The organism is Burkholderia sp. HAN2018 (assembly GCF_024704855.1).
In the GTDB taxonomy this organism is placed as follows: Bacteria; Pseudomonadota; Gammaproteobacteria; order Burkholderiales; family Burkholderiaceae; genus Burkholderia; species Burkholderia cepacia.
Window position 1 is genome coordinate 1 of the sequence record NZ_QOBB01000043.1, and the last position, 42100, is coordinate 42100.

Consider the following 42100-nt stretch of genomic DNA (forward strand, 5'->3'; position numbering starts at 1 on the left):
TGCCGGTCGCCGCGCGCTTCGCGGGCGGCACGCTGGACGTGCCGGCCGGCGCGACGCTCGTGCTCGCGCGCGACGACGCGCAGTTCACGCTGCGCGTCGAGGCGCACGGCGCCTGAGCGGCACGCGAACCGTATCCCGGGCCGCTGGTTTGCACCGCGGCCCGTTTGCATAGTTGGAATCACGCACACCATGACCACCGACACCACTGGCCGCACCGGCAATCCCGCTGCGGCCGCGAGCCCCGACCGGTTCCGCTACGGCTTCCTGAAGGGCAATCCGCAGCTCACGAAAAACGGCGAGCTGAAGCACCTGCTGTCGATCGAGGGCCTGCCGCGCTCGATCGTCAATCACATCCTCGATACGGCCGAGCAGTTCGTCAGCGTGACGGACCGAGAAGTGAAGAAGGTGCCGCTGCTGCGCGGCAAGTCCGTGTTCAACCTGTTCTTCGAGAACTCGACGCGTACCCGCACGACCTTCGAGATCGCCGCGACGCGCCTGTCGGCCGACGTGCTGAACCTGAACATCAATGCGTCGTCGACGAGCAAGGGCGAATCGCTGCTCGACACGATCAACAACCTGTCGGCGATGCATGCCGACCTGTTCGTCGTGCGCCACGCGTCGAGCGGCGCGCCTTACCTGATCGCCGAGCACTGCGCACCGCACGTGCACGTGATCAACGCAGGCGACGGCCGTCATGCGCACCCGACGCAGGGCCTGCTCGACATGTACACGATCCGTCACTACAAGCGCGACTTCACGAAGCTGCGCGTGGCGATCGTCGGCGACATCCTGCATTCGCGCGTCGCGCGCTCCGACATCCACGCGCTCACCACACTCGGCGTGCCGGAAGTGCGCGCGATCGGCCCGCGCACGCTGCTGCCGGGCGGCCTCGAGCAGATGGGCGTGAAGGTGTTCCACAACCTCGACGAAGGGCTGAAGGGCGTCGACGTGATCATCATGCTGCGCCTGCAGAACGAGCGGATGAGCGGCGCGCTGCTGCCGTCGGCGCAGGAGTACTTCAAGACCTGGGGCCTGACACCCGAGCGCCTCGCGCTCGCCGCGCCCGACGCGATCGTGATGCACCCCGGCCCGATGAACCGCGGCGTCGAGATCGACTCGCAGGTCGCCGACGGCCCGCAGTCGGTGATCCTCAACCAGGTCACGTTCGGCATCGCCGTGCGGATGGCGGTGATGGGCATCGTCGCCGGCAACAGCGACTGAGCCCGCTTTCGCGCATCCTGATCCAGGCACTCAACGCATTCAACGCATTCACAGACAGCGCATGAAGATTCATATCAAAGGCGGCACGCTGATCGACCCGGTCGCCGGCACCGAACGGCAGGCCGACGTTTTCGTCGCGGACGGCAAGGTCGCCGCGATTGCCGACGCTGGCACCGCCGCGCCGGCCGGTTTCAACGCCGGGAAGACCATCGACGCATCGGGCCTGATCGTCGCGCCCGGCCTCGTCGACCTGTGCGCGCGGCTGCGCGAGCCGGGCTACGAGCACAAGGCGACGCTCGCGTCCGAAATGGCCGCAGCCGTCGCGGGCGGCGTCACGACCCTCGTCTGCCCGCCGGATACCGACCCCGTGCTCGACGAGCCGGGCCTCGTCGAGATGCTCAAGTTCCGCGCACGCAACCTCCACCAGGCGAACGTGCATCCGCTCGGCGCGCTGACGGTCGGCCTCAAGGGTGAAGTGATCACCGAGATGGTCGCGCTGACCGAGTCCGGCTGCGTCGGCTTCACGCATGCCAACGTGCCGGTGCGCGACACGCAGGTGCTGCTGCGTGCGCTGCAGTACGCGAGCACCTACGGCTACACGACGTGGCTGCGCCCGCAGGACGCATTCATCGGCCGTGGCGGCGTTGCCGCGAGCGGCGCGCTTGCGTCGCGGCTCGGGCTGTCCGGCGTGCCGGTCGCGGCCGAGACGATCGCGCTGCACACGATCTTCGAACTGATGCGCGTGACGGGCGCACGCGTGCACCTCGCGCGGCTGTCGTCGGCGGCCGGCCTCGCACTCGTGCGTGCGGCGAAGGCCGAGGGGCTGCCCGTGACGTGCGACGTCGGCGTGAATCACGTGCACCTGATCGATGTCGACATCGGCTACTTCGATTCGCAGTTCCGGCTTGACCCGCCGCTGCGCAGCGAGCGCGATCGCGAAGCGATTCGCGTGGCGCTCGCCGACGGGACGATCGACGCGATCTGCTCCGACCACACGCCGGTCGACGACGACGAGAAGCTGCTGCCGTTCGGCGAAGCGACGCCGGGCGCGACGGGGCTCGAACTGCTGCTGTCGCTGACGCTGAAGTGGGCGGACGAAACGCGTACGCCGCTCGCGCAGGCGCTGCGCCGCATCACGTCCGCGCCGGCCGACGTGCTGCAGCTGCCGGCCGGCCGCCTCGCCGAAGGCGGCGCGGCCGACCTGTGCGTGTTCGACCCGCGCGCACACTGGCGCGTCGAGCCGCGTGCGCTGAAGAGCCAGGGCCACAACTCGCCGTTCCTCGGCTACGAACTGCCCGCCTGCGTGCGCACGACGCTCGTCGCCGGACAGATCGCGTTCGAGCGCCCCTGAACCACGCCGGACCTTCGCCATGATTGCCCTTCGCAAGCTGCGTCTCGTCTTTCACCTGTTGCGCGGCATGGCGATCGTCGCGCTGCGTTTTTCGCACGTCACGCCCGCGCGGCGTGCCGAGATGACGCGCCGCTGGTCGCTCAAGCTGCTGCGGATCTGCGGGATGCGCCTCGTCGTCCACAACGACGGCGCGCGGCTCGACGCGAGCGCGCTCGTGGTCGGCAATCACGTGTCCTGGCTCGACATCTACACGATCAACGCGTGGCGGCCGACGCCGTTCGTGTCGAAGGCCGAGGTGCGGCAATGGCCGGTCGTCGGCTGGCTCGCCGAGAAGCTCGACACCGTGTTCCTGCAGCGCGAGAAGCGCACCGAGGCGATGCGGGTCATGCACGAAATGGCCGAGCGCCTGCGCAACGGCGGGCTGATGTGCGTGTTTCCGGAAGGCACGACGACCGACGGGCAGGAGCTGCTGCCGTTCCATGCGAACCTGTTCCAGGCCGCGGTATCGGCGGGCTGCGCGGTGCAGCCGATCTGCCTGATGTACGAGGACGCGCAGCGGCGGCAGTCGGTCGCGCCGGCCTACACGGGCGAGCTGGCGCTCGGCAAGTCGCTCGACATGGTGTTGCGCGGCGGCCCGATCGTCGCGCATCTATACGTGTGCGAGCCGATCGCGCCGGGCGGCGACCGGCGGGCGACGTCCGCCGCGGCGCGCGATGCGATCGCGGCCGCGCTCGCGACGCTGCAGGAGAAGGTCGGCAAGCCGTCGGCCGAGTCGCTTGCGGAACTGGCGAAGCATGCGTATCCGGCGACCGAGGTCGGCACCGGTGCGGCGCGCAACGAGGCGGCCGACGCGCCCGTGCCGGGGCGAGAGGGCTGACGTGTTGGGGCCGACCACCTCCGGCCCCGCGAATCAGTCTCTCGTCACTCTCCGCCCGGTGAGCGGCACGCTTCGCACTGCACCTGCGTGACTGTGCGCTGCGCCGGATCGGCCGTTAGCCGCACGGCCGACAGCTGGTTACCCCACACACATCCCGAATCGAGCGCGACGAGTTTCTCGCGCAGCATCAGGCCGAGCGCGGCCCAGTGCCCGAACACGACCGTCACGTCCTCCGTGCGGCGCCCCGGTACGTCGAACCACGGCAGGTAGCCGGGCGGCGCGCTGTCGGGGCCGCCGTTTGCCTTGAATTCCATCGCGCCGTCGGGCGTGCAGAAGCGCACGCGCGTGAATGCGTTGAACGCGACGCGCATCCGGTCGCGTTTCTTCAGGTTGGGACTCCATTGATTCGGCTCGTTGCCGTACAGCTGCTGCAGCGTATCGCGCCAGTCGGGCGCGCGCAGCGCGCGCTGGAGTTCGTCGGCAAGTTCGAGCACCAGCGTGGTGTCCCACTGCGGCAGCACGCCCGCGTGCACGAGCAGCATTCCGTTTTCCGCATGCACGAACGGGCGATGGCGGACCCAGTCGAGCAGCGCGTCGGCGTCGGGGGCGTCGAGGATTTCGCCAATCGTGTCGCCCGGGCGCTCGGTGCGCAGGCCGGCGGAGACCGCAAGCAGGTGGAGGTCGTGATTGCCGAGCACGACGGTCGCGCGCGGGCCGAGGTCGACGAGCGCACGCAGCGCGGCGAGGGAGCCGGGGCCGCGGTTGACGACGTCGCCGGCGATCCATAGCGGGGTGTCGGCGGGCGGGGACAGCTTGTCGAGCAGCGACTGGAGAGCGGAATGACAGCCCTGGATGTCGCCGATTGCGATGGGGGTGCGGGTCATGAGAGGTAGGTTGTTACAAATCCTGACGCGGGTCGAAAAAGGATGCGATCGCTGCAACTCAACTGCGAGCGTATTCGGGGAATTTTAACGTATTGATTTGAATGAATATTTTTTCGGGGGAGGGTCCGGGGCGCTGTTTCAAGTTGTTAGCGACGTGGATTTTGACCCAACCCGCTTCTTATAATTGGTGGCCCTTCAACAAAATTAGCATTTCATGGTTTTGAGGGTTACGGTCAGCAGTTAGAATGCCCGCCTTGGGGGGACGTGCACGTCATCGTCGCGTCCGGAGTTCGTGGCGGCTCGCGCTTGAGGCACGCCATGCATGACTAGAGGGAGCCTCATGATTCTGGTGACGGGCGGCGCGGGTTTTATCGGCGCCAATTTCGTAATCGACTGGCTTAGTCAATCCGACGAGGCCGTGCTCAATGTCGATAAATTGACCTATGCAGGCAACCTTCGCACGCTGCAATCGCTGAACGGAAGCCCGAAGCACGTATTCGCCCGCGTGGACATCTGCGACCGCGCGGCACTCGACGCGCTGTTGGCCGAGCACCAGCCGCGCGCGATCCTGCATTTCGCGGCGGAAAGTCACGTCGATCGCTCGATTCACGGTCCGGCCGAGTTCGTTCAGACCAACGTCGTCGGCACCTTCACGCTGCTCGAGGCCGCGCGCCAGTACTGGAGCGCGTTACCCGACGCGGAGCAGGCCGGCTTCCGGTTCCTGCACGTGTCGACCGACGAAGTGTTCGGTTCGCTGTCCGCGACGGATCCGCAGTTCTCTGAAACGACACCGTACGCGCCCAACAGCCCGTACTCGGCGACGAAGGCGGGCTCCGATCACCTGGTGCGTGCGTATCACCATACGTATGGCCTGCCGACGCTCACGACCAACTGCTCGAACAACTACGGCCCGTACCAGTTCCCCGAAAAGCTGATTCCGCTGATGATTGCGAATGCACTCGCGGGCAAGCCGTTGCCGGTCTACGGCGATGGCCAGAACGTGCGCGACTGGCTGTATGTCGGCGATCACTGCAGCGCGATTCGCGAAGTGCTCGCACGCGGCACGCCGGGCGAGACCTACAACGTCGGCGGCTGGAACGAAATGACGAACCTCGACGTCGTGCATACGCTGTGCGATCTGCTCGACGATGCCCGACCCAAGGCACAAGGCACGTATCGCGACCAGATTACGTACGTGAAGGATCGTCCGGGGCACGATCGCCGTTACGCGATCGATGCGCGCAAGCTCGAGCGCGAACTCGGCTGGAAGCCGGCCGAGACGTTCGCAACCGGCCTCACGAAGACGGTCTCCTGGTATCTCGACAACCAGGCGTGGTCGGACGAGGTGGCTTCGGGCGAATACCGCAAGTGGGTCGAGACCAATTACGCAGCACGCGTTTGACAGGAGAGACGATGACACGCAAGGGCATCATTCTCGCCGGCGGTTCAGGCACACGGCTCTATCCGATCACGCATGCAGTATCGAAGCAGCTGCTGCCGGTGTACGACAAGCCGATGATCTACTATCCGCTGTCGACGCTGATGATTGCAGGCATCCGGGACGTGCTGATCATCTCGACGCCGCAGGACACTCCGCGCTTCGAGTCGATGCTCGGCGACGGCAGCCAGTGGGGGATGAATATCCGGTATGCGACGCAGCCGTCGCCGGACGGGCTCGCGCAAGCGTTCGTCATCGGCCGGGACTTCGTTGGCAACGAGCCGTCGGCGCTCATCCTCGGCGACAACATTTTCTACGGGCACGATCTCGCGAAGCAGCTCGAGCGGGCCAGCGCGAAGGATACGGGCGCGACCGTATTTGCGTATCACGTTCAGGACCCCGAGCGGTATGGCGTGGTCGAGTTCGACCGCGAATTCCGCGCGATATCGATTGAAGAGAAGCCGGCAAAGCCGCGTTCGAGCTATGCGGTCACGGGGCTGTATTTCTACGACAGGCAGGTTTGCGACATCGCAGCCGACATCAAGCCGTCGGCGCGCGGCGAGCTCGAGATCACCGATGTCAATTCGCGCTACCTGGCGGCGGGCCAGCTCGACGTCGAGCTCATGGGGCGCGGTTATGCGTGGCTCGATACGGGTACGCACGATTCCTTGATCGAGGCGGCGACGTTCATCGCGACGCTGCAGAAGCGTCAGGGGCTCATGGTTGCGTGCCCCGAAGAGATCGCGTACCGCCGCAACTGGATCGACGCGGAGCAGGTGCTGAAACTGGCACAGCCGCTCGCGAAGAACGCCTACGGGCTGTATCTCCGGAACCTACTCACCCATCAGGTCGCATGGCAATCCACGTAACGTCAACGGCACTGCCCGAAGTCAAGCTTATCGAGCCGAAGGTATTCGGAGACGCGCGCGGGTATTTCTACGAGAGCTTCAACGCGCGCGAGTTTGCGGAGCACGTCGCTCCGGGTATCGAGTTCGTGCAGGACAATCACTCGCGATCCGCAAAAGGCGTGCTGCGCGGGCTGCACTACCAGATCGAACACACGCAGGGCAAGCTGGTGCGCGTGGTTGAGGGCGAGGTGTTCGACGTCGCAGTCGATGTGCGCCGCAGTTCGCCCAATTTCGGCAAGTGGGTCGGCGTGACGCTGTCCGCCGACAACCATCGGCAGCTTTGGGTTCCGCCGGGGTTCGCGCATGGCTTCCTTGTGGTGTCCGAGTCTGCTCAGTTTCTCTACAAGACGACCGATTATTGGTTTCCCGAGCACGAGCGCAGCATTGTCTGGAACGATCCGGACATCGGGATCGCGTGGCCGCTGGATGGCGAGCCGCTGCTGGCCGTCAAGGATGCCGCGGGCATGCGGTTGATGGACGCAGATCTTTTTGAGTGAGGTCGTGATGAATTCCGAGTCGACGATCCTCGTAACCGGTGTCACGGGTCAGGTAGGCTTTGAACTGCTGCGCTCGCTGCAGGGGCTCGGCCGCGTGGTGGAGTGCGACCGCTCGATGCTCGATCTGTCTGATCTCGACCGGATCCGTGCTGTCGTGCGGGCGTTGCAGCCGGCCTTCATCGTGAATCCGGCTGCCTATACGGCCGTCGACAATGCCGAGGACGACGTCGATGCGGCAAGACGCATAAATGCCGATGTGCCGCGGGTCCTGGCGGAAGAGGCTGCGCGCAGCGGTGCGGTGCTGATTCACTACTCGACCGATTACGTGTTCGACGGAGCCAAGGCGGGCGCGTATACCGAGACCGATGCAGTGAATCCGCTGAACGTGTATGGGATGACCAAGCTTGAGGGCGAGCGTGCGATCGAGAGCGCAGGGTGCGCGTACCTGACCTTGCGAACCAGCTGGGTATACGGGCGACGTGGCAGGAATTTCTTGCGCACGATGCTCAAGCTGGGCGCGGAGCGACCCGAATTGCGTGTGGTTGCCGACCAGGTCGGCGCGCCGACCTGGTCGAAAACAATTGCAGCCGCGACTGCGCACATCCTCTCCAAAGGGCTGGCGGCCCATGATGAGGCCTGGTGGCAGGCGCGCTCCGGAACCTATCATCTGAGTGCAGCCGGCGAGACGTCCTGGCACGGTTTCGCCAAGGCGATTCTCGGCATCGCGATGGGGGATGACGCACCCGCTGTGGTGCCGATTTCCGCGAGCGAGTTTCCGGTGCGCGCACGTCGCCCGGCGAATTCGCGCTTGTCCCACGGCAAACTCGCCGAGACGTTCGGCTTGCACCTGCCCGATTGGGAATACGCGCTGGGCCTCTGCATGGCCGACTGAAAGGGATCGCCGGTGCATCGCTCGGTATTGACCGGGCGCGTCAGGGTAACGGGCAGTCGAGCAAGCGGCGGATCCCGTCACCGGGTTTTACCGTCTTGTCAGCCTTGCATGCCGAAGCGAACCGCGATCGAGCGGGGATAGAACGATAGAACACTAGCCGAGAATGCCTGTTGCCGCGAAACGGGCGGCCCAGCTGTTTGCGCTCCGGATCCGCGATACCTCGTCGTGTGTCGTCCGGTATTCGAGTGCCTCGACAACGATTGAAGACAGGTTCTCGGATCCGCTCGAGAGGAATGTACCGGGTTCGTCGCACCGTGTTGCCATTTCTCCGAAGGGGGTCGAGATGACCGGTAATCCGAGCGCTCTGTACTCGTAATACTTGATCGGATCGACACCGTCCGTGAGCGAGTTGCGCAGGAACGGAATCAGGCCGACGTCGAAGTCCGACATCGCGGCGAGAGCGGCGGCGTGTTTCAGCGGCGGAAGAATCTGCACGTTCTCGGGCAGCGCGATTTGCGGGGGATGGAATAACGGCCCGATCAATCGAATCGTGTCCGCGGGGCGGCATTGCGCAAGCGCAGCGAGCCATTGCCAGTCGAACCAAGGCCCCATGGTGCCCAAGTAACCCAGTACATGCGGCCCGGCATGATCCGACGTCTTTTCGCGGAACGCCGGAAGGACGGCTGGATCGAGCCCGTTGTGGACCAGCCTGGCGTCAGGCCGAATACTGCTCCAGCTCGAGCGCAAGCCCGAAGACGATACGAAAACCGTGTCGACCTCGCGCGCGACAGCGAGTTCGGTGCGTTTCATCGCCGAGCGCGAAACGCCTCGATAGAACGACGGGAAGTCGTCCATCCTGTCGTAGAGCGACCGGGCGGGACGAGCCGCTCGTAACAAGTCGAGCGCGAGCCCGGACGGCTTCCCGACCGCGAGAAGCGTGTTGCGCTCGGCGCAGAATTGCACGACGCGACGCGTGATGTCACGCCATCCGAATCGATTGATTGCGGTGCCGAGGGGCAGTGGCTCAAGCGGAAGGCTGCGGATGCGGACGACGTCGAGCCAAGGCGGCGCGGCCGTATGCGCGTCGGACTTGCCTTCGCCGGATGGGCGGCGCAAGTCTTGAAGCATGGGCAGGCGGGTTGGATACGGATCGATCCAGAGCACACGGCCATGGGTTTCTTGATGAAACCACTCGACGAACTTGTGAGGTCGCTGTGCAAAGCTGCTCCATGGCACCGGCGACAGATAGACGAGTTGTTCGATCACACGCATTGTTCCCGGATGACGTCGAAAATCCGCTGGGCTGCCTTTCCGTCACCGTAGGGCGAGACGCCGCGTGCAACCTTGCCGTATTCCTCGGCGTTGTCGAGCATCAGTTGGACCGCATTGACGATCGTATCGGTTTGAGTGCCGACGAGCCTGACGACACCGGCTTCGACAGCTTCCGGGCGCTCGGTCTCGTCGCGCAACACCAGGACCGGTTTGCCCAGAGCTGGCGCTTCTTCCTGCACGCCGCCCGAGTCGCTGAGGATGAGGTACGAGCGCTGCATGGCGGCGACGAACGGCACATAGTCGAGCGGCGGGCAGAGTCGGATCCGGGCGTGGTGCGACAGCAGTTCGCGCGTCGTACGCTGGACGTGCGGATTGGGATGTACGGGAAACAGCACCTCGATGTCGTCGTTGGCGTCGACAATCTGGCGAATGGCATGGCAGATCCGTTCGAGCGGGGCGCCGAAATTCTCCCGGCGATGCGCGGTGACCAGGATCAGCCGTTTCGTGTCGTCGATATCGACGCCGCAGGACGGATGTGTCCGCAAGACAGTGTGAAGCGCGTCGATGACGGTGTTTCCGGTCACCCAGATCTGGTCGCTGGGGATGTTTTCATGCAAGAGGTTGTCGCGCGAACTCGCTGTCGGCGCGAAATGCAGCCTTGCGAGGCGCCCCGCGAAAACGCGGTTCATCTCTTCAGGAAACGGATTGCCGAGATCGCGGGTACGCAGGCCTGCTTCAATATGACCGAACGGTATATGCCGATAGAAGCATGCAAGCGCCGTGGCCATGACCGTCGTGGTGTCGCCTTGTCCCAGTACGAGATCGGGACGCTTGTCCACGAGCACGGCATCGATACCGTCAAGCAGACGCGACGTCAGGCTGGCAAGCCCCTGATTCGGACGCATGATGTCGAGATCGACATCCGGTTTGATATCGAAACAGGTCAGGATCTGGTCGAGCAGATCGCGGTGTTGCGCGGTCGCGAGCACGTGCACCTTGAATCCCGGATCCGCTCGCAAACGCAGGATGACCGGCGCCATCTTGATGGCCTCCGGTCGCGTACCTACGACGCACAGTATGGTTCTAGACATGCTGTCGTTACGAATCAATCGATGTAGTCCAGATAGAAATGCGAGTAATCGCGCCACTTCTCCTTGAAGTAGTTCGCGTTGCGAAGGAATAGCTTGCGATAGGCCTCGCTGCCGCTGTCGGCGCCGGTCGTTTGATGGGGCTGATGGCGGATTCCGGACAAATCCCGGTAAGTGACCTTCATTCCGAGTGCCTTGACCTGGAAGCACAGGTCCGTATCTTCAAAGCAGGTCGGGTCATAGAAGGTATCGAATCCTTGCGTCGCATCGAACGTGCGCCGACGCATGAAGAAGCCGCTGGTGCCGAGGAAGCCGATGTCGGCACGATAGCCGTCGCGGATTGCCGCCGCGTTCATCGCCCGATTCGGACAATAGTCGGCGATCATGCCGCCGAGATCGGTGCGCGTGGCGTCGAACCAGCCTGCATTCCATCCGATGACGCCGACGCTCGCGTCGTTTTCCAGGACGTGCAGCGCTTCCTCGAAACCCGACGCGCCCACAAACCACTGATCGCTGTCGAAGAAGACGATGTACTTGCCCGTGCTGTGCTGAACGCCGAGATTACGTCCCGACGAGCAGCCATTCTCCGGGTTGCGGACCAGCCTGACGTTGGGAAATTCGCGCTCGACGAGCTCTGCACCACCATCGGAACTTGCGTTGTCGACGACAATCACTTCCGCTATGTACGGCGCAGCATGCTGGAGCAGGGTCTGCAGGCAGCGTGCGATGATGCCCGCGTTGTTGTGAATCAGGATAACGACGCTGACGTCGTGCCGGGGCTGCGGCGGGCACAGCTGCTCGACGCGGCCGAGCCAACTGTTGCCCGCAACGAAGATGTCGTCGTTTTGTATGACGGGTTCTGCCGCAGCGAGTGCGCCGCATTGCGCCGCGAACGACGCAAGGTCCGTGCGAACGTGTAACAGCGGGGTGGCTGTCACGCCAAGTTCCATCGAACACACGACCGGCTTGCGCTGAAGCAGCGCTGCATAAATACCTGCGGTGGAGTCGGCGCTGCGCAGGCTCCGCGCGCCAAGCGGGAAGAACATGAAATCCGCATGGGCGATGTAGGCCGGCACTTCGCTCGTGTGCCGCATGCCAAGCATGACGACGTTATCCGGCAGGCCCGGCGTCAGTTGCCCGTCGGCGATCACGCAGAACGTGACGTTGACGTTGCGCTCCGCGGTTTCCTTGAGCCACTGGTAATCCACCGAGTCGAGTCCGTCGACCGAGTAGAACAGTGCGACGCTGCGGCGCTTGGACGGCATGTCGCCCGGACGGTTGTACTGCTTGTAGACGTCGAAGACCGTATGAACCGCGGCACCGGGCAGCAGCTCGATTTTTTCCCGGGCACGCTGCGGGATGGTGTCTGCAAGTGCCGGCATGCCGACGGTGCATCGATCGGCATCGACGGCGATCGACTCGAGGATGCGCATGGCCTGGCCATCGTGGCTCCAGTCCTGTGCGACGTCGAGGATTGTTTCGAGCCCGCGATTGCGCGCGAACTCGAAAAAGGGTGTGACCCGGGAGTCGGGCACGCCGATGATCAATTTCGCGCTTTCCGATACCTGACCGAAAATGTCCTCGATCTTCGTCGGATCGATATATTCGTGAATCAATCCGGGAATGCGGGGCGTGAGCGGCGCGGGTGTCGATCCCGTATCCGGAGGCGCGACCAGATAGACAACGCGATGGCCCGCGGCGAGCGCCGTCGTGGTCAGTTGTGCGTAGCGATGCCCGGAACCAGCCCAGTCGTACGCGTGAGCGGCGATGACGATGATTTCTTCGCGTTGCAGCTTGGCTGCTGCGCGGAACGAGAGGCGTTGATCTTCCGCAGTCGGACTGCCGCTTGCCACTTCGATGGCGGCCTGCTGGATCTGCTGCTGTGCTTGCTGATACCGGTAATGGCGTCGTGCAGCAGACACGAGCGCGCGTACGCCGCCATTGCGCAGAATATAGGCGGCACGGCTCATGTAGGTGAGAGGGGCGGACATGTACCGGCGAAAAAGCATAGAGGATCCCGAAGTGGAGTGAATTGCGGCTGCGGCCACATTGGGTTGCGGGGGTGCTTCGGACTCGGCGTGACCCTGCTCGAATTGCCGGATCGTTGCCTTGAGGCTTGAAATTTTATCAGCTTGTTCCTCCGCCGCTTTTCGAGCGGAGTCCTTGAGCGTCGTCGTTTGCGCGGCATGCACTTGTGACGCGTGCTTGACGAACGCTTCCGCCGCGAGCAGTTTATGGTTCGCCAGTTCCAATCGGTTCTGAAGCTCGGCGACCTGTTCTTCCTGTTGCGCAAGCTGTGCGTCGCGGAAATGCAGCAAATCCACTGTTTTCCCGAGTTCCGTCTCAAGCTGGCCGACCCGTGCGTCTTTCTCGGCGAGTTGTGAATCGCGGTAGCGCAGCAGGTCGAGCGCCTTCTCGCTCATGCGAGCGGCGCCATTCTTTTGCCAGACGAGCTGCTCGAGCCATGTGCTCATCCAATCCAGCTGCTGGCTGCTCCAGCGGCGCGGGGTTCCGCCCGACGCGGAGCGAACGGCCGCAAAAGCGTGGTCCAGGACGGTTGAATGTACGCACGCCGAAGCGTTTAGCGCATCGAGCTTTTCCTGCGCGATGATCCAGGGTGCGCCATCCGGGTGTGTCAGCCTGCGCACCGCGGCAGTGAAGTCTGCTGCGTCGTCGTTCAGTTGAAGGCGCAGCGACGCCGGAAGGCCCGCCATATCGTGCGCACGCGCCATCTTGACGTCATATTCCAGTGCCGCGACCGGGATCGATTTTCCGAGTGCGAGGATGCTTCCGTGCAGGCGCATCGAGAACGCGGCGTCGCACTCGCCGATAACCGCGAATGCCTCGTCGGGCGTGATCCCGTCAATGATGACGCTTTCGATATGGGGCGACACCGCGAGCTTGAGGTGCTCGAGAAAGGATCGATCGGTGAGACGCTCGTGGTCGCCGACGCTCCATTGAAAGCCGAGCCACACGATCGACCAGCTGTCGTCCAGCGCTTCATTCAACGCGGAGACGAGTTTTTCTTCCCAGTTCCGGTTGAACTCCCACGATCGGGCAATGACCGCCAGCTTCTTCTTTGTCCCCAACGGGGCGAGCTTGCCGGAAACGTCGACTTCGGCGGGCGGGCGGCTGACGAATGCCCAGCCCGGATCGGCGCCGACGGGAATGTCCCGACTTACGCCGATATCGTGCAGAAGCGCCTCGGAGTCCGTATCGCGCAGCGAAACGTGATCCACATGCGTGAACACGTCGCGCGTGATGTCGCGGCTGTCCGGGTTGACCAGCGGTCCGACGCCGTGTGCCCAGATGACCGTGCGGACCCCGAACTGCCGAGCCATGTAAAAAATCCGCGCATAGCCCGCGATATCGTTTTGGGTCGGGTCGTAAAGTGCCTCGACGTTGAACGGATGATGATCCTGAAAGATGCCGCCACCGCCGAATACCAGCAGATCGGCGTCAGACAGTGCGCGGCCGACGGCACCGAGATTGAAATAGTCGACGGCGGCGATGCCGTGGGCATGCGTCGTATATTCGGGGTTGATGCTCAGTGCGACGAGCTCGCCGCCGCGCTCCCGAACCTGGCGAGCGAGCAGGCCCAGCAACAATTCGTCGCCGACGTTGGGTGCGCCGTAATAGCCGACCGCGACGACCTTGATGCTGCGCGCTTGCATGGTGTCGTTCTCCGTCATCATTCGAACTCGAATACCGGACACGGCGCGAGCCACCCCGATCCACTGTTGTTTTCCGGAAGCACGTCGATGTGGCCGCCATAGGGCAGGCGCGCGTGCCGCTTGTATTCGCCGGAGGCGATATCGCCGACGCCGACCGCCAGCACATAGCGGTTGCCGGAGAAGCTCGCGCGCATCTTCCAGGTGAACTGGTACGTTCCGGCGGACAGGGGCGGCAGCGCAATATTCATGTGCTGGGTGGTCGCGCTCCACAGCACGATATCGTCGATGCTTTTGATCTGAAGTCCGAAGCAAGGCTTCGGGTTCGGCTCGGACACGCTGATCGATACGACGACGCGGAACGCTTCATTGAACGAGAAGGTCGTGCGTTCCTTGCCGTTCGCATCCTCGATCTTCACGTCGAGAATCGACGTCCGGTCCGACATGGCCGTCATGGCATCGCTTACCGCCGAGCTGGCGGGGGAATCGGTGTCGGTGTGCTGTGTCGGCACCTCGATGTCGATCGCGCTCCCGCCTTCTTCGTCGACGAGGTCGTTCGCATAGAGCTTGACCACGTCGCGGCACGGGCCGTCCTTTACCAGCCGGCCCCGCTTCAGGTAGATGGCCCGGTCGCAGTACTCGACGAGGGTGTTGGTGGAGTGTGTTACCAGCAGGATCGTGACGCCTTCCTTCTGCATCTTCCGGATCCGCGTCAGGCATTTGGTCTGAAACGCGGTATCGCCGACCGCAAGTGCCTCGTCGACCACCAGGATATCGGGGGAGACGTGAATGGCTACCGCGAATGCGAGCCGGACGTACATGCCCGACGAGTAGGTCTTGACGGGCTGGTCGATGAATTCGCCGATGTCGGCGAACGCTTCGATTTCGTGAAAACGCGCGCGGATTTCTTCCGACGTGATGCCCATGATCCGTGCAGACAGCATCACGTTCTCGCGGCCGCTGAATTCCGGATTGAACCCGGCGCCGAGTTCCAGCAGTGCGGAGATCCGGCCGTTGACCGTGACCGAGCCGTCGCTCGGCGACAGCGTGCCGGCAATGATTTGCAGCAACGTCGACTTTCCGGAACCGTTTCTGCCAATGATTCCGATGGTCTCGCCCCGCCGGACGGGGAAAGAGACGTCGTGCAGCGCCCAGAAATCGCGACCGTATTGCCGGGAATTGCTCCCAGGGAGCTTGATGCGAGTCGCGAGCGAGTGCCGCAGCCGGTCCGCCGGTTTGTCGTAGATACGGAAGCACTTGGAAAGGTGCTCGACGTTGACGAGCAGCTGTTCCGTTTGGCTTGTAGGTTCAGGCTCGCGAGTTTGCATGAGAGGGAGCGAGTTAGCTTTCACGTGTTCAGCGCAGGCGGAAAAAAGACGATCGCACAGTAGGCTCAGGGGTCGGATGCTGACTTGCCTCGCGGCCACCACGGTGGCACGGCGAGGTCAGCATTCGTTCGGTTACCGCGAATGCATCAGCCTATTGTAGAGGTCCCGTTTGGTGCGAACGCACGCATCGAGATCATACTTGTCCTTCAGGAGCTGACGGGCGTTCGTGGACAGCGTCGCCAGCATCTCGCGATTCTGGGCGAGCTCGATGATCGAGTCGGCAAATTCAGCCGCCGTATCGCAAATGACGATATCCCGACGGTTGACGGCGCCCAGCCCCTCGCAGCCCTTTGCCGTGCTGAGAACGGGAATGCCGTTGCTCATCGCTTCCAGAATCTTGACGCGCACGCCGCCGCCTGAAAGCAGGGGAACAAACAGTAGATGTGCATCCGCCAGAATCGGGTCGAGCGACGGCACGAAGCCGTGAACGAAGATGTGTCGTCCGTCGTGCAGCGCCTTGAGATCGTCCGGCGGGTTGCCTCCAGTGAAATGGAGCTTGATGTTGTGCGTCTCGAGCTTGTCGCGTACCAGTGGGAGAATGTCGCGGACAAACCACGCAACGCCTTCCGCATTCGGATACCACCAGAAGCCACCCATCCAGAGCAGGTTGACCTCGTTGGTCGGCTTCGCTCGGTAGTCGGTGTCCTTGATCGGGAAGCACAGCGGCAAATAGTGCTTCTCCACGGGCGCCTTCACGCGCTCCATGTCTTCGCGTGAAATGAACGTCATGGCGTCGAAGCGCCAGACGTTGTCGATTTCGACGCGTCGGGCGTTGCGGCGGCTGATCTCGGCGATGCGCGCGACCGCTGCTTTTTTCCAGCCTGTCAGCTGCGCGGGAATCCAGAACGGGAAGAGATCGGATTCGATGTTGTGACTGACCAGGACGGCCGGCAACGCCGGGAAGAACTTGCGGAAAAAGGCCAGATGACTGCTGTGCACCTCAAGCATGTCGATCTTCTTTTCCTTGACGATCCTGCGGGCACTGCGAATTGACGCAGGGCTGAAGTAGCTCGCATCCATGAACGGAAGGCCATGGAAGCAGTGGACCAGTGAATGCCATGCTCGTCCGGGCGTACCCATGTCGGCAGGCATGGCAGCCCGCGGCTCCACGTGGACCGATTTGAAATGTCGTTCATATAGCGAACGATTTTCCTCGATCTTCTTTTTTTCCTCGTCTCCACCGATGGTGAACAGATGGAAATCATACTCGTCGACCAGCGGCGCGAGCGTATTCATCACGTAGATCGGGCCCCCCGCGCTGGCAGGAAGCGGCGGGGACAGCGTAAAAACGAGGATGCTCTTTTTCTGCATATTAGCCACGGGATTCGTCAAACACGTCGGTGTCGAAGAAAGGAGAAAAGTCGGTCAGATAGGCAATGTCGGGATTGCGTTGACCGATGATTTTTGCGGGCACACCACCGACCACGGTGAAATCCGGGACGTCCTTCGTGACGACCGCGCCGGCCGCGACGACTGCGCCTTTGCCGATCGTCACGCCTGGCAGGATAATGGCGCGCGCGCCCAGCCATGCGTGGTCGTGGATGGTCACGACGCCGCCGATCGACATGAAACCCGGGTGGTTGTGATCGTGATGCAGGCTGAGAAGGCAGCACTGGAACGAGATGTTGACGTTGTTTCCGATCTCGATGCCCGTGCGACCGTCCAGGTAGATCTCACGATTGAGCACGCAGTTGTCGCCGATGCGCACGTTGCAGCGTGTGTGGTACCCGGTGAAGAACTGCCGCATGCTGACGTGCGTTCGTTGGCCGATGACGATACCCAGCACGCGTCGATAGTAGAAGTTGCGGACTCTTTCAATCGGCATGCGCGCAATGAAGTTGTTGCCGATGTAGTACTTGAGCGCGGCCAGAAAAAAATACGTCGACGACGCTAGCAGGCGGGCCTTGATCCTGCTTTTCATGCGGCCTCGGAAGCTTGCATTGGTCATGATGTGAGGGAGCGGTTGATCAGACGGTTGCTGTCGTCGCGCGCCGGAAAGGACGACGACTGCAACCGCCTTTGCGCGATGGCAGAAGGCTAGCTTCGACCGTAGTTGTCGTCGAAGCGGACGATGTCGTCTTCGCCGAGGTAGTCGCCGCTCTGGACTTCGATCATCACGAGGTCGACGACGCCCGGATTGGTCAGACGGTGCTTGTGTCCGGCCGGGATATAGGTCGATTCATTGGTGCGCAGGTAAAACTCCTCGTCGTTGTTGACGACGAGGGCCATGCCGCTCACCACGATCCAGTGTTCGCTGCGATGATGATGCAACTGCAGGCTGAGGCTTGCGCCCGGTTTGACCTCGATTCGCTTGATCTTGAAGCGGGTGCTTTCTTCGAGAACCGTATACATGCCCCACGGACGGCCTACCGTTCGATGTACCCGGAAGGTTTCGTGGCCTTGCGACTTGAGGGCCGCGTAGACGTGCCGAACGTCTTGCGCGCGATTGCGATCGGCAATGAGGAGTGCGTCGGGGGTGTCGACGACCAGGAGGTCCTTGACGCCTACGGCGCCGACCAGCCGGTTGTCGCTACGGATGTAGCAATTGCTGACATCGTGGAGCAGCGCTTCGCCGTCCACACGATTGCCGTGGTCGTCCGGTTTCAACAGGTCGCCGAGCGCATTCCACGAACCGATATCGCTCCAGCCGATATCGCAGCGCACGACCTCAACCTTGTCGGAGCGCTCCATCAGCGCGTAGTCGATCGAAATATCGGGCGTGCGATTCAGCAGGTCACCGTTCAGTTCGACCAATGAAACGCCGCCGCCTTCCGACTGACGAGACTGCGCGATGCATGCACGCGTGGCTTCGAGCACGTCGGGGCAATGTTTTGCCATTTCCGCCAGCAGGAATGCGGCGGTAAAGCAGAACATGCCGGAGTTCCACAGGAACGATCCCGACTCGACGTATTGCCTGGCCACGTCCACCGTCGGCTTTTCCACGAATCGCTTGACCCGCGTGCCGTCTGCCTCGATGTATCCGTATGCGGTTTCCGCAAACGTCGGCGTGATGCCGAAGGTGACCAGCGCACCCTTGAGCGCCAAGGCGGCAGCTTCCTGGACGGCGGTCGCGAAGGCGGCATCGTCTGTCACGAGGTGGTCCGCGGGAAGCACCAGCAGGATTGCATTTTCGCCGAGCGTTGCGGCAACACGCAGCGCGGCGGCTGCGATCGCGACGGCCGTATTGCGGCCGAACGGCTCGAGGATGAACGACGTCGACAGATGCCCGGTATTGACGGTGCTGAATTCGTCGCTTGTCTTGAAGTACAACTCGCGGTTCGTGACGGTCACGACTTCGGTGACGCCCGGAAGCTGGGCGCCACGCTTGAATGCCTTTTGCAGCAGGCTCTCGCCATCTTCGAGGCGGATGAACGGCTTCGGATGGGATTCGCGCGAAACGGGCCACAGGCGAGAGCCTGCGCCGCCACACAGGATGGTGGGAACTATTTGGGGCTGCGTCGACATGTGCAGAATATCTCCGGTGATTGCTCTATCGCGTCATGATCCGATCGGTCGGCGATCTATCCGCGTGCCCGGCCACTGCCACTGATGCAAGGCGGCAGGCGAGCGCGCTGGCATGGATTACAGGACGTCTGCGAATCCCTTTCGGGTCCGCTGGAACCACCAGAATCCGAACCACGCGAGAAGCAGCGATGCGATCATGCAGGTTAGCCAGTTCGTCCAGTCGGGGGGGTGCCCGAAGATCAGCGTGTTGCGTCCCTCTTCGATGATGAACGTAAGGGGGTTGAGTTCGATCCAGGACCGATACTGTGGCGGCAGATTCGACACGGGGTAGAAAACCGGCGACAGGAACATCAGCACTGACGTGATGACACCGGTAATCTGCGAAATGTCTCGAATGTAGACGCCCAAAGCCGACAGAAACCATGCGAGCCCCAGTGAGCCGACGATCAGCGGCAGCATGACGACGGGGAACAGGATGGCGGTCCAGGGCAGCGAGTGGATAAGGATGCACTCGGCGATGATCAGGACCAGCAGGCTGATCGCGCTGTGGAACAGCGCTGACGCGAGCGCGACCACCGGCAGTATCTCGAGCGGGAAAATAACCTTCTTGACGTAGTTGACGTTTGCAAGGATCAACGTCGGCGCCCGGTTGATGCACTCTGCCAGCAGGCTGTGGAGGATCAGGCCGACGAACAGGACGATCGCGAAGCTTGCCTTGTCGTCGCTCGTGGTACCCCACCGCGACTTGAAGATGACGGAGAAGAAGAAGGTGTAGACGACGAGCATCAGCACGGGATTGAAGAACGACCACGCAAGACCCATTGCTGACCCGCGATAGCGCCCGACGACCTCGCGTTGAGTCATTTGCAGAATCAGTCCGCGATTACGGTAAATGCTACGGGCGATCGCTATCGGCGATGCCGGGTGCTTCGAGTTCGGATTCATCAAGTTGCGTGTCGTTGCATTCGGATCGGTGATGGAGCCCCCAACCCCTCGCCCACGTGGCGCAGCCATTGTTGCGGGGTGTCGTGAGTCTGAAAAAGGCGGCAATCCAGTTGGCCGCGACGTTTCAATGTGCTCCCGACTTCAATCCTGAGCGATCGGGCAAACAAGGTGCCATCGCCCGCAACGTATTCTAATGCAGGCCATCCGTCCAGCCCTGGACTGAAGCGCTCTCTGCCTTGATTGGCGGCGCTTGGTGACGCTGGGTTGAGACCGGACCGGTACCGACTGACGACGGCTCGCCCATGGAAACCAAGCATGATCGCCGGAATGCCGATGACGCGCAATAGATGTTAATGTTTTCACATCTTTTAACAACTAGGCGTCCGGCGGGGGATTGACATGCTCAGGCCTCCTGGTGTTTATGAGATACGGCATTCGGCGCCGCGAGAGAGGCGCGTCCTGGAAGGGGCGCGTATCTCGTGCTGGAACCCGTCCGGCCGTGGCTCGCCCTGGTCGCCGATCAGGGCCGAACGCGTTGGGCCGGCACGGATCGAGGGCAGCGGCATTGCACGGCGTCCCGGGACGGGCGCGTCCGGCAAGGGTGCGAGCAGTTAGAATTGCACCCGTATCGCGAGCACGCGGCAGGCATTCCCTGCACGCCTGACAAATGAGTAAGCCCGCTGTCTCCCAGACGGGCCAGCCAACCCATCGCGCTTGCTGCAGTCAAGCGCTTAGCCGAATTCCGGATGAATGTCATAAGCGCCCCACAACGTCAGTCCGATGACGTCGATGGTCTCTCCATTTCCCTGGTCGTATACCGCCCCGATATCGCGCAACTGCGGCAGACGCTCGACAGTCTCGGCGCAGCGTGCGAGAACCTGCGGGTGGTTTCACCTGAATACCCCGTCGAGCTGTTCCTGGTCGACAACGGCGGACTCTGCGACATTTCGGGGGCGGTCGACCGGCTCAGCGCGCAAGGCGTGGCATGCCGAATATTGACGGGGCATGGCAACGTCGGTTATGGGCGTGGCCACAATCTTGCGATCGAGCATTCCAGCGGGTCGTTGCACTTGATCCTGAATCCGGATATCGATCTGGATCCGCAGGCATTGGTGTTGGCCCGTACGTTTTTCAAATCGCACGCCGATACGGGCTTGATCGCTCCCTGGGTCGGGGACGGAGCAGGCGGGTTTCAGTATCTCTGTCGCCGGTTTCCGTCGATCGTCGACCTGCTGGTTCGCGGCTTCTTGCCAACCTGGGCCAGACGGCCGTTCCGGAAGCGACTTGCCCGCTATGAAATGCGCGATACCATCGACGGCATGTCCGTCGTCTGGGATCCCCCAATCATCAGCGGTTGTTTCATGCTGTTTCGAACGAACGTGCTGAAGACGCTAGGGGGCTTTGACCCTCGTTATTTCCTGTATTTCGAGGACTATGACTTGAGCTTGCGCACCCACAATGTCGCGCGTGTCGCCTATGTCCCGTCCATCCGCGTGATTCACCACGGCGGAGGCGCCTCGCGCAAGGGCTTCGCGCACATTCGGATGTTCGCAGTGTCCGCGCTGAAGTTCTATAGCCGGTTCGGCTGGAGGTTGTGGTGAGCCGCATTGTCGTAACCGGTGCGAACGGTTTCGTCGGCCACGCTGTGTGCCGACTTGCGCTGGCGGCGGGGCATACCGTCACGGCGCTGGTGCGCCGGCCGGGTGGGTGTATCGAGGGCGTGCGAGAGTGGGTGCACGACGCACCTGACTTCGAGGGAGTCGCTGGTGCGTGGCCCGATGATTTGCAGGCCGATTGCGTGATCCATCTGGCCGCGCGGGTACACGTGATGCACGACAAATCCTCCGATCCGGACGCCGCCTTCGATGCGACCAACGTAGCGGGCACGTTGCGGGTTGCCGATGCCGCGCGCATGCATGGTGTGCGCCGGTTCGTCTTCGCGAGCAGCATCAAGGTAGTCGGCGAGGGCGACGCGGGCGTACCGCTCGCGGAGGATACCGTCCCGGACCCGCAGGATGCATATGGGCGCTCGAAGCTGCGTGCCGAGCAGCAGTTGGCACGGCTCGGTGAGGCCGGTCTCGAAGTCGTCGTCGTCCGTCCGCCGCTCGTCTACGGGCCGGGGGTACGCGCCAATTTCCTCCGGATGATGGATGCCGTATTCCGCGGTGCGCCATTGCCCTTGGCCGCGATTCCTGCTCGTCGCAGCGTTGTCTATGTCGACAACCTTGCCGATGCCCTGCTGCACTGCGCAATCGATCCGCGTGCGGCGGGCGAGTGCTTCCACGTCGCTGACGACGATGCGCCCTCGGTTGCCGGATTGCTGCGGATGGTCGGTGACGCGCTCGGCAAGCCGGCAAGGCTGTTCCCGGTGCCGGCAGGTGCGTTGCGCGCGCTCGGTCGGCTGACCGGTCGAAGCGCTGTCGTCGATCGCCTGACGGGCAGCCTGCAGCTCGACACTGGGCGCTTGAGGCGGGTACTGAATTGGCATCCGCCCTATACGACGCGGCAGGGCCTCGAGGCAACGGCCGCATGGTATCGTTCGCGCCACTTACAGAAATAGGCAACATGCACTTCACGATTAACACGTGGTTTGCCGCGGTAGCAGTGGCAACGGGCGCGGCCGTCGCCACGACGACGATCCTGCGCGTGCTGCTCGCCACCGGACTGGCGTGGCGACTTGCCACCGACATCCCAAATGAGCGCTCGCTGCATACGCGCCCGACGCCGCGCGTCGGTGGCTGGGGCATCGTGCCGGTCTGCGTTGTCGCATTGCTGTGGCTCGCGCCACAGATGTGGTTCATCGCCGTGGCGGCGGCGGGGCTGGCGGCCTTGTCGCAGCTCGACGATCGGCGCGGGCTACCCGCTCGTGTGCGGTTTGCGGCGCATTTGACCGCGGTCGTGGCGCTGATCGTCATCTACCCGGCCGCCGCCCCATGGTGGCTGCTCGTGGGGATTGGTTTCGTGATGGTCTGGCTGACCAATCTCTACAATTTCATGGACGGAGCGGACGGCCTCGCCGGCGGCATGGCGCTGTTCGGCTTCGGAGCCTACGCCGTTGCGGCACTGTCCGGCGCGCAACCGTCCCCGGATCTCGTCGTCGCGGGCGGGGCGATCGCGGGGGCCGCGTTCGGCTTTTTGCTGCTGAACTTCCATCCGGCGCGACTGTTTCTTGGCGACGCAGGTTCGATCCCTCTCGGATTCATGGCCGGCGCGCTCGGCTATTGGGGCTGGCACGGTGGCATTTGGCCGGTCTGGTTTCCGGCGGCGGTGTTCGCTCCGTTTATTGCCGATGCATCTGTAACGCTTCTGAGACGTTTGTTACGCGGAGAAAAGTTCTGGCAAGCGCACCGGGAGCACTATTATCAGAGGATGGTGCGTTCCGGCATGAGTCACGAGCGTACTGCCGTTTATTGGTACCTCATCATGCTCCTGGGCATCGTCGTCGCTTTCTGGGCGCTCGGTCGTCCTGTCCTGCTGCAATGGTTGGTGTTCCTGGCGTGGTATGGCGTGCTGATGTGTATCGGCGTGGCGATCGACATGCGCTGGCGCCGGCTGCGGACGGTCATTGATAACAATTCGTGAGGTCTCTCGCCGATGTTGCGATCCAAAGCATCATGGCTGTCACTCAGTGCTTTCCTGTTCGATCTGCTGGCGGTTGTCGTCGCGTGGTTGTTCGCCTATCTCGTTCGCTTCAACGGTAGCGTTCCGCCCGATTTCCTGAGGGGCTCGCTGACTGCGCTCGCCTGGGTGCTTCCCGTCTATGCGCTGACGTTCCACCTGTTCGGCCTGTATCGCGGACTGTGGGTGTTCGCGAGCCTGCCGGACCTGGTGCGGATTTCGAAGGCGCTTGCGGGCGGCGGCGTGATTGTGATGATCGGTGCCGTGATGTTCCAGCCGTCGCCGATCATCCCGCGTTCCGTGCTGCTGGTCTCCCCGCTGATGCTGTTCCTGATGATGGGCGGCGCTCGTGCGCTGTATCGCGCGATGAAGGAGTTTTACCTGTACGGCGGCCTCGTCGGGCAGGGCAAGCCGGTGCTCGTGATCGGCGCGGGCACGGCAGGCGCGAACCTGGCACGCGAATTGTCGCGCTCGGGCGAATGGCGTCTCGTCGGCCTGCTGGATGACGACAAGACGAAGCAGGGCCGCGAAATCTACGGCTACAAGGTGCTCGGCTCGCTCGACGACGTCGCGCACTGGACCGAGGCACTGAAGATCGAATACGCGATCGTGGCGATTCCGTCCGCGTCGGTCGAGGTGCAGCGCCGGACGGCGACCCTCTGCGTGCGCGCCGGCTTGAAAGTGATGGTGCTGCCGTCGCTGACCGCACTGATGCCGGGGCAGGGCTTCCTGTCCCAGATCCGCGAGATCGACCTCGAGGATCTGCTCGGCCGCGACGCCGTGACGATCGACACGCCGCACGTCGAGGCGCTGCTTCGCGGTCGTGTCGTGATGGTGACGGGCGCTGGCGGCTCGATCGGTTCCGAGCTGTGCCGGCAGATCCTGCGTTTCGCGCCAGCGCAACTCGTCGCGTTCGACCTGTCCGAGTACGCGATGTACCGCCTGACCGAGGAACTGCGCGAGCGCTTCCCCGATCAGCCGGTCGTGCCGATCATCGGCGACGCGAAGGATTCCCTGCTGCTCGATCAGGTGATGTCCCGCCACGTACCGCATATCGTGTTCCATGCGGCGGCCTACAAGCACGTGCCGCTGATGGAGGAGCACAACGCATGGCAGGCGCTGCGCAACAACGTGCTCGGCACGTATCGCGTGGCCCGTGCGGCGATCCGCCACGACGTGCGTCACTTCGTGCTGATCTCGACCGACAAGGCGGTCAATCCGACCAACGTGATGGGCGCGAGCAAGCGCCTCGCGGAAATGGCCTGCCAGGCGTTGCAGCAGACGAGCGGGCGCACTCAATTCGAAACCGTGCGTTTCGGCAACGTGCTGGGCAGCGCGGGCAGCGTGATTCCGAAGTTCCAGCAGCAGATCGCGAAGGGCGGCCCGGTGACGGTCACGCATCCGGAGATCACGCGTTTCTTCATGACGATCCCGGAGGCGTCGCAACTCGTGCTGCAGGCGTCGAGCATGGGGCACGGGGGAGAGATCTTCATTCTCGACATGGGCGAGCCGGTGAAGATCGTCGATCTCGCATGCGACCTGATCCGCCTGTACGGTTTCTCGGAAGATCAGATCCAGATCGAGTTCACCGGGCTGCGGCCCGGCGAGAAGCTCTACGAGGAGCTGCTCGCGGACGACGAGGCGACGACGCGCACCCCGCATCCGAAACTGCGGATCGCGCGTGCGCGGGAAGTACCGGACAATTTCCTCGACGAGCTGCTGCCGTGGCTGATGCAGCATCGTGTCCTGCCCGATGACGAAGTGCGGCGAGACCTGCGGCGCTGGGTGCCGGAATACCAAACGGCCGTTACCCCGACGCTGCAGAGCGTGCCGTCGGTGCGCGTCGTATCGAACGGGTAACTTGGCCGGGCGGCGGTTCGAACCGCATGGCAATGACGAAAAAAAACGCCCCGCGGGGCGTTTTTTTTGATGAAGCCGGCAGGCCGTTCAGTGGCTGCGCCGCTCCTTCCTCACCACCATCCACCGCGGCACGCGGAACCGTACGATGCTGAGATACAGCCACACGTAGGTCAGCGCGAACAGCAAGACGAACACGAACAGGTGCACCGTGTGCCGCCAGAACAGCGTCGCGGGTATCACCGCGACGAGACACAGCAGCCACAGGTACGGCGACGTCAGCGAATTGCGGCGCGTGAGGTCGTGCGCGTGTTTCGTGCCGACGGCCCAGCGCATCAGCCGCTTGTACACGAGCATGTGCAGGTGCACGCCGTCCGGAATCCCCGGCGACATCCCACGAATGAATTTCTTCCGGTAGATCGAGAAGCAGGTCTCGAAGATCGGGTACATGAACAGCAGCACCGGGTACCAGGCCGACACTTCGCGGTTGCGCATCACGAGCATGATCGCGAGTTCCGCGAGCATGAAGCCGATGAAATAGGCGCCGCCGTCGCCGAGGAAGATCAGCCCGGCCGGGAAATTCCACAGGAAGAAGCCGAGCACGGCACCCATCATGATGATCGACGCCGACATGACGACCGGGTCGCGGACCTGGAACGCCACGTAAGCGAGCGATGCGAACATCATGAAGCTGACCATCGACGCGAGCCCGTTGAAGCCGTCGATGATGTTGACCGCGTTCGCGAGCGCCGCGACCGCGAGCACGGTGATGAACGCCGAAATGGCCGCGTAGTGGAGCAGGAAGTCGAGCGGCGGCACGCTGATGCGCGTGACCGCGATACCCATCAGCCAGAACGCGAGCGCGGCCGCGCCCATCGTGCAGAGCAGCCGCGCGCGCGGCGACACGCGTTTGGTCAGGTCCTCGACGAGGCCGGACAGAAACGCCGGCAGCCCGCAGGCCGCGATGCCGAGAATACTGCCCGCGATCGTCGGATAGTGCCGGGACAGAATCAGCGCGGCCACGACGACCCCGGCGAGGATCCCGATGCCCCCCACGCGCGGCACGGGCCGCACGTGGAATTTCTGCACGCCGGCCAGGTCGCTGTCGACCGAGAATTTCTCGTGAAGGTGCGCGTAGCGCACGATGAACAGCGTGACGAGCAGGGAGACGATGAAGCCGGACGCGAAGCTGAGCATGGGATCGCTCGAAAAATGGACAGCGGATTATACAAAACCGCGCGGGTTCCCCTCCTGCCATCGCCAGTGGTCGACACACATTTCCTCGATGCCGAGCGTCGCGCGCCAGCCGATGATGTCGGCCGCGGCCTGCGGGTTCGCGTAGCACTCGGCGATGTCGCCCGGGCGGCGCGCGACAAGTTCGTACGGCACCGGGCGGCCCGATGCCTTCTCGAACGCGCGCACGACTTCCAGCACGCTGTAGCCCTGGCCCGTGCCGAGGTTCACGACGAAGCTCGCGTCGCGTTTCGCGAGCGCGTCGAGCGCGGCGATGTGCCCCTTCGCGAGATCGACGACGTGGATGTAGTCGCGCACGCCCGTGCCGTCCGGCGTCGGGTAGTCGGAGCCGAACACGCGCAGTTTTTCCAGCTTGCCGACGGCAACCTGCGCGACATACGGCATCAGGTTGTTCGGGATGCCGGCCGGATCCTCGCCGATCAGCCCGCTCGCGTGCGCGCCGACCGGGTTGAAGTAGCGCAGCGTCGCGATGCGCCACGTCGGGTCCGACACCTCGAGATCGCGCAGGATCTGCTCGGCGATCAGCTTCGACTGGCCGTAAGGATTCGTCGCGGACAGCGGGAACGACTCGTCGATCGGCGAGCGCTCGGGCACGCCGTACACGGTCGCGGACGAGCTGAACACGAACTGCTTCACGTTGCGCTCGCGCATTACCTTGAGCACGGCGAGCAGGCCGCCGAGGTTGTTCTGGTAGTACTCGAGCGGCTTCTCGACCGATTCGCCGACGGCCTTGAGCGCCGCGAAATGGATCGTGCCGGTGATCGGATGCGCGTCGAACACCTTGGCGAGCGCGGCTTCGTCGCACACGTCGACCTGATGGAACGCGGGCGTCTTGCCGGTGATCCGCTCGATGCGGCGCACGGATTCGGCCTTGCTGTTGACGAGGTTGTCGACGATCACGACATCGTAGCCGTTGTCGAGCAACTCGACGGCCGTGTGCGAGCCGATGTAGCCCGCACCGCCGGTAACGAGGATGGTGCCTTTAGCGGTCATTGCAGATGCGCTCCTTCAGAGGGTGATGCCGGTTAGCGAATGGATGGTTCGCCGGTAGCGTTCGACGACCTGCTGTTCGTCGAATTCCGCCACGACCTTCTGCCGGCCGCGCGCGCCCATCGCGTCGCGTCCGGCCGTTCCGAGTTCGATCATGCGGAGCAGCTGCTCCGCGAGGCTCGCGCTGTCGCGTGCGCGGCACAGGAAGCCCGTGTCGCCGTCGGCGACGACGTCGCGGCAGCCCGGCACGTCGGTCGCGACGATCGGGCGCCCCATCGCCGATGCTTCCATCAGCGTGCGCGGCACGCCTTCGCGGTACGACGGCAGCACGACGCAGTCGGCCGCCGCGATATGGGGGCGCACGTCGTGCGCTTCGCCGAGATACTCGACGACGCCTTCGCCGACCCACGCATCGACATCCGCGCGGCCGATCGCGCTCGGATTGTCGACGCCGAGCGGCCCGAGCAGCTGGAAGCGCGCGTTCGGGAAGCGCTCGCGCACGACGCGCGCGGCCTCCACGTATTCGCGCACGCCCTTGTCCCACAGCAGGCGGCCGATCAGGATGAAGACGGGCGCGCTGCCGGCCGGCAGCGGCACCGGCGCGAACTGTTCGAGATCGACGCCTTCGCCGTGCAGCAGCCGCGCGCGATCGGGATGCGCGAGCAACTGCTCGTCGGTGAAGGTGGCGAGATCGTCGCGGTTCAGGAACCACACTTCACGCGGGAAGCGGAACGCGAACCGGTACAGGCGTTTCGCGACGCTCGCCGCGCGGCTCTTCTGGATGAAGACGTAACCGAGCCCGGTCGTCACCGCGATCGACGGCACGCGCGCGAGCCACGCGGCGACCGAGCCGTAGATGTTCGGCTTGATCGTGTAGTGAAACACGAGATCGGGCTGCAGCGCGCGGTAATGACGGAACAGTGCGGCAAGCGTGCCGAGGTCTTCGCGCGGGCTCGTGCCTTTCGACGCGACCGCGAGCGCCACGTAGCGGCAGCCCATCTGCTCGAGCAGGGGCACCGTGCGGTCGTGCGGTGCGATCACGATGACGTCGGCGCCGCGCGCGACGAGTGCGCGGATCAGCCCGTGGCGATACGTGTAGATCGCCCAGGCCGTGTTGCAGACGAGCGCGATGCGCAGCGGGGAGGTGGCGGACATGAAAAAAAGAAAAAATAAAGCGTCGAAATGGCCGAAAACGCCGGCTGCGCGTCAGGCGGACGGCCGAGCGGCGAACAGCGTCTGCTTGATCCGCTGCAACGTACGGTACGGCGTCACGAAATGCAGCAGGTTCTTGGCGAGGCCGGCCCAGTCGTACGGGTTCAGCGCGTTGAAGTGGCTCAACAGCAGCGTGAGCGTCGACACCAGCTGGCGCCGGCGCTTGGTCGCACTGATCCCGCCCTCGTTCAGTTCGTAATAGAGGCCGAGTTCCGGCAGGTTCGCGCAATCGTAGCGTTGCATTAACCGCAAAAAAAGATCGAGATCCTCGGCCGCACGGTATTTCGCACGATAGTTCCCCACTTCGCGCACGGCGTCGATGCGCAGCATGACCGACGGATGCACGAGCGGCGAGCGCAGAAAGCGCGTGCGGCGCAGCGTGCGCGGATCGGCGGGCGGCGTCAGCATGAAGCGCGGTTCGCCGGCGCGCGACACGACCTGCGTCCACATGCCGACGCAGGCCACGCGCGGGTGGGCGCCGAGATACGCGCGCTCCTTCGCGAGGCGCTGTGGCGCAGCGAGATCGCCTGCGTCGATGCGCGCCGCGAAGCGGAAGCCGCGTGCGGCGAGCGCGTCGATGCCGGCCGCGAGCGCGCGTTCGATGCCGCCGTTCTCCGGCATGCGCAGCACGTCGATCGTGAGGCCGGGCAGGTCGGGCGCGACGATCGGCGGCGTGCTGCCGTCATCGACGACCAGCACGTGCACGGGCGTGTCCTCGCGAAACGATGCGAGGGTCCGAACGACGTCGTCGTGCCCGTTGTAGGCCGGCATCAGCACGGCCACGTCGTCGAGCGGGGTCGGGCAATCAGGGGACGTCATGGTCGCAGCTTGAAACGGATGTAATAAAAGTTGACGGCGGCGGCGGCCAGATAGCCGGCCGCCAGCCCGACGAGCGCGCCGTACAGGCCGAGCCGCGGGATCGCGAACAGGTTGACGAACGCGGCGATCGCGAGCGCGAGCAGCCATTTCGACAGCAACACGAATTTTGCTTGATATTTGAGAACGATAAGATTGCCTATCGCCTCGATGCCGGCCGGCACCGACAGCCAGACCGCCCAACGGAAGATGTCGACCGACGCCTCGTAGCCGCGGCCGAACACCTTGCCGACGATCAGCGGGGCGGCGGCGTCGAGCACGAGCGCGCCGGCCGTCATCAGGCAGGCCGTCATCGCGATCAGTCGGACGATGTTGCGGCGCAGCCGCGCGACGTCCTGCACGCGATAGACGAAGGCGGGCGCGATCGTCTGCGCGAGCATCAGCGCGAGCGTGATCCAGTTCTCGTTGAGCTGCTGCGCGGCCGAGTAGCGGCCGAGATCGGCGAACGACACGTGACGCTCGAGCATCAGGCGGTCGAGCTTCAGGAACAGGTACATGCAGATGAGGCCGAGCCAGAACACGGTGCCGGCCGTCGCAAAGTGCCTGAACAGCGGCTTGTCGAACGTCCAGCCGAGCGAGCCGTCGTTACGATGCCGGTAGTACAGCATCAGCGCGAAACCGATGGCGGCGGCCTCGAGCGCCCACAGCCATGCGAAGCGGGCAGGGCCCGCGGCCGCACGGACGAGCAGCCAGACGAGCAGCGCCTTCGCCAGCGCGGTGACCATGCTGGTGACGAGCTGCGGCTTGCTGTAGGTCATGCTCTGCAGCCACGCGTTGATGACGCCGACGAACGGCTCGCGGAACACCATCGTGACCGCCAGGCCTGCGAGCATCGCGCCGACCAGCGGATCGAAGGCGCCCGCGGCGATCGCGATCCAGGTCGCGACGAGCGCGGCGGCGGAGACGGCGATGCGCAGCGCGAATGCGCTGCCGAGTACCGCGCCGAGCTGGGCGGGCGGGCGCTGGACGATGGTCGGGACGAGGATTTCCGCGCCGCACACCCAGGTGAGCGGCGCCAGTACCAGGAGGAGCGTATTCGCATACTGCCATTTGCCGAACACATCCGGCCCGAAATAACGGGCCAGCAGGCCGCTGATCGCGATCGCGACGCCGATCTGCGTGAGCCGTTCGAGCCCCAGCCAGACGAGATTCGCGACGGCCTTCGCGACGTCCGGGTTGCCGAAGCGCTTCAGCATGCGCTGTGGCGGCGTGCGGGCAAGGGGGCCGGCAGGGCGCCCGAAGGCTGCAGGTCGGCGGCGGCGGGACGGCTAGGCATTAAAATGGGCGGCATGCGCGTCATCAAAACCCGCGATTATAAGTGGGATCGGGGTGGCTTCCGCCGTTCTGCGCCAGCGGGTGCGCTCCTCGCCGGGCGGGCATGTATCATGCGCGGCACCGGCGAGCGGCGGCCAGGCAAGCCAGACAATTTTCCATGCACGCAACTGAGAGAAGTGAATCGATGATCTCCCAATCCATCTTCAAGGCATATGACATTCGTGGCGTGGTCGGCAAGACGCTCGACACCGACACGGCGCGCGGGATCGGCCGGGCATTCGGCAGCGAAGTGCGCGCGCAGGGCGGCGATGCGGTCGTCGTCGCGCGCGACGGCCGCCTGTCAGGGCCGGAGCTCGTCGGCGCGCTTGCCGACGGCCTGCGTGCGGCGGGCGTCGACGTCGTCGACGTCGGCATGGTGCCCACGCCGGTCGGCTATTTCGCGGCGAACGTGCCGCTCGCGCTGAAGGACGGCGAGCGCCGCGTCGATTCGTGCATCGTCGTCACGGGCAGCCACAACCCGCCCGACTACAACGGCTTCAAGATGGTGCTGCGCGGCGCCGCGATCTACGGCGAGCAGATCCAGGCGCTGTACCGCCGCATCGTCGACGAGCGCTTCGAAACGGGCAGCGGCTCGTACGAACAGTTCGACGTGGCCGACCAATACATCGCGCGCATCGTCGGCGACATCAAGCCGGCCCGTCCGATGAAGCTCGTCGTCGACGCCGGCAACGGCGTGGCCGGCCCGCTCGCGACGCGCCTGTTCAAGGCGCTCGGCTGCGAGCTCGTCGAGCGCTTCACCGACATCGACGGCACGTTCCCGAACCACCACCCCGATCCCGCCCACCCGGAAAACCTGCAGGACGTGATCCAGGCGCTCAAGGACACCGACGCCGAGATCGGCTTCGCGTTCGACGGCGACGGCGATCGCCTGGGCGTCGTCACGAAGGACGGCCAGATCATCTATCCGGACCGCCAGCTGATGCTGTTCGCGGAAGAAGTGCTGTCGCGCAACCCGGGCGCGCAGATCATCTATGACGTGAAGTGCACGCGCCACCTCGCGCAATGGGTGAAAGCGAAGGGCGGCGAGCCGCTGATGTGGAAGACGGGTCACTCGCTCGTGAAGGCGAAGCTGCGCGAGACGGGTGCGCCGCTCGCCGGTGAAATGAGCGGCCACGTGTTCTTCAAGGATCGCTGGTACGGCTTCGACGACGGCCTCTACACGGGCGCACGCCTGCTCGAGATCCTCGCGAAGACGGCCGACCCGAGCGCGCTGCTCAACAGCCTGCCGGACGCGATGAGCACGCCCGAGCTGCAGCTCTGGCTCGACGAAGGCGAGAACTTCCGCCTGATCGACAAGCTGCAGAAGGAGGCGAAGTTCGACGGCGCCGAGGAAGTCGTGACGATCGACGGCCTGCGTGTCGAGTACCCGGACGGCTTCGGCCTCGCGCGTTCGTCGAACACGACGCCGGTCGTCGTGATGCGTTTCGAGGCCGAGACGCAGGAAGGGCTCGAGCGCATCCAGGAAGACTTCCGCCGCGTGCTGACGGCCGCGAAGCCGGACGTCAAGCTGCCGTTCTGAGTGCCGGTGGCGGCGCGGCCGCCACTGGTGCTAAACGCCCCCAGGGCTGGGTCCGAAAAGCGGCGCGCGCGCATCGCGTGAGGCCGCTTTTCGCACTGTGTGCGGCTAGACTGCAATTCCAGTCGCAACGGGGCGGGTTTGTCCTTGTGCCGCAAGCATTCGATGTGATTTTGAGGCCCCGGTTTCTGTCTACGGCCAGGCCTGCCTGATCAGATCGAGTGCGTTGCGTTGGGCGTGGTGGCAATGTCGAAGGTCGGCGCCCGGTTCGGGGGGCGACAGATGTGGCGCACGCTGCCGCCCAGCTCAGCCATCAGCGTGGAGAAGCGGTGGACGGGCGTTGTGGTTGACCATCTTGTCTTGCAGCTTGCTGCGAACGCTGCGCCGGTGGCACCGGGTTGCATGCGGCCTTGGCTGCTTGCTCGGTGTCGGCGAACGTCAGCTCACGCCGGAGCGTGTTACGAACCTTGCTTCAGATGGTGCGTGACCGGCGAGAACAGCTGCGCGTGTGCGATGAATGCAAAGCTCAACCCAGTGCAATGATCCCGGACAGTTTCGCGTTTCGTGTTGCTGCCCAGACATTGGGTAGTCGAGTGCAGCTTCGCCTGTCGGATGCACACCCAAATCATCGGCTTCATTTATATAGGTTCATATCGGATCCAGAATCCAAGCGGGCCAGATAGCGCGCAAATACGGGAAAATCTGTGTATTCGACGAGCCTAAAGGCTCTCGGGCTGGCGTTCATGGCTATTCCGAATATCTGACTCATCCGTGGAATATGCCGATAAGGCGGCTAACGCAGAGACGGGTTTGCGCCCTGTCATCACTCCGTTGGTTGGTGCAATCCGGAAATAGCGGAGGATGCTATACAATGTCCTGACCGAACATTCCCACCAGCTGTCAACAGAGCATTGACATATGGAAACCATTGCCGCAGGAATGAGGTTTGATTCGCCATATATAAATCAGGAGACAATCACCGAAGCGACGAGGCGCGTCGACGAGGAGGGCCGACGTCTTGGCGTCGGCGGCGGAGGTCTTCATTTCGATACGAGGCGTTTCGCGCTGACGGTCGAATACATGAAAGCGTTCGAGCTTCACCGAGGGTATTGTGTCGAAATCGGTAGCCTCGAATACTTGAGCTCCAAAGTGATATGGTCGTTCTTTCCAGGCTCAACCGTCCGCGGTACCAAAAGCGATCTGCGATATGATCCGCTTCCTTTTGCCGATAATTCAGTCGACAACGTAATCTGTACCGAAGTCATCGAGCATATTTCGGACATTTCTTATCGGCAGGCTACGACGCTGAACGGAATATTCTTTTTCCTCGATGAGGTCTACAGGGTTCTTCGAGTTGGGGGGCGTGCGCTGATCTCAACTCCAAATGCGACCAGCCTATGGGCAATTCAGCGGGCGATGATGCAACAAGCGCCATTGATGTATGACTGGCACTTCCGTGAATTCACGAAACACGAAATGCGTCAGATCGTTGAATATGCCGGATTTGAGGTCGTTGAACATAACGCCGAGTTTGTATGGCATTTATGGGATTTCAGCCCGGTTGAAGAGTTCATGAGGAACTCAAACTACGAATTGTCCGACCGGGGGGATGATCAGTTCATGATCATCGAGAAGCCGGCCCAGCGAATCCGGAGGCCGCACAATCTCAACCTGCCGTCCGAGAAAATCTGGAAAGAGGGTGGCCTACGGCTGGTCAAGAATCAAATTCGACGGAAGTTATATAACCTCGACCTTAGGCTAAAGCTTGCAGCGAGGCGATTCGCTGGGCGTAATTAATTTACGAAACCAAATGTCCGGCGGGGAGAAAATCGGCGTAAGCATCCCGCCGCTCGCCAGTGTCTGATCGGGCCCCTTGATACGGCCACGTCTCGAGATCCAGCACGCAACCGAACGAGACGGTATGCCGAAACGGTTCTGCGGCCGATTGTGATCAGCGCACTACGAGCGAACCAGAGGCGATTCGCGATGTGAGAAAATTGGCGCAACCCGCAACATGCGATTGCGCCCCTTCCCGATTCGACCCGTCAACATGCTCGGAGCACTCCGCACTTTTCTAGCGCTGATCGTCATGGCCGCCCATCTTGGGCGATGGACTGATCTCACGGCAACCTATGCTGTGTCGACGTTCTTCGTGATCAGTGGCTATCTGATGACCGCAACGCTCCATCGCAATTATGGGTTCGGGTCGTCGGGATTCTTTCGATTCTTTCTGAACCGCTTCCTGAGGCTCTATCCGATGTACTGGATTGCAGCTGGCATGTCGGTCTTGCTGATTGCCCTTGAGCCCACGCTTGCGGAGGCATATCACCGAAATTTTCTGCTGCCCGATTCGCTGCGATCGTGGGCTTGCTTGGCCACGAACTGGTACTGGCGCCCGGATTTCCCCCTGCCCGGCAAGCCGAGCGTATCGCACGTCGTGCCGCCGGCATGGGCGCTAGCCGTTGAATTTGCCATGTACGTGGTGCTCGCATTGGGTGCTGCGCGCAACATCAAAACCGGCGTGCTGTGCCTGCTTGTCGGCGTGTTGTTCCATGTTGCGATGGCTCATGACGTGAACGAGCGGATATATGCGATACCTGCGGCTGCACTTCCGTACGGCATCGGAATATGCCTCTATTTCGCAGTCAAGGCATGTCGGGCTTCCGTCACTACGTATGCCTCGGTTACCGCTACGCTCTTGTACGCAGGATTTATATGCGCGCTGCATTTCCTCCCGCTCGATGCTGCAGGAATCCCTTACTACCTGAATCTGGCGGGATTCGCGGTGGCGTTCTTCTTCATCGCGTCCGCGACGGAAGGGCGCTATTTCAGATGGATCGATCGAAATATCGGAGGCCTGTCTTACCCGATCTATCTCATCCACTATCAGGCTGCCTTCGCCATCCAGTTCCTTCTTTCTACGAAGGCAACTGGCTGGACGTTGTTCTGGTTCACGCTCCCCTTGGCCGTGGCTTTATCGGCGGCGCTCGAATACTTGAACAGGCAGATAGTTGACCCTTGCAGAAATGTGGTTCGCGCAAAAGGTGGCGTCGTGTCTGGCGGCGCACCGAGCATGAGCCAATCAGGCACCAGGTGAACTTAATGTGTCTGGCGGAAACTGGGCAGCGTAAGACGTCCATCGTGGATCAGCTTGCGCAGGATCATCCGCAGGTTGTGCTTGGCGCCGCACGGCACTGCGTGGATCGCGTCACCCAGCGCGCCCTTGAGCCGGTTCCGATCGAGTTTGCCGTCGATGGCAACGTCCTTGTAGTCGCCTTGTAAAGAGTTGCAGGTTTTACGCGCCAATATGCCCGTTCACTGCAACTCCCGTATCGTTTCGACCTTGCAGCCTTGCTGTATATGCCTTCAAGGATTGTTCAGGGTCGACTACTTTCTCGGTTGAGTCGGTGAAGGCGACCAAGAATTCCATCGGGAACCTCAGAAAGTACAAGCAGCCATGCTGTCCCGTCGGTGTCCCGTCGGCGTTATCTGTTCGCCAACACCGCGCCTTCGCTCACCAGTGTCGCGGACAGCTTTGCATAGTCGATGTTTTGAACACTGCTTCGCGAATCTATGGCGAGCGCTGCGGCGGCTCCAGCCGCCTGACCGGTAATCATGAATGTCGGCTCGACGCGTATCGATGAATACGCGACGTGCGACGCGGACAGTGCAACCGGCACGAGCAAATTCCGGATCTCGCTGTACTTGGGGACGATCGATCGATACGAGATCGGGTACGGACGCGGCAGCGGCTGCCAAATGGCACCTTCGGTACCGACCTGTCCGTCTACCGCAATGCGATTGACCGTATGCTGATCGATTGGGAATGCACCAAGACCGATGGGATCCGGGATCCTGGTTTCCGTGTACAGATCGTGCTGTGTCATCACATAGCTACCGACCATCCGGCGACTTTCCCGTACGTAAAGGCGCCATGGGAACCCGCCGTTATCCTGGAACTCGTCCTTGCAGAATCCCCACGAGCGAACGTCATCGCGTACGTTTGGCGGAATGCGGGGATCCGTCGCGAGAAACGTCAGGAGCGCCAGCGTATAACGCTTGTGCTCCGCCTCGATTTGGCGACGACCGTTCGCATTCGCATTGGCATACTCCGCGCTTCCCTCGATCTCGTCCGTAGAGAGCAGGCCGAGGCTATTGACGTCGAACTTGTTGTTGGGAATCGGAACGTTCGCGATGTAGTTGAACGTCTTGACGATTTCCGGGTGAGCCAGGGCGACGCGCCCCAGCAGTTCGAATTCCTTGGGATCGTAGTTGGCCGGTTTGACGACGGGAATCTGGTTTCCCTTATCCGCAGTGAGGCAAAGCCGATAGCCATATGCCTGCACGGCCGAGTCTGCCGTGCCCGGTGCGCCGAGATTGTTGGGCGCCACATGCGGAAGCAATCCGCTGTTCGGTTGACCTGGCACAACGTAGGGATCCACACGCGCGCCGTCCTTGATGGAAATGGGGCCAACGCCGGCGAGGGGTTCGCCATATTGTGATTTCGCTTCGCGCCCGAGCGTATGGTCGACGCCGGCCTTCTCGAGCAAATCGCCTTCGTAGCTCGCATCGATGAACATCTTCGCCGCGTAACTATGTCCGTTGCTCGTCTGGACGACCTTGATCTCGTGATTATTAGTTTGAACGCTCGCCAGTTCGGCACCGTATTCGACGGAAACGGACGGGGCGTCGGCAAGCATCTGCAGCAGAATGCTCTCGGCGACATGCGGCTCGTGAAATATGCCGCCCATCGTCCAGGTCTTCCCGTAGCGCGTGTTTACCGCGTCGACGAAACGATGCGCGAAACCGCCCATTGCCCATAGACGATCCTGGGGATAGGCGTCTGTCACGCCGATCCCGCTCGTCGTCATGCCACCGACGTGTTTCGTCGGTTCCAGAATGACGACCCGCTTTTTCAGTTTCGCGGCTTCCAGTGCCGCGGATATACCGCCCGGCGTCGCACCGTAGACGAGGACATCCGCAGGGGCGGATCCTGGCGCGGGCACCGGCATGGCGACGGGCGGAGCGGGCGTCCCTTGTGGTTCCTCGTCGGTACCGTGGCCGCACGCCGCGAGAATGAGCACCGAACCGACCAGCAGCAATCTGCTTGCAACATTATCGAATACTACGAACATGTGACCGCGAGTGTTAGAGAAACAGGGTTAGATGAATCGAGCGACGAGGAACCAGGCTCGGTGAGCGCCTTTAATATTACGACGTATTAAAAACGTTACGATGTATTACGAAAGGTTCGCGGAGTTTATCACTTGCGGATGACACAAAACTATCGACTGGAACCCTGCGGATCCTTGCCGCGCGAGGAGCGGCGAAACGGGGCAGGAGATGATGAGGGTCAGATCAAGATGCTGGCAAACCGGGGGCGGGGGGCGACGAAGGCCGGCAAGCTGAAAGATGTCGTCGATCGACACCGGAAGCCACTGACAGAAATGGAGGCCGAGCTGGCACAGGCTAGGCGTTGGCTGGTCGAGGTCAGAACGGAGCGCGCTCTCCTCAAAAGGTTCGCGACGTACTTCGCGAAGGCGTCGAGGTGAGGTGCGGATTGAACAAATGCGACGAGACTACCCCGTGCCGCCAATGTGCCGAGTGCTGGGCGTACCGATGAGCGGCCACCATGTAGGAACCTCGCCAAGGAAGCGGAGGTGCTCACGGTCCACCCGCGAATCCGGGAAAGTTTCAGGCCGGAGCGCCGGCGGCGACATCAGGAGGAGCGTGGCGTGCGAATCGGCTTGCACCGGGTCAGGAGGCTGCGCAGAAAATCGGGATAGCGCCGCAAGCAGAAGCGCCGGTTCCGGGCCACGACGAATGCGAAGTACGACCTGCCTGTCGAGTCGAATCCGCTGAACCAGGATGTCTCGGTGACGATGCCCAATCACGTCTGGTGTGGTGACGTCACCTCTATCGCGATCGATAAGGGTTGGTTGTGTCCTGCCGGCCAGAGGTACCTGCACCGCGGTGAAATCGTCGGTTACGCGATGAGCGAACGGATGACGAAACATCTGGTCACGCAGGCCTTGTTTCGCGCTGTCGCGGCTCGCCGGCCGCCTGCAGGTCTGATTCGCCACACTGAGCGCGCGTCGTAACACTGTGCGTTGGGCTATCAACCGCTCGTGAACCGGTTGACTGCTACTAATTCAGTCCGACCTCAGTTTTTCGCCTGATCGGCCCCCCGGGCGCGATAAAATCGCGTCTTTATGCCTGTCGCCGGCTGCCAGCCGGCGTTTTTTCAGCGTGCAAAAGATCCTGATCGTGCGCGTGTCGTCGCTGGGCGACGTCGTGCACAACATGCCGGTGATCGCCGATATCCGGCGCCGCCATCCCGATGCGCAGATCGACTGGCTCGTCGAGGAAAGCTTCGTCGATCTCGTGAAGCTCGTCGACGGCGTGCGCAACGTGCTGCCGTTTTCGTTGCGGCGCTGGCGCAAGAAGCCGTTCTCGGGCGCCACGTGGCGCGAGATCCGCGCGTTCCGCCAGCGCCTCGCGGCCGAGCAGTACGACCTCGTGATCGATTGCCAGGGTCTCATCAAGACGGCCTGGGTCGCGAGCTGGGCGCGCGGCCCGCTCGTCGGGCTCGGCAACCGCACCGACGGCGCCGGCTACGAGTGGCCCGTGCGTTTCTTCTACCGCAAGCGTGTGCCGATCGCGCCGCGCACGCACGTCGTCGAGCGCTCGCGGCAACTCGTCGCGGCCGCGCTGGGCGACCCGGCGCCGACGCCGGCCGATCCGGTCGACTTCGGCCTCGATACGCGCGCGGCGGCGCTCGCGGTGGCCGCGCTCGGCCTGAACCTGCCGGTGCCGTACGTGGTGTTCGTCCACGCGACGTCGCGTGCCGACAAGCAGTGGCCGGACGCCGCGTGGATCGAGCTCGGCCAGGCGCTCGTGCGGCGCGGCGCGTCGCTCGTGCTGCCGTGGGGCAACGACGCGGAGCGCGCGACCAGCGAGCGGCTCGCGAAGGAATTCGGCGCGGCGGCGATCGTGCCGCCGAAGCTGTCGCTGCCGGCCGTGGTCGGCCTGATCGACGGCGCGGCCGCCACCGTCGGGGTTGATACAGGTCTGGTTCACATCGCGGCGGCGCTGAAGCGTCCGACGGTCGAACTGTACAATTTCGCGACGGCCTGGCGGACCGGCGGCTACTGGTCGCCGAACGTCGTCAATCTCGGCACGGCGGGGCAACCCCCGTCGATCGCGCAGGTGAAGTCGGCACTCGCGGGCTTCGGTCTCCTGTAACGCCCGCGCCATACGCACGAACCCGCACGAACCCGCACGAACCCGCGCGAACCCAAGCGAACCGATCATGAGCGAATCCCAGATCATCGAGGTCCCGTCCGCCGACTGGAGCGGACACAACCTGTCGGCGCCGCGCGAGCAGCTGCTGGCCGCCGTCGAGGAAGGCAAGGTGCTGTATTTTCCGCACCTGCGCTTCGCGATCGAAGGCGGCGAGGAAGCGCTGCTCGATCCGGCGCTCGCCGACCCGAAACGCAAGAACATCAGCCTCGCGCCGAACGGCGGCGCGCTCGCCGGCGTGCTCGGCGACAGCGTCACGCAGTCGGCGGTGCGCGCGCTCGTCGCGCGTTTCCAGCAGCAGGCCGGCACGCTCGTCGACGGCCTGTTTCCCGAATACCGCGGCAAGCTGCGCGTCGCGCCGACGAGCCTGCGGCTGATGCAGGTCGAGACGCGCCAGACATCCTGGCGCAAGGACGACAGCCGGCTGCACGTCGACGCGTTCCCGTCGCGGCCCAACTACGGCGAGCGCATCCTGCGCGTGTTCACGAACGTGAACCCGGCCGGCGTGCCGCGCGTGTGGCGCGTCGGCGAACCGTTCGAGGACGTCGCGAAGCGCTTCCTGCCGCGCATCAAGCCGCAGCTGCCGGGCGCCGCGTGGTTGCTGAACCTGCTGCACGTGACGAAGTCGCCGCGCAGCGCGTACGACCACCTGATGCTGAACCTGCACGACAGCATGAAGGCCGATCTCGACTACCAGAAGACCAGCCCGCAGGAGACGATGCCGTTTCCGCCGGGTTGCGTGTGGATATGTTTCTCGGATCAGACTTCGCACGCTGTGATGTCCGGCCAGTTCATGCTCGAACAGACGTTCTTCCTGCCGGTCGACGCGATGGTTCGCCGCGAATGCGCGCCGCTCGGCATTCTCGAACGCCTGAAGGGCAGGGCGCTGGTTTGAGCGCGCCTCTTCTCCGAAGCAACACGAGGGCCGCTGCATGCTGCGGGTGATCTATCGCGCGCTGTGGTGGCTCGTCGCGCCGGCCGCGGTCATCCGGCTCTACGTGCGCTCGCGCAAGGAGCGCGGCTATCGCGAGCACATCGCCGAACGTTTCGGCCACGTGGTGGGCCGCTCGCGCGACGACCGCGCGCCGCTGATCTGGGTGCATGCGGTGTCGGTCGGCGAGACGCGCGCCGCGCAGCCGCTGATCGACGCGCTGATGCGCGCGCGTCCCGATGCGCGCATCCTGCTCACCCACATGACGCCGAGCGGCCGCGCGACCGGCGAACAGATCTTCGGCGATCGCGTGCTGCGCTGTTACCTGCCGTACGACATGCCCGGTGCGGTGCGGCGCTTCCTGCGCGCGTGGCGGCCGACGCTCGGCCTCGTGATGGAAACCGAGGTGTGGCCCACGCTGATCGACGAGTGCCGCCGCGCGGACGTGCCGCTGGTGCTGACCAATGCGCGGATGTCCGCGCGTTCGTTCCGGCGCGCGGCGAAGTTCGGCGCGGCGACGCGTGACGTGTTCGGCGGCTTCTCGCGCGTGCTCGCGCAGAGCCCGGCCGATGCGGAGCGGCTGACGTCGCTCGGCGCGCGCAACGTCACCGTGCTCGGCAACCTGAAGTTCGACATGACGACGCCGCCGGAACTGGCGGCGCGCGGCCATGCGTGGCGCGACGCGATCGGCGCGCGGCCGGTGTGGGTCGCCGCGAGCACGCGCGAGAACGAGGAGGCGCTGGTGCTGCAGGCGTTCGCCGCGATGCGTACGCCCGGCGCGCTGCTGGTGCTCGTGCCGCGTCATCCGCAACGTTTCGCCGAGGTCGAGGCGCTCGTCGGGCGCAACGGGCTCAAGTGCGTGCGACGCTCCGCATGGGCGGCCGACGCGGCGGCACTCGCAGCCGGCCATCCGGCCGCCGAGCCGCTGCCGGACGACGTGACGGTGCTGCTCGGCGATTCGATGGGCGAGCTCGGCGCGTATTACGCGGCCGCCGACATCGCGTTCATCGGCGGCAGCCTGCTGCCGCTCGGCGGACAGAACCTGATCGAAGCGTGCGCGGTCGGCGTGCCGGTACTGATCGGGAAGCACGTATTCAACTTCACGCAGGCGACCGCCGACGCGGTCGCGGCCGGCGCGGCACTGCAGGTCGAGGATCCGCTTGATCTCGCGCACGTGCTCGACGCGCTGTTTGCCGACAACGCGCGGCGCATCGCGATGGGTGCGGCCGGCGCGGCGTTCGCTGCGCGTCACCGCGGCGCGACCGCGCGCACGGTCGACGTGCTCGCGGCACTGCTGCCGCCCGCCGAAGCC

General features: G+C 63.6%; 33 protein-coding genes and 2 pseudogenes. 19 read left to right on the forward strand and 16 right to left on the reverse strand.

Annotated features, from left to right (window positions below; translation table 11 throughout):
* The 4 genes and pseudogenes from DPV74_RS13960 to DPV74_RS13975 form a co-directional block, all read left to right on the forward strand.
* Positions 1–116: pseudogene (locus DPV74_RS13960) on the forward strand (bifunctional pyr operon transcriptional regulator/uracil phosphoribosyltransferase); the annotation flags it as partial.
* Positions 117–189: 73 nt separating this feature from the next.
* Positions 190–1221 (forward strand): aspartate carbamoyltransferase catalytic subunit, encoded by a 1032-nt coding sequence (locus DPV74_RS13965; RefSeq protein WP_006476735.1) that lies wholly within the window; start codon positions 190–192, stop codon positions 1219–1221.
* A gap of 61 nt (positions 1222–1282) precedes the next feature.
* The gene (locus tag DPV74_RS13970) at positions 1283–2572 is read left to right on the forward strand and encodes a dihydroorotase (RefSeq protein WP_060084002.1); all 1290 of its coding nucleotides are present in this window, start codon (positions 1283–1285) and stop codon (positions 2570–2572) included.
* Between the two features lie 19 nt (positions 2573–2591).
* On the forward strand, positions 2592–3449 hold the full coding sequence (locus tag DPV74_RS13975) for a 1-acyl-sn-glycerol-3-phosphate acyltransferase (RefSeq protein ID WP_059695972.1): 858 nt from the start codon (positions 2592–2594) through the stop codon (positions 3447–3449).
* Between the two features lie 44 nt (positions 3450–3493).
* Here DPV74_RS13975 and DPV74_RS13980 read toward each other — a convergent pair whose 3' ends face one another.
* Positions 3494–4333, reverse strand: coding sequence for a symmetrical bis(5'-nucleosyl)-tetraphosphatase (locus tag DPV74_RS13980; protein ID WP_119337406.1), 840 nt, complete (start codon positions 4331–4333; stop codon positions 3494–3496).
* Between the two features lie 340 nt (positions 4334–4673).
* Between DPV74_RS13980 and rfbB the strand changes: the two genes are divergently transcribed.
* From rfbB to rfbD, 4 genes are read left to right on the forward strand one after another with little or no spacing between them, the layout of a single operon-like run.
* Positions 4674–5735 (forward strand): dTDP-glucose 4,6-dehydratase, encoded by a 1062-nt coding sequence (gene rfbB, locus DPV74_RS13985; protein ID WP_119337407.1) that lies wholly within the window; start codon positions 4674–4676, stop codon positions 5733–5735.
* A gap of 11 nt (positions 5736–5746) precedes the next feature.
* The gene (gene rfbA, locus DPV74_RS13990) at positions 5747–6640 is read left to right on the forward strand and encodes a glucose-1-phosphate thymidylyltransferase RfbA (RefSeq protein WP_119337408.1); all 894 of its coding nucleotides are present in this window, start codon (positions 5747–5749) and stop codon (positions 6638–6640) included.
* Positions 6625–7176, forward strand: coding sequence for a dTDP-4-dehydrorhamnose 3,5-epimerase (gene rfbC / locus DPV74_RS13995; RefSeq protein WP_027788193.1), 552 nt, complete (start codon positions 6625–6627; stop codon positions 7174–7176). Before rfbA ends, rfbC begins: the two co-directional genes overlap by 16 nt.
* A 7-nt stretch (positions 7177–7183) precedes the next feature.
* Positions 7184–8068 (forward strand): dTDP-4-dehydrorhamnose reductase, encoded by an 885-nt coding sequence (gene rfbD / locus DPV74_RS14000; protein WP_205571912.1) that lies wholly within the window; start codon positions 7184–7186, stop codon positions 8066–8068.
* 153 nt (positions 8069–8221) lie between these two features.
* Here the strand turns inward: rfbD and DPV74_RS14005 are convergent, their stop codons facing one another.
* The 8 genes from DPV74_RS14005 to DPV74_RS14040 form a co-directional block, all read right to left on the reverse strand.
* On the reverse strand, positions 8222–9340 hold the full coding sequence (locus DPV74_RS14005) for a glycosyl transferase (protein ID WP_060357131.1): 1119 nt from the start codon (positions 9338–9340) through the stop codon (positions 8222–8224).
* The gene (gene wecB, locus DPV74_RS14010) at positions 9331–10431 is read right to left on the reverse strand and encodes a non-hydrolyzing UDP-N-acetylglucosamine 2-epimerase (RefSeq protein WP_119337410.1); all 1101 of its coding nucleotides are present in this window, start codon (positions 10429–10431) and stop codon (positions 9331–9333) included. Before wecB ends, DPV74_RS14005 begins: the two co-directional genes overlap by 10 nt.
* Before the next feature lie 14 nt (positions 10432–10445).
* Positions 10446–14120 carry a polysaccharide pyruvyl transferase family protein gene (locus DPV74_RS14015; RefSeq protein WP_240439975.1) on the reverse strand — a complete coding sequence of 1225 codons (3675 nt, stop codon included), beginning with the start codon at positions 14118–14120 and terminating at the stop codon, positions 10446–10448.
* Positions 14120–15427: an ABC transporter ATP-binding protein gene (locus DPV74_RS14020; protein WP_059695960.1), complete on the reverse strand. Its 1308-nt coding sequence runs from the start codon at positions 15425–15427 to the stop codon at positions 14120–14122. Before DPV74_RS14020 ends, DPV74_RS14015 begins: the two co-directional genes overlap by 1 nt.
* A gap of 132 nt (positions 15428–15559) precedes the next feature.
* Positions 15560–16798: a glycosyltransferase family 4 protein gene (locus DPV74_RS14025; RefSeq protein WP_119337412.1), complete on the reverse strand. Its 1239-nt coding sequence runs from the start codon at positions 16796–16798 to the stop codon at positions 15560–15562.
* Position 16799: 1 nt separating this feature from the next.
* A complete protein-coding gene (locus DPV74_RS14030; RefSeq protein WP_027788186.1) occupies positions 16800–17408 on the reverse strand; it encodes a DapH/DapD/GlmU-related protein in 609 nt (202 codons plus the stop codon).
* 116 nt (positions 17409–17524) lie between these two features.
* On the reverse strand, positions 17525–18952 hold the full coding sequence (locus tag DPV74_RS14035) for a mannose-1-phosphate guanylyltransferase/mannose-6-phosphate isomerase (protein ID WP_059695955.1): 1428 nt from the start codon (positions 18950–18952) through the stop codon (positions 17525–17527).
* Between the two features lie 117 nt (positions 18953–19069).
* Positions 19070–19897, reverse strand: a complete 828-nt coding sequence (locus DPV74_RS14040) for an ABC transporter permease (protein WP_162923032.1) — start codon at positions 19895–19897, stop codon at positions 19070–19072.
* A gap of 746 nt (positions 19898–20643) precedes the next feature.
* On the opposite strand from DPV74_RS14040, the gene DPV74_RS14045 reads away from it, so the two are divergent.
* Genes DPV74_RS14045 through DPV74_RS14060 form a run of 4 tightly spaced genes read left to right on the forward strand, consistent with a single transcriptional unit; the run spans position 20644 to position 25375 of the window.
* Complete coding sequence (locus DPV74_RS14045) at positions 20644–21498, forward strand: glycosyltransferase family 2 protein (RefSeq protein ID WP_027788183.1); 855 nt, start codon at positions 20644–20646, stop codon at positions 21496–21498.
* Positions 21495–22457: an SDR family oxidoreductase gene (locus DPV74_RS14050; RefSeq protein ID WP_060311398.1), complete on the forward strand. Its 963-nt coding sequence runs from the start codon at positions 21495–21497 to the stop codon at positions 22455–22457. The genes DPV74_RS14045 and DPV74_RS14050 overlap by 4 nt, the downstream gene beginning before the upstream one ends.
* A gap of 5 nt (positions 22458–22462) precedes the next feature.
* Positions 22463–23479, forward strand: coding sequence for a glycosyltransferase family 4 protein (locus tag DPV74_RS14055; RefSeq protein ID WP_175756224.1), 1017 nt, complete (start codon positions 22463–22465; stop codon positions 23477–23479).
* Between the two features lie 12 nt (positions 23480–23491).
* Entirely contained in the window at positions 23492–25375 is a 1884-nt protein-coding gene (locus tag DPV74_RS14060; protein WP_027788180.1) for a nucleoside-diphosphate sugar epimerase/dehydratase, read from the forward strand.
* A gap of 87 nt (positions 25376–25462) precedes the next feature.
* On the opposite strand, the gene DPV74_RS14065 is transcribed toward DPV74_RS14060, so the two are convergent.
* The 5 genes from DPV74_RS14065 to DPV74_RS14085 are packed head-to-tail and all read right to left on the reverse strand — an operon-like array spanning position 25463 to position 30900.
* A complete protein-coding gene (locus DPV74_RS14065) occupies positions 25463–26569 on the reverse strand; it encodes a glycosyltransferase (protein WP_027788179.1) in 1107 nt (368 codons plus the stop codon).
* A gap of 27 nt (positions 26570–26596) precedes the next feature.
* Positions 26597–27619, reverse strand: a complete 1023-nt coding sequence (gene galE / locus DPV74_RS14070; RefSeq protein WP_027788178.1) for a UDP-glucose 4-epimerase GalE — start codon at positions 27617–27619, stop codon at positions 26597–26599.
* Between the two features lie 15 nt (positions 27620–27634).
* Positions 27635–28771, reverse strand: a complete 1137-nt coding sequence (locus DPV74_RS14075) for a glycosyltransferase family 4 protein (RefSeq protein WP_059695949.1) — start codon at positions 28769–28771, stop codon at positions 27635–27637.
* A 51-nt stretch (positions 28772–28822) separates the two neighbouring features.
* Positions 28823–29647: a glycosyltransferase gene (locus DPV74_RS14080; RefSeq protein ID WP_027788176.1), complete on the reverse strand. Its 825-nt coding sequence runs from the start codon at positions 29645–29647 to the stop codon at positions 28823–28825.
* Positions 29644–30900, reverse strand: a complete 1257-nt coding sequence (locus DPV74_RS14085) for a lipopolysaccharide biosynthesis protein (protein ID WP_119337413.1) — start codon at positions 30898–30900, stop codon at positions 29644–29646. Before DPV74_RS14085 ends, DPV74_RS14080 begins: the two co-directional genes overlap by 4 nt.
* 263 nt (positions 30901–31163) lie before the next feature.
* Between DPV74_RS14085 and DPV74_RS14090 the strand changes: the two genes are divergently transcribed.
* The 3 genes from DPV74_RS14090 to DPV74_RS14100 all read left to right on the forward strand — a co-directional run bounded on the left by DPV74_RS14090 (position 31164) and on the right by DPV74_RS14100 (position 35652).
* Complete coding sequence (locus DPV74_RS14090; protein WP_021161706.1) at positions 31164–32558, forward strand: phosphomannomutase/phosphoglucomutase; 1395 nt, start codon at positions 31164–31166, stop codon at positions 32556–32558.
* A 915-nt stretch (positions 32559–33473) separates the two neighbouring features.
* Complete coding sequence (locus DPV74_RS14095; protein WP_119337414.1) at positions 33474–34352, forward strand: class I SAM-dependent methyltransferase; 879 nt, start codon at positions 33474–33476, stop codon at positions 34350–34352.
* 253 nt (positions 34353–34605) lie between these two features.
* Entirely contained in the window at positions 34606–35652 is a 1047-nt protein-coding gene (locus DPV74_RS14100; protein ID WP_162923033.1) for an acyltransferase, read from the forward strand.
* Between the two features lie 2 nt (positions 35653–35654).
* Here the strand turns inward: DPV74_RS14100 and DPV74_RS14105 are convergent, their stop codons facing one another.
* The gene (locus tag DPV74_RS14105; protein WP_081066146.1) at positions 35655–35861 is read right to left on the reverse strand and encodes a hypothetical protein; all 207 of its coding nucleotides are present in this window, start codon (positions 35859–35861) and stop codon (positions 35655–35657) included.
* Between the two features lie 179 nt (positions 35862–36040).
* Positions 36041–37690 carry an FAD-dependent oxidoreductase gene (locus tag DPV74_RS14110; RefSeq protein ID WP_119337416.1) on the reverse strand — a complete coding sequence of 550 codons (1650 nt, stop codon included), beginning with the start codon at positions 37688–37690 and terminating at the stop codon, positions 36041–36043.
* Positions 37691–37912: 222 nt separating this feature from the next.
* On the opposite strand from DPV74_RS14110, the pseudogene DPV74_RS14115 reads away from it, so the two are divergent.
* From DPV74_RS14115 to waaA, 4 genes and pseudogenes are all read left to right on the forward strand, one after another.
* Positions 37913–38653, forward strand: a pseudogene (locus DPV74_RS14115) (DDE-type integrase/transposase/recombinase); the annotation flags it as partial.
* A 151-nt stretch (positions 38654–38804) separates the two neighbouring features.
* Entirely contained in the window at positions 38805–39800 is a 996-nt protein-coding gene (gene waaC / locus DPV74_RS14120; RefSeq protein WP_021161705.1) for a lipopolysaccharide heptosyltransferase I, read from the forward strand.
* A gap of 67 nt (positions 39801–39867) precedes the next feature.
* Complete coding sequence (locus DPV74_RS14125; RefSeq protein WP_021161704.1) at positions 39868–40752, forward strand: Kdo hydroxylase family protein; 885 nt, start codon at positions 39868–39870, stop codon at positions 40750–40752.
* 37 nt (positions 40753–40789) lie between these two features.
* Positions 40790–42100: lipid IV(A) 3-deoxy-D-manno-octulosonic acid transferase (gene waaA / locus DPV74_RS14130; RefSeq protein WP_119337417.1), on the forward strand; the 1311-nt coding region annotated here is incomplete at its 3' end.

Coding starts and splice junctions, on each gene's coding strand:
- DPV74_RS13965 (WP_006476735.1), top strand. CDS start 190: ATGACCACCGACACCACTGGCCGCACCGGCAATCCCGCTGCGGCCGCG.
- DPV74_RS13970 (WP_060084002.1), top strand. CDS start 1,283: ATGAAGATTCATATCAAAGGCGGCACGCTGATCGACCCGGTCGCCGGC.
- DPV74_RS13975 (WP_059695972.1), top strand. CDS start 2,592: ATGATTGCCCTTCGCAAGCTGCGTCTCGTCTTTCACCTGTTGCGCGGC.
- DPV74_RS13980 (WP_119337406.1), bottom strand. CDS start 4,333: ATGACCCGCACCCCCATCGCAATCGGCGACATCCAGGGCTGTCATTCC.
- rfbB (WP_119337407.1), top strand. CDS start 4,674: ATGATTCTGGTGACGGGCGGCGCGGGTTTTATCGGCGCCAATTTCGTA.
- rfbA (WP_119337408.1), top strand. CDS start 5,747: ATGACACGCAAGGGCATCATTCTCGCCGGCGGTTCAGGCACACGGCTC.
- rfbC (WP_027788193.1), top strand. CDS start 6,625: ATGGCAATCCACGTAACGTCAACGGCACTGCCCGAAGTCAAGCTTATC.
- rfbD (WP_205571912.1), top strand. CDS start 7,184: ATGAATTCCGAGTCGACGATCCTCGTAACCGGTGTCACGGGTCAGGTA.
- DPV74_RS14005 (WP_060357131.1), bottom strand. CDS start 9,340: ATGCGTGTGATCGAACAACTCGTCTATCTGTCGCCGGTGCCATGGAGC.
- wecB (WP_119337410.1), bottom strand. CDS start 10,431: ATGTCTAGAACCATACTGTGCGTCGTAGGTACGCGACCGGAGGCCATC.
- DPV74_RS14015 (WP_240439975.1), bottom strand. CDS start 14,120: ATGACGGAGAACGACACCATGCAAGCGCGCAGCATCAAGGTCGTCGCG.
- DPV74_RS14020 (WP_059695960.1), bottom strand. CDS start 15,427: ATGCAAACTCGCGAGCCTGAACCTACAAGCCAAACGGAACAGCTGCTC.
- DPV74_RS14025 (WP_119337412.1), bottom strand. CDS start 16,798: ATGCAGAAAAAGAGCATCCTCGTTTTTACGCTGTCCCCGCCGCTTCCT.
- DPV74_RS14030 (WP_027788186.1), bottom strand. CDS start 17,408: ATGAAAAGCAGGATCAAGGCCCGCCTGCTAGCGTCGTCGACGTATTTT.
- DPV74_RS14035 (WP_059695955.1), bottom strand. CDS start 18,952: ATGTCGACGCAGCCCCAAATAGTTCCCACCATCCTGTGTGGCGGCGCA.
- DPV74_RS14040 (WP_162923032.1), bottom strand. CDS start 19,897: ATGAATCCGAACTCGAAGCACCCGGCATCGCCGATAGCGATCGCCCGT.
- DPV74_RS14045 (WP_027788183.1), top strand. CDS start 20,644: ATGAATGTCATAAGCGCCCCACAACGTCAGTCCGATGACGTCGATGGT.
- DPV74_RS14055 (WP_175756224.1), top strand. CDS start 22,463: ATGCACTTCACGATTAACACGTGGTTTGCCGCGGTAGCAGTGGCAACG.
- DPV74_RS14060 (WP_027788180.1), top strand. CDS start 23,492: ATGTTGCGATCCAAAGCATCATGGCTGTCACTCAGTGCTTTCCTGTTC.
- DPV74_RS14065 (WP_027788179.1), bottom strand. CDS start 26,569: ATGCTCAGCTTCGCGTCCGGCTTCATCGTCTCCCTGCTCGTCACGCTG.
- galE (WP_027788178.1), bottom strand. CDS start 27,619: ATGACCGCTAAAGGCACCATCCTCGTTACCGGCGGTGCGGGCTACATC.
- DPV74_RS14075 (WP_059695949.1), bottom strand. CDS start 28,771: ATGTCCGCCACCTCCCCGCTGCGCATCGCGCTCGTCTGCAACACGGCC.
- DPV74_RS14080 (WP_027788176.1), bottom strand. CDS start 29,647: ATGACGTCCCCTGATTGCCCGACCCCGCTCGACGACGTGGCCGTGCTG.
- DPV74_RS14085 (WP_119337413.1), bottom strand. CDS start 30,900: ATGCTGAAGCGCTTCGGCAACCCGGACGTCGCGAAGGCCGTCGCGAAT.
- DPV74_RS14090 (WP_021161706.1), top strand. CDS start 31,164: ATGATCTCCCAATCCATCTTCAAGGCATATGACATTCGTGGCGTGGTC.
- DPV74_RS14095 (WP_119337414.1), top strand. CDS start 33,474: ATGGAAACCATTGCCGCAGGAATGAGGTTTGATTCGCCATATATAAAT.
- DPV74_RS14100 (WP_162923033.1), top strand. CDS start 34,606: ATGCTCGGAGCACTCCGCACTTTTCTAGCGCTGATCGTCATGGCCGCC.
- DPV74_RS14110 (WP_119337416.1), bottom strand. CDS start 37,690: ATGTTCGTAGTATTCGATAATGTTGCAAGCAGATTGCTGCTGGTCGGT.
- DPV74_RS14125 (WP_021161704.1), top strand. CDS start 39,868: ATGAGCGAATCCCAGATCATCGAGGTCCCGTCCGCCGACTGGAGCGGA.